The 57,671-nt window shown below is 64.9% G+C and carries 47 protein-coding genes and 1 pseudogene (2 of these 48 cut by a window edge); 20 read left to right on the forward strand and 28 right to left on the reverse strand.

What is annotated here, in order from left to right; all coding sequences use genetic code 11:
* The 3 genes from argC to CVM73_RS24110 form a co-directional block, all read right to left on the reverse strand.
* Positions 1-474 carry the 5' end (the start) of an N-acetyl-gamma-glutamyl-phosphate reductase gene (gene argC / locus CVM73_RS24100; RefSeq protein ID WP_100234343.1) on the reverse strand. Its footprint begins 513 nt before the window's first position, so 474 of the gene's 987 nt are visible here — the first part of the coding sequence; its start codon is at positions 472-474; the stop codon falls past the left edge of the window.
* The gene (locus CVM73_RS24105; protein ID WP_100234344.1) at positions 471-1,136 is read right to left on the reverse strand and encodes an FMN-binding negative transcriptional regulator; all 666 of its coding nucleotides are present in this window, start codon (positions 1,134-1,136) and stop codon (positions 471-473) included. The genes argC and CVM73_RS24105 overlap by 4 nt, the downstream gene beginning before the upstream one ends.
* A 227-nt stretch (positions 1,137-1,363) precedes the next feature.
* The gene (locus tag CVM73_RS24110) at positions 1,364-1,894 is read right to left on the reverse strand and encodes a DedA family protein (RefSeq protein WP_100234345.1); all 531 of its coding nucleotides are present in this window, start codon (positions 1,892-1,894) and stop codon (positions 1,364-1,366) included.
* Between the two features lie 274 nt (positions 1,895-2,168).
* On the opposite strand from CVM73_RS24110, the gene parE reads away from it, so the two are divergent.
* The 4 genes from parE to CVM73_RS24130 all read left to right on the forward strand — a co-directional run bounded on the left by parE (position 2,169) and on the right by CVM73_RS24130 (position 6,671).
* Positions 2,169-4,211: a DNA topoisomerase IV subunit B gene (gene parE, locus CVM73_RS24115; RefSeq protein WP_100234346.1), complete on the forward strand. Its 2,043-nt coding sequence runs from the start codon at positions 2,169-2,171 to the stop codon at positions 4,209-4,211.
* Positions 4,212-4,608: 397 nt separating this feature from the next.
* Positions 4,609-5,391 carry an outer membrane protein gene (locus tag CVM73_RS24120; protein WP_167407022.1) on the forward strand — a complete coding sequence of 261 codons (783 nt, stop codon included), beginning with the start codon at positions 4,609-4,611 and terminating at the stop codon, positions 5,389-5,391.
* A 302-nt stretch (positions 5,392-5,693) separates the two neighbouring features.
* A complete protein-coding gene (locus CVM73_RS24125; RefSeq protein WP_025036050.1) occupies positions 5,694-5,879 on the forward strand; it encodes a hypothetical protein in 186 nt (61 codons plus the stop codon).
* A gap of 21 nt (positions 5,880-5,900) precedes the next feature.
* The gene (locus CVM73_RS24130) at positions 5,901-6,671 is read left to right on the forward strand and encodes an SDR family NAD(P)-dependent oxidoreductase (protein WP_100234348.1); all 771 of its coding nucleotides are present in this window, start codon (positions 5,901-5,903) and stop codon (positions 6,669-6,671) included.
* 115 nt (positions 6,672-6,786) lie between these two features.
* On the opposite strand, the gene CVM73_RS24135 is transcribed toward CVM73_RS24130, so the two are convergent.
* The 5 genes from CVM73_RS24135 to CVM73_RS24155 all read right to left on the reverse strand — a co-directional run bounded on the left by CVM73_RS24135 (position 6,787) and on the right by CVM73_RS24155 (position 11,694).
* A complete protein-coding gene (locus tag CVM73_RS24135; RefSeq protein WP_100234349.1) occupies positions 6,787-7,551 on the reverse strand; it encodes an outer membrane protein in 765 nt (254 codons plus the stop codon).
* Between the two features lie 179 nt (positions 7,552-7,730).
* Entirely contained in the window at positions 7,731-8,978 is a 1,248-nt protein-coding gene (locus CVM73_RS24140; RefSeq protein WP_208639238.1) for an FAD-dependent oxidoreductase, read from the reverse strand.
* A gap of 149 nt (positions 8,979-9,127) precedes the next feature.
* Positions 9,128-9,550, reverse strand: coding sequence for a hypothetical protein (locus tag CVM73_RS39795; protein ID WP_158237604.1), 423 nt, complete (start codon positions 9,548-9,550; stop codon positions 9,128-9,130).
* Between the two features lie 203 nt (positions 9,551-9,753).
* Positions 9,754-10,026: a hypothetical protein gene (locus tag CVM73_RS24150; protein WP_146006654.1), complete on the reverse strand. Its 273-nt coding sequence runs from the start codon at positions 10,024-10,026 to the stop codon at positions 9,754-9,756.
* A gap of 156 nt (positions 10,027-10,182) precedes the next feature.
* Entirely contained in the window at positions 10,183-11,694 is a 1,512-nt protein-coding gene (locus tag CVM73_RS24155; protein ID WP_100234351.1) for a caspase family protein, read from the reverse strand.
* A gap of 197 nt (positions 11,695-11,891) precedes the next feature.
* Between CVM73_RS24155 and CVM73_RS24160 the strand changes: the two genes are divergently transcribed.
* The 4 genes from CVM73_RS24160 to fabA all read left to right on the forward strand — a co-directional run bounded on the left by CVM73_RS24160 (position 11,892) and on the right by fabA (position 16,493).
* Positions 11,892-12,869, forward strand: a complete 978-nt coding sequence (locus CVM73_RS24160) for a helix-turn-helix domain-containing protein (RefSeq protein WP_100234352.1) — start codon at positions 11,892-11,894, stop codon at positions 12,867-12,869.
* A gap of 298 nt (positions 12,870-13,167) precedes the next feature.
* Positions 13,168-14,634 carry a DEAD/DEAH box helicase gene (locus CVM73_RS24165; protein WP_100234353.1) on the forward strand — a complete coding sequence of 489 codons (1,467 nt, stop codon included), beginning with the start codon at positions 13,168-13,170 and terminating at the stop codon, positions 14,632-14,634.
* Positions 14,635-14,801: 167 nt separating this feature from the next.
* Entirely contained in the window at positions 14,802-15,869 is a 1,068-nt protein-coding gene (locus tag CVM73_RS24170) for a GGDEF domain-containing protein (RefSeq protein ID WP_100234354.1), read from the forward strand.
* Between the two features lie 93 nt (positions 15,870-15,962).
* Positions 15,963-16,493, forward strand: a complete 531-nt coding sequence (gene fabA, locus CVM73_RS24175; RefSeq protein WP_100234394.1) for a bifunctional 3-hydroxydecanoyl-ACP dehydratase/trans-2-decenoyl-ACP isomerase — start codon at positions 15,963-15,965, stop codon at positions 16,491-16,493.
* Positions 16,494-16,584: 91 nt separating this feature from the next.
* Here fabA and CVM73_RS24180 read toward each other — a convergent pair whose 3' ends face one another.
* The 8 genes from CVM73_RS24180 to CVM73_RS24215 all read right to left on the reverse strand — a co-directional run bounded on the left by CVM73_RS24180 (position 16,585) and on the right by CVM73_RS24215 (position 24,125).
* The gene (locus CVM73_RS24180; RefSeq protein WP_100234355.1) at positions 16,585-16,995 is read right to left on the reverse strand and encodes a TfoX/Sxy family protein; all 411 of its coding nucleotides are present in this window, start codon (positions 16,993-16,995) and stop codon (positions 16,585-16,587) included.
* A gap of 188 nt (positions 16,996-17,183) precedes the next feature.
* On the reverse strand, positions 17,184-17,585 hold the full coding sequence (locus CVM73_RS24185) for a HesB/IscA family protein (RefSeq protein WP_027572271.1): 402 nt from the start codon (positions 17,583-17,585) through the stop codon (positions 17,184-17,186).
* Between the two features lie 49 nt (positions 17,586-17,634).
* Positions 17,635-18,006: an SUF system Fe-S cluster assembly protein gene (locus CVM73_RS24190; RefSeq protein WP_028177247.1), complete on the reverse strand. Its 372-nt coding sequence runs from the start codon at positions 18,004-18,006 to the stop codon at positions 17,635-17,637.
* Positions 18,003-19,250 carry a cysteine desulfurase gene (locus tag CVM73_RS24195; RefSeq protein WP_100234356.1) on the reverse strand — a complete coding sequence of 416 codons (1,248 nt, stop codon included), beginning with the start codon at positions 19,248-19,250 and terminating at the stop codon, positions 18,003-18,005. Before CVM73_RS24195 ends, CVM73_RS24190 begins: the two co-directional genes overlap by 4 nt.
* Entirely contained in the window at positions 19,247-20,551 is a 1,305-nt protein-coding gene (sufD, locus tag CVM73_RS24200) for a Fe-S cluster assembly protein SufD (RefSeq protein WP_100234357.1), read from the reverse strand. Before sufD ends, CVM73_RS24195 begins: the two co-directional genes overlap by 4 nt.
* 11 nt (positions 20,552-20,562) lie before the next feature.
* Positions 20,563-21,315, reverse strand: a complete 753-nt coding sequence (gene sufC / locus CVM73_RS24205; RefSeq protein ID WP_100234358.1) for a Fe-S cluster assembly ATPase SufC — start codon at positions 21,313-21,315, stop codon at positions 20,563-20,565.
* A 60-nt stretch (positions 21,316-21,375) separates the two neighbouring features.
* Positions 21,376-22,872 carry a Fe-S cluster assembly protein SufB gene (gene sufB / locus CVM73_RS24210; RefSeq protein WP_100234359.1) on the reverse strand — a complete coding sequence of 499 codons (1,497 nt, stop codon included), beginning with the start codon at positions 22,870-22,872 and terminating at the stop codon, positions 21,376-21,378.
* Positions 22,873-22,985: 113 nt separating this feature from the next.
* Positions 22,986-24,125, reverse strand: a complete 1,140-nt coding sequence (locus CVM73_RS24215; RefSeq protein ID WP_100234360.1) for a cysteine desulfurase family protein — start codon at positions 24,123-24,125, stop codon at positions 22,986-22,988.
* Positions 24,126-24,459: 334 nt separating this feature from the next.
* On the opposite strand from CVM73_RS24215, the gene CVM73_RS24220 reads away from it, so the two are divergent.
* Entirely contained in the window at positions 24,460-25,107 is a 648-nt protein-coding gene (locus tag CVM73_RS24220) for an alpha/beta hydrolase (protein ID WP_025036034.1), read from the forward strand.
* Between the two features lie 60 nt (positions 25,108-25,167).
* Here CVM73_RS24220 and CVM73_RS24225 read toward each other — a convergent pair whose 3' ends face one another.
* The 3 genes from CVM73_RS24225 to CVM73_RS24235 all read right to left on the reverse strand — a co-directional run bounded on the left by CVM73_RS24225 (position 25,168) and on the right by CVM73_RS24235 (position 27,381).
* The gene (locus tag CVM73_RS24225; protein ID WP_100234395.1) at positions 25,168-25,491 is read right to left on the reverse strand and encodes a DMT family transporter; all 324 of its coding nucleotides are present in this window, start codon (positions 25,489-25,491) and stop codon (positions 25,168-25,170) included.
* Between the two features lie 10 nt (positions 25,492-25,501).
* Positions 25,502-26,179: a glutathione S-transferase family protein gene (locus tag CVM73_RS24230; RefSeq protein WP_100234361.1), complete on the reverse strand. Its 678-nt coding sequence runs from the start codon at positions 26,177-26,179 to the stop codon at positions 25,502-25,504.
* Positions 26,180-26,277: 98 nt separating this feature from the next.
* Entirely contained in the window at positions 26,278-27,381 is a 1,104-nt protein-coding gene (locus CVM73_RS24235) for an anhydro-N-acetylmuramic acid kinase (protein WP_100234362.1), read from the reverse strand.
* A 165-nt stretch (positions 27,382-27,546) separates the two neighbouring features.
* Here CVM73_RS24235 and tyrS point away from each other — a divergent pair, with 165 nt between their 5' ends.
* The 4 genes from tyrS (at position 27,547) to CVM73_RS24255 (ending at position 32,854) form a co-directional block, all read left to right on the forward strand.
* Complete coding sequence (tyrS, locus tag CVM73_RS24240) at positions 27,547-28,800, forward strand: tyrosine--tRNA ligase (RefSeq protein ID WP_100234363.1); 1,254 nt, start codon at positions 27,547-27,549, stop codon at positions 28,798-28,800.
* Positions 28,801-28,856: 56 nt separating this feature from the next.
* Positions 28,857-30,140 (forward strand): MFS transporter, encoded by a 1,284-nt coding sequence (locus CVM73_RS24245; protein ID WP_100234364.1) that lies wholly within the window; start codon positions 28,857-28,859, stop codon positions 30,138-30,140.
* 218 nt (positions 30,141-30,358) lie between these two features.
* Positions 30,359-30,796, forward strand: coding sequence for a DoxX family protein (locus tag CVM73_RS24250; RefSeq protein WP_100234365.1), 438 nt, complete (start codon positions 30,359-30,361; stop codon positions 30,794-30,796).
* A gap of 363 nt (positions 30,797-31,159) precedes the next feature.
* Positions 31,160-32,854, forward strand: coding sequence for a methyl-accepting chemotaxis protein (locus CVM73_RS24255; RefSeq protein WP_100234366.1), 1,695 nt, complete (start codon positions 31,160-31,162; stop codon positions 32,852-32,854).
* A 100-nt stretch (positions 32,855-32,954) separates the two neighbouring features.
* Here CVM73_RS24255 and CVM73_RS24260 read toward each other — a convergent pair whose 3' ends face one another.
* Positions 32,955-36,761, reverse strand: coding sequence for a DUF3971 domain-containing protein (locus CVM73_RS24260; protein WP_167407023.1), 3,807 nt, complete (start codon positions 36,759-36,761; stop codon positions 32,955-32,957).
* A gap of 195 nt (positions 36,762-36,956) precedes the next feature.
* On the opposite strand from CVM73_RS24260, the gene CVM73_RS24265 reads away from it, so the two are divergent.
* Both CVM73_RS24265 and CVM73_RS24270 read left to right on the forward strand, forming a co-directional pair.
* On the forward strand, positions 36,957-37,646 hold the full coding sequence (locus tag CVM73_RS24265) for a peroxiredoxin (RefSeq protein ID WP_100234368.1): 690 nt from the start codon (positions 36,957-36,959) through the stop codon (positions 37,644-37,646).
* Positions 37,647-37,757: 111 nt separating this feature from the next.
* Positions 37,758-39,113: a M23 family metallopeptidase gene (locus tag CVM73_RS24270; protein WP_208639239.1), complete on the forward strand. Its 1,356-nt coding sequence runs from the start codon at positions 37,758-37,760 to the stop codon at positions 39,111-39,113.
* Here CVM73_RS24270 and CVM73_RS24275 read toward each other — a convergent pair.
* The 5 genes and pseudogenes from CVM73_RS24275 to CVM73_RS24295 form a co-directional block, all read right to left on the reverse strand.
* Positions 39,100-40,083 carry a DMT family transporter gene (locus tag CVM73_RS24275; protein WP_100234370.1) on the reverse strand — a complete coding sequence of 328 codons (984 nt, stop codon included), beginning with the start codon at positions 40,081-40,083 and terminating at the stop codon, positions 39,100-39,102. The genes CVM73_RS24270 and CVM73_RS24275 overlap by 14 nt on opposite strands.
* A 135-nt stretch (positions 40,084-40,218) precedes the next feature.
* Positions 40,219-41,118, reverse strand: a pseudogene (locus CVM73_RS24280) (NAD(P)-dependent oxidoreductase); the annotation flags it as partial.
* A protein-coding gene (gene prfB / locus CVM73_RS24285; protein WP_100234372.1) for a peptide chain release factor 2 occupies positions 41,103-42,234 on the reverse strand; the annotation gives its coding sequence in 2 pieces (ribosomal slippage) (positions 41,103-42,164 and positions 42,166-42,234; 1,131 coding nt in all). The gene prfB and the pseudogene CVM73_RS24280, both read right to left, overlap by 16 nt.
* Before the next feature lie 109 nt (positions 42,235-42,343).
* Positions 42,344-44,854 carry a penicillin-binding protein 1A gene (locus tag CVM73_RS24290; protein ID WP_100234373.1) on the reverse strand — a complete coding sequence of 837 codons (2,511 nt, stop codon included), beginning with the start codon at positions 44,852-44,854 and terminating at the stop codon, positions 42,344-42,346.
* A 230-nt stretch (positions 44,855-45,084) separates the two neighbouring features.
* On the reverse strand, positions 45,085-46,380 hold the full coding sequence (locus CVM73_RS24295) for an N-acetylmuramoyl-L-alanine amidase (protein WP_100234374.1): 1,296 nt from the start codon (positions 46,378-46,380) through the stop codon (positions 45,085-45,087).
* Between the two features lie 705 nt (positions 46,381-47,085).
* Here CVM73_RS24295 and CVM73_RS24300 point away from each other — a divergent pair.
* Both CVM73_RS24300 and CVM73_RS24305 read left to right on the forward strand, forming a co-directional pair.
* Positions 47,086-50,178 carry an Rne/Rng family ribonuclease gene (locus tag CVM73_RS24300; RefSeq protein ID WP_100234375.1) on the forward strand — a complete coding sequence of 1,031 codons (3,093 nt, stop codon included), beginning with the start codon at positions 47,086-47,088 and terminating at the stop codon, positions 50,176-50,178.
* Between the two features lie 65 nt (positions 50,179-50,243).
* A complete protein-coding gene (locus tag CVM73_RS24305) occupies positions 50,244-51,476 on the forward strand; it encodes an NAD(P)/FAD-dependent oxidoreductase (protein WP_100234376.1) in 1,233 nt (410 codons plus the stop codon).
* A gap of 86 nt (positions 51,477-51,562) precedes the next feature.
* On the opposite strand, the gene CVM73_RS24310 is transcribed toward CVM73_RS24305, so the two are convergent.
* The 3 genes from CVM73_RS24310 to CVM73_RS24320 all read right to left on the reverse strand — a co-directional run bounded on the left by CVM73_RS24310 (position 51,563) and on the right by CVM73_RS24320 (position 54,817).
* Positions 51,563-52,897: a dicarboxylate/amino acid:cation symporter gene (locus CVM73_RS24310; protein WP_100234377.1), complete on the reverse strand. Its 1,335-nt coding sequence runs from the start codon at positions 52,895-52,897 to the stop codon at positions 51,563-51,565.
* Positions 52,898-52,981: 84 nt separating this feature from the next.
* Positions 52,982-53,539, reverse strand: a complete 558-nt coding sequence (locus CVM73_RS24315; protein WP_100234378.1) for a biotin transporter BioY — start codon at positions 53,537-53,539, stop codon at positions 52,982-52,984.
* Positions 53,540-53,629: 90 nt separating this feature from the next.
* Positions 53,630-54,817: a pyridoxal phosphate-dependent aminotransferase gene (locus tag CVM73_RS24320; RefSeq protein ID WP_100234379.1), complete on the reverse strand. Its 1,188-nt coding sequence runs from the start codon at positions 54,815-54,817 to the stop codon at positions 53,630-53,632.
* A 189-nt stretch (positions 54,818-55,006) separates the two neighbouring features.
* Between CVM73_RS24320 and CVM73_RS24325 the strand changes: the two genes are divergently transcribed.
* The 3 genes from CVM73_RS24325 to CVM73_RS24335 all read left to right on the forward strand — a co-directional run.
* Positions 55,007-56,407 (forward strand): M48 family metalloprotease, encoded by a 1,401-nt coding sequence (locus CVM73_RS24325; protein WP_100234380.1) that lies wholly within the window; start codon positions 55,007-55,009, stop codon positions 56,405-56,407.
* 201 nt (positions 56,408-56,608) lie between these two features.
* Positions 56,609-57,376 carry a DsbA family protein gene (locus CVM73_RS24330; RefSeq protein ID WP_100234381.1) on the forward strand — a complete coding sequence of 256 codons (768 nt, stop codon included), beginning with the start codon at positions 56,609-56,611 and terminating at the stop codon, positions 57,374-57,376.
* Positions 57,377-57,592: 216 nt separating this feature from the next.
* Positions 57,593-57,671, forward strand: the beginning of a protein-coding gene (locus tag CVM73_RS24335; protein WP_100234382.1) for a DUF1236 domain-containing protein. It continues 704 nt past the right edge of the window; the window shows 79 of its 783 coding nt (coding positions 1-79); the start codon lies at positions 57,593-57,595; its stop codon lies beyond the right edge, outside the window.

Here is a 57,671-nt window from a genome sequence, read left to right on the forward strand (position 1 = left end):
GGGATAGTCAGGCGGCAACAGACCGGCATCGACGATCGGCCGCAGCAGCGCGATCGCGCCGGTCGGATAGCAGCCGGGATTGGAGACCTTTTTCGCGGCCTTGATCTTGCCGGCCTGGTCGGGCGTCAGCTCGGGAAAGCCGTAGGCCCAGTCCGGCGCAACCCGGTAGGCGGTCGAGGCGTCCAGCACTTTCGGCGCTTGAGCCCCCATGCTGTCGACAAGAGCGACCGTTTCCTTGGCGGCATCGTCCGGCAGGCAGAGGATGACGAGATCCACCTCCTCCATCAGCGCCTTCTTTGCCGCGGGATCCTTGCGCTTGTCGTCGGCAATGGTCTTCACCGCGACGTCGCCCTGGAGCTTCAGCCGCTCATTGATGCCGAGCCCGGTGGTGCCGGAGCCGCCATCGACGAAGACGGTGGCGGGCTTCTTGGCCGCGCCGGTGGTCGGGGTTTTCGTCGTCTCAGCGAGGCTCATGGCGCGGTCCTTTCGAGCTTGTTCGTATCGTTTGCAAAGAGTTGCGGCCGGGTCTGCCGCATCAGTTGGGAAATCTGCTTCGCGTCGGCATCGCCGTCGCTCAGCGCGTTGGCGATCGCTGCGAAATCGGCGTCGGATTTGTGCTGGTTCAGCTTGAAGCTGCCTTCGACCTCCTCAACCGTCATGACCAGCCCCACGATCGCCTTCTTCATCGTCTCGAGCCGGCCCGCCGTCATCTTGCCCGAGGTCCAGGGTTTTTTCGGCAATAGCCTGCTCTCGAACTTGTCGCTGAGCGTGTCGACCTGCACCGAGAGCTCCTCGTCCGACAATGGCCGTACCGGCCCGCTCAGATGCACCGACTGGTAGAGCCAGGTCGGCACCTGGTCCGGCGAGACGTACCAGTCCGGCGATACATAGGCATCGGGGCCGTTGACCGCGAGCAGCCAGGACGCATCGCCGCCCGCAAGCTTTAGCAGCGGATTGTGACGGGCGACATGAAAGGCGGCCTGCGGCGTGCCGTCCGCCGCATAGGTCAAATAGAACGGCAATGGCGAAGCAATGGGCTTTTGGCCGTCAAAGGCGCACATGGTCCCGAAGCCGCGCTGTTCGGCGAATTTCAGGCTCGCGGCGCGGTCCTGCTTGAAAAAGGGTGGCGTGTACATCGTGGTCTCCTGCTGGGCCTCCTTGTGGGAGCCGCCGGATCAGATCGCGCTGACAGGAGAGAAGATGCCGCGGATCGGGTCCAGCGGCAAAGACGATGATCTCAAACGCGATCGACCGCCCAAACCGCTAAAATGCGGCGGCGGCGACGGGCGAACAGAATGGTCGCGGCGTTGATCATGGCGCGCGGCTATAAGGCCAGATCCGGTTCCCGTCAAGGTGACCGGACTCAGATCAACCGCCAGATCCATTCCATGATCTTCGCGAGCACGTCGCCGAACAGCAGGAGCACGGCCGACCAGATCAGGGCCGAGACGAAATTGGCGGCCTGGAAGCTCCAGTAGGGCATCTCAAAGATGCCGGCCGCGAGCGGCACGGAGGCGCGCAAGGGGCCGAAGAAGCGGCCGATGAAGATGCTGGGTATGCCCCAGCTGCGCACGAAGGCCTCGCCCCTGGGCAGCAGCTCCGGATAGCGCGAGAGCGGCCACATCTGGGCAACGTGTTCCTTGTAGCGATAACCGAACCAGTAGGAGACCCAGTCGCCCAGCGCCGCGCCGAGGCCGCCGGCGATCCAGACCGGAACGAAGCTAATGCCGCTCACGCCAATCAGCGCGCCAATGGCCACCAGCGCGCCCCAGGCCGGGATCAAGAGCGAGATGAACGCAAGCGACTCCCCGAACGCGAGCAGGAACACGATTGGCGCCGCCCAAGCCTGGTGAACGCGCACGAAATCAGCCAGGGCGTGCGCAAATTGCTCCATCCAAAATAGCCTTCTCGCCCCGTCTCAAGGTGCTGCTCGATGAAAAGGACTGGTAAGCCAAGGACTTGTGTGACATCAAGTCACAAAACCCGACATGGCTAAGGTCGGGACGTCAAATTGGCGGGAACTAACGGGCCTGCGGCGTAAAATCGCCGGGATTGGCTCCCAACCCACATCGCCCGGCCCGCCCTAAGGTAACCTTTCCAAGTCAGAAGTGGCATAGTCGGCCTAACCGATTCGCCGCTTCCGCGGCCCTCAAAACGCATCAAGATATATGTCCAAGCAGTTGAAACCCAAAGCGAAAGACGACTTTTTCGGCGGCGACGAGCCGAAGCCCCGCGCCGCCAAGGCGGCGCCGCGCGGAAGCGGCGGGGAAGCCGATTACACGGCGGCCGACATCGAGGTGCTCGAAGGCCTGGAACCGGTGCGGCGCCGGCCGGGCATGTATATCGGCGGCACCGACGAGAAGGCGCTGCATCACCTGTTCGCCGAAGTCATCGACAACTCGATGGACGAGGCGCTGGCCGGACACGCGACCTTCATCGAGGTGGACCTCAGCGCGGATGGGTTCCTGACGGTGACCGACAACGGTCGCGGCATCCCGATCGATCCGCACCCGAAATTCCCGAAGAAGTCGGCGCTGGAAGTCATCATGTGCACGCTCCATTCGGGCGGCAAGTTCGACAGCAAGGTCTACGAGACCTCGGGCGGCCTGCACGGCGTCGGCATCTCCGTGGTGAACGCCCTCTCCTCGCGTCTCGAGGTCGAGGTCGCGCGCAGCCAGAAGCTGTACCGCATGACGTTCGAGCGCGGTCACCCGAAGGGCAAGCTCGAGGACCTCGGCAAGGTCAACAACCGCCGCGGCACGCGCGTGCGCTTCAAGCCCGACACCGACATCTTCGGGGCCAAGGCCGCGTTCAAGCCGCAGCGCCTGTTCAAGATGACGCGCTCGAAAGCGTATCTGTTCGGCGGCGTCGAGATCCGCTGGAACTGCGCGCCCGAGCTGCTCAAGGGCATCGAGGACGTGCCCTCCGAGGCGACGTTCCACTTCCCCGGCGGCCTCAAGGACTATCTCGCCGCCGCAATCCATGCCGACACGCTGGTGCATCCGGACATCTTTTCCGGCAAGTCGGGGCGCAACGGCGCGCATGGCGCCTGCGAATGGGCGGTGGCCTGGACCGCGGATGCCGACGGCTTCCTCTCCTCCTACACCAACACGGTGCCGACGCCCGATGGCGGCACGCACGAATCCGGCCTGCGCAGCGCGCTGTTGCGCGGCCTGAAGGATCACGCCGAGCGCGTCGGCCAGGGCAAGCGCGCGGCCTCCGTCACCTCGGAAGACGTGATGGTGGGCGCCGCCGTGATGCTGTCGGTGTTCGTGCGCGAGCCGGAATTCCAGGGCCAGACCAAGGATCGCCTCGCCACCGCCGAAGCGCAGCGCATCGTCGAGCAGGCGATGAAGGATCCGTTCGACCATTGGCTGTCGGGCAATCCGAACATGGCCAACCGGCTGCTCGACTTCGTCATCGACCGCGCCGAGGAGCGGCTGCGGCGGCGGCAGGAAAAAGAGACCGCGCGGAAAACCGCCGGCAAGAAGCTACGCCTGCCCGGCAAGCTCGCCGACTGCACCGACGCCGGCACCGAAGGATCCGAGCTGTTCATCGTCGAGGGTGACTCGGCAGGCGGCAGCGCCAAGCAGGCGCGCGACCGCAAGACGCAAGCGGTGCTGCCGTTGCGCGGCAAGATCCTCAACGTCGCCTCAGCCGGCAAGGACAAGCTGACGGCGAACGCGCAGCTCTCCGACCTCGTGCAGGCGATCGGCTGCGGGCAGCTCTTGCAGTATCGCGAAGAGGATCTGCGCTATCAGCGCATCATCATCATGACCGACGCCGACGTCGACGGCGCCCACATTGCGTCGCTGCTGATCACCTTCTTCTACCGGCAGATGCGGCAGTTGATCGACGAGGGCCATCTCTTCCTCGCCGTGCCGCCGCTCTACAAGCTGACGCACGGCTCGAAGTCGGTCTACGCCCGCGACGACGCGCACAAGGACGCGCTGCTCAAAAGCGAGTTCAACGCCAATGCCAAGGTCGAGGTGAACCGCTTCAAAGGCCTCGGCGAGATGATGCCGGCGCAGCTCAAGGAAACCACCATGGATCCGCGCAAGCGGACGCTGCTCAAGGTGGTCCTGCTGCCCGACGACCGCGACACCACGGCGGATTCGGTGGAGCGTCTGATGGGCACCAAGGCCGAAGCGCGCTTCGCCTTCATCTCGGACAAGGCCGAGTTTGCCAGCGAGGAGCTGCTGGACGTCTGAGGCCGCAACCAGGCCAATCGCGAGACAGCCCCGGCCTAAGGCCGGGGCTGTCTCGTTTGAGGGGACGCGCGCATCTTCCCGCAATCGCCGCTTGGCGACTCGGCCATCGACTCACAGGCGCCAAGCCCGAGGCAGGATTGCCTCCATTTCGGACAAAGCCGAATTTGCTAACGAGTCGTTACCCGAAATTAAAACTCCGAAATTCTCTTAACTAATTGAAATATATGGATTATTTTCGATCACCGCGACCGCCCCGCAAATACCCCCGCACCGGCGTTTTCCGGCGACTGTGCCTGCCCGGCAACAGCATTTCGGCGAGAACCGTCTATAGTTCGGGCATCAGATGACACGGACTTCAGTGCGCTCGCGCCTACAGACCAAGGTTGGGGATTTTAACATGAAGAAGATTTTGCTCGCTCTGACCGCGGTCGCGGCGATGACCGGTTCGGCCTCGGCAGCCGACCTCGCGGCTCGCCCCTATGTGAAGGCTCCGGTGGCGGCGCCCGTTGCCAACTGGACCGGCTTCTACGTCTTCGGCGGCGGCGGCGGCGGCCTCTCGAATGCTGACCAGAGCGTTGTCGACACCCTCAGCGGCACCCCACTGACCATCACCCAGCGCCAGGGCGGCTCGGGCTGGTTTGGCACGGTCGGCGCCGGTTACGACTGGCAGTTCAGCGGCACCTGGGTCGCCGGTGTGTTCGCCGACGGTCAGTTCGGCAGCATCCGCGCCACCATCCAGGATCCGACCCTCGGCATCACCGGCAACCAGAAGCTGGAAACATCCTGGGCCGCGGGCGTGCGCCTCGGCTGGCTGGTTGCTCCGAACGTTCTCTCCTACGTCAACGGCGGTTACTCCGGCGCTCACTTCGGCCAGACCAACTTCACGACGCTGGGCGGCACTCCCGTGGGCGCCCATCTCAGCAGCTACGATCGGCATGGCTGGTTCGTGGGTGGCGGCGTCGAGAACAGCCTGAACATCTTCGGCATCACGTCGCCCGGCTGGTTCATGAAGACCGAGTATCGTTCGGCCTTCTACAATGCCAAGACTCAGGACGAACTGCTCGACGGCAGCAACCTTCCGGTCGGCAACAGCATCCGCGCCAACAGCTGGAACCAGACGATCTCGACCTCGCTGGTCTACCGCTTCAACTGGACCGGTCCGGTCGTCGCGAAGTACTGATCTGAACGCAAGTTCAAACGTCAAAGCCCCGGCATCGCCGGGGCTTTTTCGCTTTGAGGGTGGGCGCTCACGCTGACCGCCAATGACTTGCACGCGTCGGTGAGTACTCGCCGAAGCACCGCTCATCGCCGCAGCCGCGAGTTGCTTTTTCCCGCACACGCTCCCTCCCCGCCGGCAGCGTGCACCAGTGCCGCCATTGTATCCGAAGCGAAGCTACGGTTACTGTGCGCCCCAAGCTTTCGTGGCCGCAGCAATCGTTCATGCCGCGAGTCGCGACAGAAGCGGACCGATGGGAGGGATGCATGCGCAGATTTCTGCTTGTGGCAGGCCTGTTTGCGACTGCCCTTGGGCTGCTCTGGATCGGACAGGGCACCGGCACCGTGCCGTGGCCGCGATCGAGCTTCATGGTCAACCAGCTGCAATGGGCCGGCTATGGCGCAGCCATGGCCGGCTTCGGGCTGGTGCTGATCTGGCAGAGCAACCAATAGAAGAAACCAGGGAATACAAGCATGACATCCAGTCGGTTCGATCTCCGCGGCAAGGTCGCCATCGTCACGGGAGGCAATGGCGGCATCGGGCTCGGCATGGCGCGCGGCCTTGCCGATGCCGGCGCAGACATCGCCGTGGTCGGACGCAACGAGACCAAATCCGCCGCCGCCGTGGCTGACCTCAGGCCGCGCGGGGTGAAGGCGATTGCTGTCACCACCGACGTAACCGACAAGTCGGCAGTCGCCGCCATGATCGACCGCGTCGTCAAGGAGCTCGGCCGCATCGACATTCTCATCAACAATGCCGGCATGAGCATCCGCAAGCCGCCGCACGAGCTCGAGCTCGACGAGTGGAACAAGGTGATCGACACCAACCTCACCAGCGCCTTCGTGTGCTCGAAGCTGGCCTATCCGGCGCTGAAGTCATCCGGCAACGGCAAGGTGATCAATATCGGCTCGATGATGTCGATCTTCGGCGCGAGCTTCGCGACCGCCTATGCGGCGAGCAAGGGCGGCATCGTGCAGTACACCCGCGCCTGCGCCAATGCCTGGGCGCCCGACAACATCCAGGTCAACGCCATCCTGCCGGGCTGGATCGACACCGATCTCACCCGCGGCGCGCGGCAGCAGGTGTCGGGATTGCACGAGCGGGTGCTGGCGCGCACCCCTGCGGGGCGTTGGGGTGACATCGATGACTTTGCCGGCATCGCCGTGTTCCTGGCATCGCCCGCGTCGAACTTCGTCACGGGCACCGCGATTCCCGTCGATGGCGGATTCTCGGTGATGGCCTGAGGCCGGGAGTTGCCCCGCAAATCCAGCGATGCCAAAAAAGAAGCCCCGGACCAAGCCGGGGCTTTTGAATTTGGCAGTGCTTTTTTTGATCGTTGGTCGCGTTGCGTCGACGTGCTCAGTAACGGGCGATGGTCGGGGCGTCGAACTTGTAGCTCGCGCGCACCACAGCCCACTGGATGTCGCGCGGCTTGGCGTCGAAGGTGTAGTTGGTCGTGGTGCCGCCGAGCTGATAGGTCTGGCTGCCGAAGGCCGCATAGTTGTACTCGAGGCCGACGATCCAGTTGCGGGTGACGCCGTATTCCCAGCCGGCGCCGACGGTCCAGCCGTTGGCCCAGTGGGTCTGTTCGCCCGAGCCCGACACACCGACGGTGTCGCTGACCGAGAGGCGGTTGTTCACGCCGGCATAACCGCCCTTGATGTAGAAGAGATTGTTCTGCACGGCGAAGCCGGCGCGGCCGACGACCGTTGCCAGAACGTTGGCACGCCAAGAGAACACGTCGTCACCGGCGCCAAACACGGTGTTGACGACCGTGCCCTTGTTATCAAGGCCGGAGATCGTGCCTTCCACGCCGAACACGTAATTGTTGGCCTGCCAGTTGTAGCCGATCTGCGCGCCGCCCATGACGCCCGAATTGCGCTGACGGAAACCTTCTCCCGGAGAGAGATCGCCGAAGCCGCCGCTGTTGCCGTTGTTGATGAACTGCTCGTTGGTCCATGCGCCGCCGATGTGGCCGCCGACATAGAAGCCGGTCCAGTTGAACAGCGGCTCGACATAGGCAGGTGCCTTCGTGTAGCGCGCACCGAGATCGGCGGCGGAAGCAGCGCCGGTCGAGACCAGAGCCGTCGTGCAGGCGAAGGCGGCAATCAATTTATTACGCATGGCATACCCCGTGTCCTTTGATGGGCACACGGTCACAGACGGCTCTTACTAAAATTGAAATCAACACGGTTAACGTGGCGGTTGGGCACGCACTGCGCCGTGAATCCGTTGGCGCTGTTGCCGGCGCGCAACGCATCGCGCGCGATTTCACGCGGCGTTATCCCTACCGAAGTCCTACGCTACGATCCCGGTGCGGCCCGCGAATGCACGTGCTCGGGCCGCACGCCGAGCGCAATCAGGCGCGCCGGAATGCCCTGCAGCCACGGCAGCGCGGTGATGAGACGCACGATCAGCGGCACCTTCAGCGGTCGATCGCCCGACTGCAAGGCGCCGCTGATGATGTTGTTCTGCACGACCACCTGCATGCGTTGCGTCATCTTCACCGGAAACTCGCGCCGACGCCTGATGGCATCGAGCTCATCTTCGGACGGGCAGCCAGCTTGCAGCTTATCCGCCAGCAGATTGGCGGTCGCGACCGCATCCTGCACGGCGAGATTGACACCGACGCCGCCGACCGGCGACATCGCATGCGCGGCGTCGCCGATGCACAGCAGGCCCGGCTGCGTCCAGCGCGTCAGGCGGTTGATCGCGACGGTGAGCAGCTTGATATCGTCGAAGCTCTTCACATCAGTGATGCCGGATCGAAGGATCGGCGCCATGCGCACGACGTCGTCGAGCAGCGCCGATAGTCCCCTCGCCTTCACCGCCTCGTGCTGTCCCTTGGCGATGACATAGGCGCATTGCCAATAATCGCCACGGTCGAAGGTGATCATCATCTTGCCGGGCTCGACCCGCGCGAACACGCTCTCGGTCTCGTCCGCCTTGCGGCCGGCGCGGAACCAGAGCACGTCCATCGGCGCGCCGATCTCCTCGACGGCAAGGCCGGCGCGCTCGCGCACCGTCGAATGGCGGCCGTCGCAGGCAATGGTGAGATCAGCCTCGATGTCGATGAAGCCGTCAGGCGTCTTCGCCCGCACGCCGGCGACCGTCTCGCCGCGGCGGATCAGATCCACCGCCTCCGTGCTCATCATCACCTCGAGCTGGGCAAAGCGCCGGCCGGCCTCACGCAGGAAATTCAGGAAATCCCATTGCGGCATGAAGGCGATGAAGGGGTATTTCGTATGGAGCCGGCTGAGATCGGCAATGCGCACCGGCGTGCCGCCGAACAGGCCGTCCATCTTCTGCAAGCGCTGATGCGGCAGCTTCAGGAAGCCGGCGATCAGGCCGAGCTCGTCCATCACCTGAAGCGTCGAGGGATGCACGGTATCGCCGCGGAAGTCGCGGAAGAAATCCGCGTGCTTCTCCAGCACCACGACATCGATGCCGGCCCGTCCCAGGAGATAGCCGAGCATCATGCCCGCCGGGCCGCCGCCGACGACGCAGCAGCGGACTTTCATGATCCGGCTCGGTTGTTGGTCGGAGGTCATTGCCGCCGCGATCCGCGCTGTGAGTATCGATCAAGCTATGCCGGACGATACTAGCGCGATTCAGGCCGAAGGCAGTCTCAATTTGCAGCCAAGAGCGCGCCCGCCAAAAAGGCCCGCAGAACGCGGGCCCTGCCTGAAGCGGGACCAGACTATTTCTGGTCCTCATTGCTGGTCCCGGTACCGGGGCTGCCGATCGGCAACCCGTTGGGTGCGTGACCGACGCCCATGTTGCGCTCGGCTTGCGCTGCTGCCGGCGTCTTGGCGTTCGCGGTCGGGGCCTGCACGTTCGGATTGGTTTGGCCAATATTGGTGTTGACGTTGGCGCCCGTGGTGGCGCCATGCGTCCCCATCCCCGAGGGAGCCGACGGCCCGGAGTTGGCGCTGCTGGATGACGTGCCCATTCCGGCACCCGATGAGGCCGCAGATCCGGCGCTGGCGCCGCCGGTACCCGTACCTGCCGCGGCCCCTGCGCCTGCTCCACCGCCGGCACCAGCTCCACCACCAGCTTGAGCAAAGGCGGCCGTCGAAAGCGCAACGCACGCAGCAGTCACGAGCATGGATTTACGGATCATGGAGCGTCTCCCTGGTTTGGCAGACAATCCCGTAAACTGAGGAGTTGTTCCGTCTCCGGCGAATAGAGATCTGGTCTCCGCAACGCTTCGCTCAAAGATCGATCCGGCGCCTCTCGCTAGGCGCGCATCGCACGCCGTCTCAATGAATCCTCCCGGTGCCTGCTCTCAGTCGACTGAGAGCAGGCAATGACCCGCCTTGCAGCTCAGGCGGCTTTTTCCTTGAGCTCGAAATCCATCGTCCATGTCGAGTTGCCGGCCTGTTTTCGGAATATCCAGATTGTGAGGGTAGAGCCAGGCGGAATCACGATACTGTCGCCCTCATGCATCGTGAACTGCCGAATGTTGCTCTCGGTCGCCCAGATTGAATGAGAGTAGACGTCCTTGTCGCTGGTCTTGGCGCAGCTCAGAACCCCGCCGTTCATGACGGCCCGGGTGATGGTTTGACTAACGGACGAGTCCATGTGGATGGAAGTCATATTGGCATTCTCCAAAAGCATGAATGAAACGCCAGATGCTCCCTCAGGTTGTTGTAGCGTGTCAATAAGCCAAATTCTCGGGACCTCACCGGACGCTGCGGTCGATCTCTCAACAAGGCAGCATTCCTGCTGGTCGTGTCCCGATGACGGACCACATCAATTATTGCTGCGGTTCGCGCTGCGAAAGCTCTTGATCTCCGAGACGCTGCCGTCGCGATAGGTCAGCTCCACCGAGACGGACTGCGTGCTCGGTGCGAGCTTCATGTAGAGCGGCATGCCGGCGGTGATCGCGCTGGGGTCGCGCATGTCGCAAGGCGGCATCTTCAGCACCTGGTTGGGCACGGCCGTGTCGATGCCGATCCGCACCTCGCGGATGGCGCAGCGGTAGGATACGAGGTGCGTGTAGTAGACCAATAGGCCGTTGAACTCGCGGAACGACAGCCAGCTCGTCGACGTCATGTCGAGGATCTTGCGCTGGTCGCGGATCAGCGCGGCCTCGGGATCGAACCTGATCGGGAACGGTCCCTGCATCTCGCCGGACTGATCGACATAGCGGACCTCGATGGTGCCGGCCTGCGCATCCGGCGGCAGCTCGATCGACGGGTTCGGCATCCGCTTGCGGGTGCGCGGATCGAGCGTGTCGATGAAGCCGGTTTCTCGGAAATCACCCTTGCCGGCCATGCGCCAGGAAATGCCGAGCGTCGGGTCGGCGAAGGAGAACGTAACGCTCCAGCCGCCATTGTGCCGCGAGAAGCTCGCGATCGGGGCGTTGATCGTCTCCTCCTTCGGCATCTGTGGCACCGACACCGGCGGCAGCGCCGCAAGCTTCTGCGGCGGCTCGGCCGGCCGCGCGGCGGCATCCTTCGTCATGCCGCTGAGGAAGACGTCGTCGACCATCTGGTCGAAATAAACCGGCACCTGCCTGTGCTTGACGGTGTCGGCCATCTCGCTGACCAGACGGCGGGTGCGCTGCGCCACCTGCACGAGGTTCTCGCCGGGCTGCAGCAGCTCCTTGGCGAAAGTGCGCGTGAACACCGAATTGGGATTGGTGTCGTCGTTGGACAGACGATCGAGCGCGGTCTGGCGAGGTCCTGCCGAGAACACCGAGAACACGCCTTCGGGCAGTTGCGTCATCGGGGCGAGCCCGCCACCGCCGGCGACCGCGCGGGTCCCCTTGCGCTCGAACGGGTTGTTGCGGCAGGCGTCGAACACCAGGATCGAGGTGCGCGCCTTCTTGTTCTGCAGGCGCTCGACGATGCGGTCGGCCAGGATCGAGGCGTCGCGCACCAGCTCTTCCTGTCCTTCCGTTGCCGCCGGCACGTCGGTCGGCAGCAGATAGTTCTGGCCGGCGATCTCGAAGCCGTGGCCGGCGTAGAAGAAGAACGCGGTGTCGCCCGGCTCGATCGCCTTGTCGAACGCAAGCAGCGTCTCGGAGAATTGCTGCCGGTTCTGGTTCTCGGCGACCATCACCGAAAAGCCGAGCTGCTTCAGCGTGTCACCCATGGTGCGGGCGTCGTTGACCGCCTTGAGCAGCTTCGGCACGTTCCTGTAGTCATTGTTGCCGACGACGAGCGCAACGCGCTTTTCGGCGTAGGCGGGAGCTGCGAAGCCGCTCAGGCTCGCAGCGAGGCCAAGGGCCGCCAGAATTCCGAAAAGCCGACGCGTCATCGCGATATTTCCCGTTGCCGAACGGCGCCAGCCGCTTCCTTCGAACGGCAGTTCATTAGACCCCTGCCGCTGTGTGATAGTCGGCCGAGACGCAACGCCGGTTCAAGGACCTGGGCTCCGGTTCCATGATCTGGCTATGGCAGATTCCCGCGGAATCTGCTCTTTCTAGGGCAATTGCGCTGCAAGCGGGGGCTGCCGTGTATCGCTGGTGTACCGACGAGGTCGAGCCGAACGATCGCTTCGACTATTGGCGCGAGGTGCGTGCCAAGGGGTTGTTCGGCGTCACCGCCGAGCTCGAGCGCGAGCGGCGCGCGGACTTCTTCGGCGAATTCTCGCTGCGTCAGCTTGGCGGCGCCGGCCTCGTCGAGCTGAAGGCTTCGCCCTACGCGGTCGAGCGCAGCACGTCGGACATCGCCAACGCCCCGGGTGACGCGATCTGCGTCTACCAGCAGCTCGGCAGCGGCGGCTGGTTCGGCGGCATGCGCATAAGCGACTTTTCGATCGCGAGCGGCAGCTTCGCCACCAGCCATACCGACCTGCCCTACCGCACCGCGCCGCTGGGCGCCGGGGGCTTCCACCTGCGGATCCTGAAGATCCCGATGAGCAGCATCCCGGCGCAGGACAAGCGCATGCGCGAGCTGTCGCCCCGGACCTTCAACGATCCGGCCTTGGCGCCGCTGCTCGCTGCCTGCTTTGCTGATCTCGGCGAGGCCGCCGCGGATGATGCCGACGTCGATGCGGCCTCTGTGGCCCAGACCTCCTTGGTGCAAGCTTTGGCCCATCTGGCGCTGATCGAGCGCGGCATCGTGCGGCCCGGCAGCCGGCGCGGACAGGCCGCGCTGCGGACCGCCCGCCTCTCACAGGCCCGGCGCCTGATCGCACGCCACCTTCAGGACCCCAATCTCGCGCCTGCTACGGTGGCCGACCTGCTCGGCGTCTCCGTGCGTCACCTGCACATGCTGTTCGAGACGGCCGAGAAGAGCTTCTCGCAGACCGTGACGGACGAGCGCCTGAAACAGAGCCGCCGCCTGATGCGCGAGGCGCCGGAACGGCTGATCGCCGACATCGCGGCCGCCTGCGGCTTCGAGAGCCTGGCGACTTATTACCGGGTCTTCAACGCCGCCTATGGCATGGCTCCCGGCGACTTCCGGGCAAAGGCTTCGGAGGAGCATTAGCCGCCAACCGGACGGCTACGGCCGGAGCGCCGGAGGAGCGGAAAACTCAAGCCGCGCCCGTAATTTGAGCAAAAACCTCAGGTTTTTTAGGGCCTTCCCGCGCCCGCTCCATTGACTTTGGCCAATTCCCCCCTATGTTCCGGGGCGACGCGGCTCAGGTCGAAGAGCGATTCCTGGGCCTTGCGCTTTGTCCGCGTGAGTCAGCACCCCCAGCTTCCTTGAGAGCGCGCCGTTTCGGGGTAGAGCGCGACAGCCTTATTACCCTCGATTCCGAACGGCGGTTTCGACCAGAGGCTCAATGTCCTTTTCTCATCTCGGACTGTCCGAAAAAGTCCTCGCCGCAGTGGCGGCCACCGGTTACACCAACCCCACCCCCATTCAGGAACAAGCGATCCCCCACGTCCTCGCACGCAAGGACGTTCTCGGCATCGCCCAGACCGGCACCGGCAAGACCGCGGCCTTCGTGCTGCCGATGCTCACCATCCTCGAAAAGGGCAGAGCCCGGGCGCGCATGCCGCGCACGCTGATCCTCGAGCCGACCCGCGAGCTCGCGGCCCAGGTGAAGGAAAACTTCGACCGCTACGGCGCCGGCCAGAAGCTCAACGTCGCCCTCCTGATTGGCGGCGTCTCCTTCGGCGACCAGGATGCCAAGCTGATGCGCGGCGTCGACGTGCTGATCGCCACCCCCGGCCGCCTGCTCGACCATACCGAGCGCGGCGGCCTCCTGCTCACCGGCGTCGAGCTGCTCGTCATCGACGAAGCCGACCGCATGCTGGACATGGGCTTCATTCCCGACATCGAGCGCATCTGCAAGCTCGTCCCGTTCACGCGGCAGACCCTGTTCTTCACCGCGACCATGCCGCCGGAAATCCGGCGCATCACCGAAGCCTTCCTGCACAATCCGCAGAAGGTCGAGGTCTCCAGGCCCGCCACCACCGCCGTCACCGTCACGCAAGCCCAGGTGCCCGCCGGACGCGAGGCGCACGAGAAGCGCGAGCTGCTTCGCCGCCTGCTGCGCGAGGCCAAGGACCTCAAGAACGCGATCATCTTCTGCAATCGCAAGCGCGAGGTCGCGATCGTTCACAAATCGCTTCAGAAGCACGGCTTCAGCGTCGGCGCGCTGCATGGCGACATGGACCAGCCGGCCCGCATGGCCGCGCTCGACCAGTTCCGCAAGGGTGAGCTGCCGCTGCTCGTCGCCTCCGACGTCGCCGCCCGCGGCCTCGACATTCCCGAGGTCAGCCACGTCTTCAATTTCGACGTTCCCCATCACGCCGACGACTACGTCCACCGCATCGGCCGCACCGGCCGCGCCGGGCGAACCGGCACCGCGATCTCGATCGTGACACCACTCGACCAGAAGTCGATGGCGGCGATCGAAAAGCTGATCGGCCAGAGCATTCCGCGCGCCGAAGGCGATTACGATGTCCCGGCCGAGCCTTCCGATGCGGGCGAGCGTCCGCGCGAGCAGCGCGGTCGTGAACGTTCGCGCGGCGGACGCGGCAAGCCGCAGCGCAGCCGCGACCGTGAGCGCAGCCACGAGCCGCGCGAGGCAAAGCAGCCCGCCGAGGCCAGGCATCGGTCCGACGACAAGCGTCGTGCGGAGCCGCGGCACGATGCGCGCCAGCAAGCCAACACTCCGCATGTGCCCTCGATCGGCCGCCCCGAGCCGCGCCGCCAGCGCGAGATCGACACCGAGCCGGGCGATCACTCGCATCTGCCGGCGTTTCTGCTGCGGCCGGTTCGCTCCCCCGCGGGCGCCTGAAGCGCGACGCGCGCTCCAGGTTTCGGTTGAGCAAACCCGCCGCACAATTTTTTCGATGCATTCGTGAACGTATATTTACGGGGCGTTCACGATCGTCCGTTAGCCTACGAACATAATTTAAGCATTGCTGCGGTCGATGGCGCGCCGACCGCTGTGGGGTATGTTCCGTGATCAAAGTGCTCGACGAACACGAACGCACGATGGCGTTCGCCGAGGTGGCGCTCGGTCAGATCCGATCGCTTCGACAGACGGCAATTCCCCGCAACTACGAGATCTGGTACGTCTACGCCACCGGCTACAATGCGCCGCTCAACAAGATCATCAACGAGACGCTGGCGCGCAGCGGCAAGCTGACCGAAGCCGATCTCGAGCAGATCTACGAGACCTATCTCTCCCACATCAAGACCACCGACCGCATCGACAAGGTCGGCGCGCGCGTCATCGGTGAGATCGACGACGTGATGAAGGTCTTGGGCGAGGCGCTCGGCATGACCGGCGCCTACGATGCCAGCCTGTCGGGCGCGACCGAGAAGCTGTCGTCGGCAAAGAGCCGCGACCAGATCAAGGCTGTCGTCGAGGCGCTGCTGCGCTCGACCAGCGAGATGCGCGAGACCAACAAGGCGCTGGAAGACCGGCTGACGCTGTCGAAGAACGAGATCAGCAATCTCCAGCAGAGCCTGGAAGCGATCCGCGCCGAAAGCCTGACCGATCCGCTCACCGGCCTCGGCAACCGCAAATATTTCGACCGCATGATCGGCATGGCCGTGCAGACCGCGCTCGCCTCCGGCGAGCCGCTGTCGCTGCTGCTGTTCGACATCGATCACTTCAAGTCATTCAACGATTCCTACGGCCATCTCACCGGCGACCAGGTGCTGCGGCTCGTCGGGCTTTCGCTGAAGCAGACCATCAAAGGCCAGGACATCACCGCACGCTATGGCGGCGAGGAATTCGCGGTCGTGCTGCCCAACACCGCGCTGCGCCAGGCGCTCACGGTGGCCGATCACATCCGCCGCGCCGTGATGGCGAAGGAATTGAAGAAAAAATCGACCGGCGAGATCCTCGGCCGCGTCACCATCTCCGTCGGCGTCTCCATGCTCAAGGAGGGCGACGACACCGACGCGCTGATCGAGCGCGCGGATGCCTGCCTCTACGCCGCCAAGCGCAACGGCCGCAACCGCGTGATCTGCGAAGCCGATCCGGAATACGCGGTCGAGACGCACAGCCGGGTAGCGTGAGACGGCCGCCGCCGCGCTTGACATTCCAACTTGCCGACCGACATCTTCCTCGCCGCCGCGGCTCCTGACCGCGAGCATCGAGGACTTATCACCTTGCCCAATCCTCATGATTTCCATACGCCGCAGCCGTCCTACACCAGGGACGAGCTGCTGAGATCGAGCGAAGGCGGCTATTTCGGCCCGGGCAATGCGCAATTGCCGGCACCGCCGATGCTGATGATGGACCGCATCACGGAGATCAGCCTCGACGGCGGCGAGTTTGGCAAGGGCCATGTCGTCGGCGAACTCGACATTGTGCCAGGCCACTGGTTCTTCGATTGCCACTACCGCGGCGACGCGATGATGCCGGGAAGCCTCGGCCTCGATGCGATGTGGCAGATGATCGGCTACTGGCTCGGCTGGTCCGGCTCTCCAGGCAAGGGCCGCGCCATCGGCGTCGGCGAAGTGGAGTGCACGGGCACCATTACCCCCGAAACAAGACGCGTGCGCTACGAGGTCGCCATGCGCATGGTCCGCCGCGGCAAGCTGGTGCTCGGGATTGCCGACGGCCGCGTGCTCGCCGACGGCGCCTGCGTCTTCACAGCCAAGGACATGAGGGTCGGCCTGACCAAGGCCGTGGATTGATCCTCAGGCCCCGGGTGGGCAAAGGCGCGCAGCGCCGTGCCCACCATCTCTCCAACACCGATATCCTGAGTGGTGGGCACGCTCCGCTTTGCTACCGCACCGCCTTCTTGGCTGCTTTCTTGGCCGGACGCTTCTTGGCAGCGTGCTTCTTCGGCGCGGCCTTCTTCGCTTTCGGCCGCTTCTTCACCTTGGCGCGCTGCGCCGCGGCGAGTGCCGCCCTCGCCCATTGGGCAAGCTCTGCGGAATCATCGAACAGGCGCGCGGGCAGCTCCCAGTAGGAGTTGACCACCACGGTCTTGGCGCGGGTCGCGTACTGGAACGGCTTGGAGCCTTCGGCCTCGAAGTCCGGGATGGTCGTCTCGTCGGCGCGGAAGAACAGGCCGGCACGGAGCGACAGCGCGAAATTGACGCCGTCGGCGGAGATGCCGTAGCCGGAGAACATCTTGCGGATGGTGACCGGGCCGAAATCGGCGAACAGGTCGATCAGGAATTCGCGGTCCATGCGCACGCTCTCTCGTGCCCCGGACGCAGCGCAGCGTCCCCGGCGATGCCAAGCATCGTCCGGTGCGGTGCGCTACAGAGCCGGGGCCAACCCATCTTGCACCGATTGTAGCGTGGGTCCCGGCTCGGCGCAGCAGCGCAAATGCGCTGCAGCGCGTCCGGGACACGAGAGCGGTGCTTGGAGAGATACTACCCGTCGATCTTGGCCGGCCGCAGCTCGACCGATTCGCCGCAGCCGCAGGCGGAGACCTGGTTGGGATTGTTGAAGACGAACTGGGCCTGCATCTTGTCGGCCTTGTAGTCCATCTCGGTGCCGAGCAGGAACAGCACGGCCTTGGGATCGACCAGGATCTTGACGCCCTTGTCCTCGACGACCTCGTCGGTCGGGCGGATCTCGTGGGCATATTCGACCGTGTAGGACTGGCCGGCGCAGCCGCCGTTCTTCACCCCGACGCGCAGGCCCACGATCTCCGAATCTGCACGCTGGGTCAGCTCGGTGATGCGCTTGGCAGCAGCGTCCGTCAGCCGCATCACCTGCGGGCGCGGCCGCCGCGGCTTCGGAGTGGAGGATGCTGGTGTCGCCTGGGTCATGTTATTTATGTGGTCCGTTGCGGAGCGAATTCAATGCGGGCTGAGACCGTCACCACATGTTGAGCACGAGGCGCGCCTCGTCGCTCATGCGTTCCGGCGACCACGGTGGTTCCCAGACCACCTTGACGTCGACCACGCCGACGCCGGGGACGCTGGCGACCGCGTTTTCGACCATGGTCGGCAGCTCGCCGGCGGCCGGGCAGTTCGGCGTCGTCAGCGTCATCAGCACGTCGACCGAACGATCGTCCTTGATCTCGACCTTGTAGATCAGGCCGAGCTCGTAGATGTCGGCGGGGATCTCCGGGTCGAACACGGTCTTGAGCCCGGCGATGATCTCGGTGGTCAGCCGCTCGGTCTCCTCCGGCGGCAGCGCCGAATGAGTCTCCATCGGATTGGCTTTGATTTCGGCCGTGTCACTCATGCGAACAAATCCCGCGCCTTCAGCAGCGCCTGTGCCAGATGATCGACTTCTTCCCGCGTATTATACATGCCGAACGAGGCCCGGCAGGTGGCCGTGACGTTGAACCGCTCTAAAAGCGGCATCACGCAATGCGTGCCGGCGCGCACCGCGATGCCCTGGCGGTCGATCACGGTGGCGACGTCATGGGCGTGGGCGCCCTTGAGCTCGAAGGAGATCACCGGGCCCTTGCCCCGGGCCGTGCCGATCAGCCGCAGCGAGTTGATCTCGCGCAAGCGCTCCTGGGCATAGGTGGTGAGATCGTGCTCGTGCGCAGCGATGCGCTCCTTGCCGATCGAATTCACGTAGTCGATGGCGGCACCGAGGCCGATCGCTTCGACGATGGGCGGTGTGCCGGCCTCGAACTTGTGCGGCGGATCGCCATAGGTGACCCAGTCCTTCGCGACCTCGCGGATCATCTCGCCGCCGCCGTTGAAGGGCCGCATCGCGACAAGGTGCTCATGCTTGGCATAGAGCGCGCCGATGCCGGTCGGACCGTAAATCTTGTGGCCGGTGAACGCGTAGAAATCGCAGTCGAGATCCTGCACGTCGATGGGCAGATGCACCGCGCCCTGCGCACCGTCGACCAGCACCGGGATGCCGCGATCATGGGCCAGCCGCACCACCTCCTTGATCGGAACGAACGTCCCGAGCGCGTTCGACATCTGGGTGATGGCGACAAGCTTGGTCTTCGGCGTCAGCAGCTTCTCGAACTCGTCGATCAGGAAGTTGCCTTCGTCGTCGACCGGCGCCCATTTGATCACCGCGCCATGGCGTTCCCTGAGGAAATGCCATGGCACGATGTTGGAATGGTGCTCCATGATCGAGAGGACGATCTCGTCGCCCTGCTTGATGTTCGGCTCGCCCCAGGACGACGCCACCAGGTTGATCGCCTCGGTGACGTTGCGGGTGAAGATGATTTCCTCGGTCCGTCGGGCATTGACGAACTGCGCGACCTTTGCCCGCGCGCCCTCGTAGGCCTCCGTCGCCGCATTGGCGAGGTAATGCAGGCCGCGATGCACGTTGGCGTATTCGGACGTATAGGCCTGCGTCATGCGGTCGAGCACGGCGCTCGGCTTCTGCGCCGAGGCGGCGTTGTCGAGATAGACCAGCTTCTTGCCGTAGACCTGCATGGCGAGCGCCGGGAAATCCTGGCGCACGCGCGCGACGTCGTAGGCACCGTTCTTGACCGCCGGATGCGTGCTCATGACCGTCGCTCCAGCCAGCGCTCGGCGATGCCGATCACGTGCTCGCGCAAGTCGTCGTCGGCGATCTGCTCGATCGCCTCGCCGACGAAGGCCTGGATCAACAGCGCCTGGGCTTGCTTCTCCGGCAACCCGCGCGCTTTCAGATAGAACAGCAGGTTGTCGTCGAGCGCGCCGGCGGTGGCACCATGGCCACAGGAGACGTCGTCGGCAAAAATCTCGAGCTCGGGCTTGTTGTCGGCTTCCGCCTCGTCCGAGAGCAGCAGCGCGCGGGTCATCATCTTGCCGTCGGTCTTCTGCGCGTCGGGACGGACGATGATGCGGCCCTGGAACACCGAATGGCCGCGGTCGTCGATCACGGCGCGGAAGGTCTCGCGGCTCATGCAGTTCGGCACGGCATGGTCGACCAGCAGCGTCAAATCGCCATGCTCGGTCTTCTTCAACAGGTTCACCCCGTTGAGCGAGAGCTCGCTGCCCTCGCCTGTGAACGTAATGAAGCCCTGCAGGCGGCTGACGGCGCCACCGCTGGTCATGTTGAAGTAGTTGAGCTTTACGTTGGCGCCGACGGTGACGAACTGCGAGGTGATGTTCACCGCGTCAGGCGCATCGTCCATCAGGCGGATGTAAGCGACATCGGCGTCATCGCCGATCGAGAGGAGCACGGCGTCGCTGACCTGATAGGCGCCGGCGCCGGCAGCGACAAAGCTCTCGATGATGGTCGCGCGCGCGCCCTTCCCGATCCGCACCTGCGAACGGGTGAAGGCCGATGCGGAGGGCGCGGTCGCAACGTGAATGATCTGGACCGGTGCGGACGGCTGGGCACCATCGGAGATCGACAGCACGACGCCGTCGGTTGCCATCGCCGCGTTCAGCGAGATCACGGCATCGGTGGATGCGGTCGTCAGGAGATCGGCGCTCTTTTCCAGCACCTCGCGCAATGTCGTCACACTCACGCCAGAAGGGAGCGCCTTCGCATCGGACAGATCGGCTGCGAACACGCCGTCGACCAGCACCAGTTTGCAGGCACCTGCAAACGCGTGCGCCTTCACGGCCTCCATCGCACGCGACAGTGCGGCCGTATCGGGACTGCCCGCGAGCGGCAGCACCTCGCCGACCAGCGCGCGCAGATCGGTATATTTCCACTCTTCGATCCGGCGGTGCGGCAGGCCGAGACGCTCATAGGTGTCGAACGCCTGGCGGCGCACCGCTACGACTGCCGGTGAACCCGGCAGCCGGCCTTCGGCGCTGGCGAAGAGGTCGCTCACCGCGCGGCCGCTTCCGGTCTTTGCCACAGCAACGTTCATCCTGAAATCCTTTACGCCGCTTCCTCGAACTGGGCGTAGCCGGACTCCTCCAGCTCCAGCGCCAGTTGCTTGTCGCCGCTCTTCACGACGCGGCCACGCGACATCACGTGCACGAAGTCGGGTATGATGTAGTTCAGCAGACGCTGATAGTGGGTGATCACCACCATCGCGCGCTTTGGCGTGCGCAGCGCGTTGACGCCATCGGCGGCAATGCGCAGTGCGTCGATGTCGAGCCCCGAGTCCATCTCATCGAGGATGCACAGGGCAGGCTCGAACAGCGCCATCTGCAGCACCTCGTTGCGCTTCTTCTCGCCGCCGGAGAAGCCGACATTGACGCCGCGCTTGAGCATGTCCTGCGGGATGTTCAGCGACTTCGAGACCTCGCGGACCTTCTTCAGGAAGTCCGGGGTCGAATATTCGCTCTCGCCGCGGGCCTTGCGCTGCGCATTCAGCGCAGTGCGCAGGAAGGTCATGGTGGCAACGCCGGGGATCTCGACCGGATACTGGAACGCCAGGAATACGCCCTTGGCGGCGCGCTCCTCGGGGTCCATCTCCAGCAGGTCCTCGCCCTTGAACAGGATCTGACCGTCGGTGACCTCATAGCCGGGCTTGCCGGCGATGACGTGCGAGAGCGTCGACTTGCCGGAGCCGTTCGGCCCCATGATGGCGTGCACCTCGCCCTCGTTCACGGTCAGCGACAGCCCGTGGAGGATCTCACGCTCCTCGACACGAACCTTGAGGTCTTTCACTTCAAGCAAAGCCATCTTGGTACCCAGTCTATTCAATTGATGTTGGAGCGCCGAAGCGCACCGCGAGGGCCGGTGTTAACCGACCGACCCTTCAAGCGAGATCGAGATCAGCTTCTGCGCTTCCACCGCGAATTCCATCGGCAGCTGCTGCAGCACGTCCTTGACGAAGCCGTTGACGACGAGGCCGACGGCCTCTTCCTGGCTGAGCCCGCGCTGGATGCAGTAGAACAGCACGTCCTCGGAGATTTTTGAGGTCGTCGCCTCGTGCTCGAACGTCGCCGAGGAGTTCTTGGCCTCGATGTACGGCACGGTGTGCGCGCCACATTTGTCGCCGATCAGCAGCGAGTCGCAGGCGGTGAAGTTGCGCGCGCCAGTCGCCTTGCGGTGCGCGGTGACGAGGCCGCGATAGGTGTTCTGCGACTTGCCGGCGGCGATGCCCTTCGAGATGATGCGGCTCGACGTGTTCTTGCCGAGATGGATCATCTTGGTGCCCGAATCGACCTGCTGGAAGCCGTTCGAGATCGCGATCGAGTAGAATTCGCCGCGGGAGTTGTCGCCGCGCAGGATGCAGCTCGGATATTTCCAGGTGATCGCAGATCCGGTCTCGACCTGGGTCCAGGAAATCTTGGAGTGGGCGCCGCGGCAGTCACCACGCTTGGTGACGAAATTGTAGATGCCGCCCTTGCCTTCCGAATTGCCGGGATACCAGTTCTGCACCGTCGAATATTTGATCTCGGCGTCATCGAGCGCGACGAGCTCGACCACGGCGGCGTGCAGCTGGTTCTCGTCGCGCTGCGGCGCGGTGCAGCCTTCGAGATAGGAGACGTAGGAGCCCTTGTCGGCGATGATCAGCGTGCGCTCGAACTGGCCGGTGTTGCGCTCGTTGATGCGGAAATAGGTCGACAGCTCCATCGGGCAGCGCACGCCCGGCGGCACGTAGACGAACGAGCCGTCGGAGAACACCGCCGAGTTCAGCGTCGCGTAGAAATTGTCCGAGGTCGGAACCACCGAGCCGAGATATTTCTGCACGAGCTCAGGGTGCTCGCGGATCGCCTCGGAGATCGGCATGAAGATCACGCCGGCCTTCTTCAGCTCCGCCTTGAACGTGGTCGCCACCGAAACCGAATCGAACACCGCATCGACCGCGATCTTGCGGCGCGCCGGATCCTCTTCGCCCACCTTCGGCTCGATGCCTTCGAGCATGGCGACTTCCCGCAAGGGGATGCCGAGCTTCTCGTAGGTCTTCAGGATCTCCGGATCGATCTCGTCGAGCGAAGAGACCGCCTTCTTCGGCTTCGGCGCCGCGTAGTAATAAATGTCCTGGAAGTCGATCTTGGGATACTCGACGCGCGCCCAGGTCGGCTCGGTCATGGTCAGCCAGCGCCGATAGGCCTCCAGCCGCCACTGGAGCATCCAGGCGGGGTCATTCTTTTTCTGCGAGATGAACTTTACGATCTCTTCCGACAGCCCCTTGGGGGCCTTCTCGGAGTCGATCAGGGTCTCAAACCCATAACGATACTGGTCGACGTCGATGCGCTTCACGCGCTCGACCGTCTCTTGTACGGCTGGCATTCCATCCTCCGCTCGCGGTTTCAAGGACCGCGGTGGATCAAACTCGGACGAGTATTACGATATTTCTCCGAGGAAAGCACGGGCTTAGAACCGTTCAAGCCGTGTTTCGTCGCTTAGCCCTTAAGTAGGGTATTACCAAGCTTTCGCCAAGCCTCTAACGCCCTATTGATGTCCTCAGGTTTCGTGGACCAGCCCAGACTGAGACGCACCGCTCCCTGGGCCACCGCGGAATCACAGCCCATGGCAGAAAGCACGTGGGACGGCTGGACTTTGCCCGAAGAGCAGGCAGAGCCGGAGGAGACCGCGATGCCCTCCAGGTCGAATCCAATCACGGCAGTTTCGGCCTTCAGGCCTGGCGCGGTGAAAAGCACGGTATTTGGCAACCGCGCGACGTCCCCTGCAAAGATCGTCGCCCCGGCAATGCCGCGAAGACCATTTTCCAAACGATCTCTGAGGCTTGCCATTCGCTTCGCATCCTCCGGCAAAGCCTGAAGCGCGGCCTTCACCGCCGCGCCGAAGCCGGCGATCCCCGCAACGTTCTCGGTTCCTGCGCGACGGTTGAGCTCCTGCCCGCCGCCCCGCAGCGCCGGCTCCAGGCCGCCTATCCCTTCGGTCATCACCAATGCGCCGACCCCCTTGGGGCCGCCGATCTTGTGTGCAGAAAAGGTGGCAAGGTCGGCGCCTATCGAATTGATATCGAACGGGATTTTGCCCAGTGCCTGGATCGCATCGACGTGCAGGAGGCCGCCGGCCTCGTGGACCACGCTTGCGGCCTCAGTGATGGGCTGCAGCGCGCCCGTCTCGTTGTTGGCGGCCATGACCGAGACCAGGGCTGGCGGGCCGTCCTTGAGTTGCATCTTCAAATGATCGAGGTCGACCACGCCGGAGCTCGCGACCCGGATCAGGCCGATCTTGTCGGCCGGGAACCGGCCGCCAGCGAGCACCGAAGCGTGCTCGACCGCCGAGACCAGCAGCCGCTCGGCAGGACCGCCAGACGGCCCCCGCAAACCCGGCGAGAGCGCCAGCGCATTGGCCTCAGTTCCAGCGGAGGTGAAGACGACGTTGCGCGGCTGCGCACCGACCGCCGCCGCCAGCACGGTACGCGCCTCCTCGACCAGCCGTCGCGCCTCGCGTCCCTCGGCATGGACCGAGGACGGATTGCCGATCAGGTCATATGCAGCCAGGATCGCAGCCCGCGCTTCCGGGCGGAGCGGCGTGGTCGCGTTCCAATCGAGATAGACCCGGGTTCGCATTGAGTAGAATATTACCTCACATCACAGAGCACTTTCGCGCCGTCCCGAGATGGGCCGCGGCCACGCAATTGGCAACCCGATTCCGAATGAGCGGCCGTCGTGACGCGCTCATGACGCGCTAACGCCTTGAACCCGTTGGGTGATGTTCAAGATGCTTGCTTTTTGACCCTCAGCCTATGTTAGAACGCGCACCGTCACCGCGCGCTTTCAGCGCATCACCGCAAGGCGCGCCTTCTCACCCGTCATTCGCGCTTCCGTCGGCACCTGCCGATGAAGCCACAATCGGTTGATTGCCGAGATCGTCTCTCAAGGAAATCAATCAAGAGATTCACCGATGCCCGAAGTCATTTTCACCGGCCCAGCCGGCCGTCTCGAAGGCCGCTATCACCCGGCCAAGCAGAAGAACGCGCCGATCGCGATGATTCTGCATCCGCATCCGCAGTTCCACGGCACGATGAACCATCAGATCGTGTACCAGTGCTACTATGCCTTCGCGCATCGCGGCTTCTCGGTGCTGCGCTTCAATTTCCGCGGCGTCGGCCGCAGCCAGGGCTCGTTCGACCACGGCACCGGCGAATTGTCAGACGCGGCGGCCGCGCTCGACTGGGCGCAGACCATCAATCCCGAAGCGCGCGCCTGCTGGGTTGCCGGCTTCTCCTTCGGCGCCTGGATCGGCATGCAGCTTTTGATGCGCCGCCCCGAGGTCGAGGGCTTCATCTCGATCGCGCCGCCGGCCAACCTCTACGACTTCTCGTTCCTCGCGCCCTGCCCCTCGTCGGGCCTGATCGTGCATGGCGAGAAGGACGCGGTGGTGCCGCCGAAGGACGTCAACACCCTGGTCGAGAAGCTGAAGACGCAGAAGGGCATCGTGATCGACCAGCAGATCATCCCCGGCGCCAATCACTTCTTCGATTCCAAGCTCGAGCCGCTGATGGAGACCATCACGGCCTATCTCGACATGCGCCTCGCCAACGTCCGCTGAGCGTTATGTTTTGAGCATGATCTTATCGGAAAACCACTTCACACTTTTCCGGATCATGCTCTAAGCCAGCTTCAGCGCGACGATCCCCATCAAGACGAGCGCGATGCCCGCAAGCTTCATCGCGCTCAAGGTCTCGCCGAACAGCACGACGCCCATGGCGAAGGTGCCGGCCGCGCCGATGCCGGTCCACACCGAATAGGCAACGCCGACCTCGAGCACCTTCAAGGCGCGCCCGAGCAGGAAGACGAAGGCGGCGAGCAGCACGAGTGATGCGATGCTCCAGCCTGCACGCGTGTAGCCTTCCGCATATTTCATTGCGATCGCCCAGCCGACATCGAGCGCGCCTGCGATCACCAGCATCAGCCAGGCCAAGGATTGCGACATCGGCATATGCTCAGGCCGCCAGCTTGAGCAGATGCGCATCGTGGCGAACGAGGAAGGCGCGCAGCAATTGCGGATAGTCGGCGCCGACCGCGGTGCGCACGCTCGGACGTTTCGCAAGCTCGGCGCGCCAGGCGCGAACCTTCGGCACATCGTTGAAGATGCCGTGCTCGGTCAGCTCGTCGAACAGGTCGAAATAGCGGAAGATCGGCGCGAACACGGCGTCGACCAGGCTGAACGCATCGCCGGCGAAGAACGGGCCTGCGCCGAGCGCGGCTTCGACGCGCGCAAATTTCGCAACGAGCGCCTGGCGCTTGCTTTCGAACGTCGCCGGATCGGTCGTGGTCTCCAGTCCCCAGAGATCGCCGAGGATCGCCGAGCCGAACTCCATCCACGCGCGGTGCTCGGCACGCTTCAATGCATCCGCCGGATGCAGCTTGGCGCCGCCTTGCGTCTCCTCGATGTACTCGCAGATCACGTTGCTCTCGAACAGCGCGACCTCGCCCTTGTCCGTCGTCACCACCAGCACCGGCACCTTGCCGAGCGGCGAGAGCTTGAGAAACCAGTCCGGCTTGTTGGCGAGATCGATGTCGATCCGCTCGAACGGCACCCCCTTCTCCTTCAGCGCGATCACGGCACGCTGCACGTAGGGGCAAAGCTTGTGGCTGATCAGTTTCAGTGACGCGGTCATGGCGAGGAATTCCGACGGTTAGATGCAACTGCATTCAATATAAATGCACTTGCATTCACTCGTCAAGATAGATGCAACTGCATCAACAGCCTGTGACCTCACGGCCGCGCAATCACCCCGCCGGTCATCGGCATCGGCACGCCCGTGGTAGCCGGATAGGACAGCGGCAGGCCCTTCAGGCCGCGCGCGGCGAGGAAGCCGAAGGCCTGCGCCTCGATGGCGTCGGAAGCCCAGCCGAGCGTCTCGGCGGCCTCGACGGTGGCCGAGCCCACCCGCTCCCGCAGCATCCGCAGCATGGTGAGGTTGCGGGCGCCGCCACCGCAGACGATCCAACTGCGCGGCCGGCGCGGCAAGAGCGGAATGACGCGCGCGATCGCGGCGGCAGTGAAGGCGGTCAGCGTCGCCGCGCCGTCGGCCGGCGGCACGTCGCCGAGCTTCAGGGCGGCAAAATCGTTGCGGTCGAGCGATTTCGGCGGCGGGCTTGCGAAGAACGGCAAGTCCAGCGCCCGCGCGATCCAGGCCTCATCCACCTTGCCGAGCGCTGCGAATTTGCCTTCGGCATCGAACGCCTGATTCATGGCGCGGTACATGAAATCGTCCAGCAGCGCGTTGCCGGGGCCGGTGTCGCAGGCGATCAGCGTGTCGTTGCCGTCGATATAGGTGATGTTGGAGACGCCGCCGATATTGACCACGACGATCGGCCCCTCGCGCTGGAGCGAATGGGCCAGTGCCCGATGATAGACCGGCACGAACGGCGCGCCCTGCCCGCCGGCCTCGACGTCGGCGGCGCGGAAATCATGCATCACGGGGATATGGATCGCCCTGACCAGCGCCGGCGCGTCACCAATCTGCACCGTCAGCCGTTTTTCAGGCCGGTGCAGCACGGTCTGGCCGTGGAAGCCGACAATGTCGATGTCCTCCGCCCTCATCCGGTTCTGGGCGAGGAAGGCAGCGACCGCCTCGGCATGGGCCCGCGTCACCGCACGCTCGGCCTCGGCCAGAATGCCTGGGCGGGCGTCGCGTTGCTGCAGATGCACGGCCTCGCTCAGCGCCTGGCGCAGCAGATTGCGCTCGGCCGGGCTGTACGGCCGGTAACCGGACGGCCCGAATGCCTTCACCTGCTTTCCATCGGTTTCGATCAGCGCGACATCCACCCCGTCCAGCGAGGTGCCGCTCATCAAACCGAGTGCCGTCAACATCATGGATCAGCGTCCTCAAGAGACCCGGCCTGGCATGCCGATCTTGTGCCAGAGGGACACATCTTATAATGCCAACGCGCCAAGTGGCGGGCGGCCATCGGGTTCCCGCGGAAGACCCTTAAATTGCTCCCAAAACAGTAAACCAAGAATTGTCAGGCACGCCGACAGATGACTGCATTTAAATCGGATTTCCTCAATATCCTGCAGGAACGTGGATTCATCCACCAGTGCTCCGATTTCGAGGGGCTGGACGCGCTCGCCGCCAAGGGCGAAGCGACGACCTATGTCGGCTACGATTGCACCGCCCGTTCGCTGCACATCGGCAATTACCTGACCATGATGATGCTGCACTGGCTGCAGCAGTCCGGCAACAAGCCGATCACGCTGATGGGCGGCGGCACCACCATGGTGGGCGATCCCTCCGGCAAGGACGAGACGCGCGCGATGCGCACCATTGCCGAGATCGAGGCCAACAAGGAATCGATCCGCGGCGTGTTCGCAAAAGTGCTGCGCTATGGCGAGGGCAAGAGCGACGCCGTCATGCTCGACAATGCGGAATGGCTGACCAAGCTGAACTGGATCGAGATGCTGCGCGACGTCGGCCGGCACTTCTCGGTCAACCGCATGCTGACCATGGACTCCGTGCGCCTGCGTCTCGAGCGCGAGCAGGAGATGAGCTTCATCGAGTTCAACTACATGGTCTGCCAGGCCTACGACTTCGTCGAGCTCGCCAAGCGCACCGGCTGCCGCCTGCAGATGGGCGGCTCGGATCAGTGGGGCAACATCATCATGGGCGTCGATCTCGGCCGCCGCATGGGCACGCACCAGCTGTTCGCGCTGACGACGCCGCTGCTGACGACCGCCTCGGGCGCCAAGATGGGCAAGACCGCGCAAGGCGCGGTCTGGCTCAACGCCGACCAGTTCAGCCCGTACGATTTCTGGCAGTACTGGCGCAACACCGAGGACGCCGACGTCGGCAAATTCCTGAAACTGTTCACGACGCTGCCGATCGCCGAGATCAAGAAGCTCGAAGCGCTCGGCGGCTCGGAGATCAACGAGGCCAAGAAGGTGCTCGCGACCGAGGCAACCGCGCTGCTGCATGGCCGGGATGCGGCGAACGAAGCCGCGGAAACCGCGCGCCGCACCTTCGAGGAAGGTGCGCTCGCCGAAAGCCTGCCGACGGTGGAAATTCCGCGCGGCGAGCTCGACACCGGCCTCGGCGTGCTCAACGCGTTCGTCAAGGCAGGCTTGGTTGCCTCCAACGGCGAAGCGAGGCGCCAGATCAAAGGTGGCGGCCTGCGCGTCAACGACGCGCCCGTCACCGACGAGAAGATGGCCCTATCGGCGGGCAATCTGACGCCGGAAGGCGTGATCAAGCTGTCCTTCGGCAAGAAGAAGCACGTGCTCATCAAGCCTGCATAGGCGTATGAGCTTTTCACTGCTTGTCAGGGCGCACGGATGCGCGCTCCCTGACGGCAATGGACCAGAACACGCCCAAGGAAACGACAGCGGAAGCGAGCAAGGATACGCACCAGGTTGGCGTCGCGGCGACACCGCGAGGCGCCGTACGCCTCGCGCTCACCGTGCTCGCACTCTGCTTCACGCTGGCCGTGCTCGGCCGCGGGCTCGGCGACAGCTTTACGGTGTTCCTGAAGCCGATCTCGGAAAGCTTTGGCTGGGATCGCGCCCAGATCGTCTCGGTCTATTCGCTCACTTGGCTCGCGAGCGGCCTCACCGCCCCCTTCGTCGGACGCCTGTTCGATCATTCCGGACCGCGCATCGTCTATGCGCTCGGCCTGCTGCTGCTCGGCGCGGCCTTTCTGATCGCGGCGCACGCCCAGCATCTGTGGCAGTTCCAGCTCTCGATCGGCCTTTGCGTCGGCATCGGCATCGCCTTCATCGGCATCGTGCCGAACTCGATCCTGCTCGGCCGCTGGTTCGGGCCGCGCCTGCCGACCGCGATGTCGGTGGTGTATTCGGCGATGGGCGGCGGCGTGCTGGCACTGCTGCCGGCCTCGCAATTGCTGATCGACCATCTCGGCTGGCGTGATACCTACCAGCTGTTCGGCTTCGCTGCATTGGGCCTGCTGGTGCCGCTCCTGCTGCTTCCGTGGCGGCTGTTTGCCGCGGGCTCGCCGCATGTCGTGAAGAAGACCGATCCCGACTTCGTCGACAACGGCTGGACGCTCCTCGGCGCGATGCGCCACCACGCCTTCTGGGCGCTGTTCTCGACCTTCTTCTTCACCGCCGTCGGTATGTATGCGATCGCCGCCCAGATCGTGGCCTATCTGATCGATGCCGGCTTTCCGCCGCTTCAGGCCGCGACCGCCTGGGGCTTCTCCGGCGTTGTGCTCGTGTTCGGGATGTTAGGCGTCTCCGCGCTTGACGGGTTGATCGGACGCCGGCCGTCCGTGCTGCTGAGCTACGCGATCTCGATCCTCGGCATCGTCCTGCTCTGGTTGCTGCAGTATTCGCCGAACATCCTCCTGCTCACCGGCTTCGTCGTCTGCTTCGGCAGCATGATGGGCTCGCGCGGCCCGCTGATCAGTGCGACCGCGATGCGGATCTTCCAGGGCAAGCGCGTAGGCACCATTTACGGCACGATCTCGATCGGCAGTGGCCTCGGCTCGGCGTTTGGCTCCTGGAGCGGCGGCCTGATCCATGACGCGACGCACGGCTACAACGCGCTGCTCGCCTTCGCGCTTGCGAGCGTGGTGCTCGGGATGATCCCGTTCCTGATCGTGCCCGCTTTGCGCCGATAGGTCTCTCAGAGGTAACCTGAGCGCATTCGCGTCACCGGGGAACTACGGATGAAGACGGCATGAACGCGTGCAAAAAATGCTCGGCGCGCGAGGCTGAAAGCCGGCCCTGCGGTGTTTTGTGGACATGACGAAAATGTCAGCGCGGAATTGATCCGGGGTGTCTTGCGAGGCAGAACCGAATACGGTCCAAGTCGCAGCATTGGATGGAGGGCAAACCAATGAACTTTCCCTATCTCACTCGCTTTCAACCGGTTCTCCTGAGCCTGTTTCGCTTCATCACCGGCCTCTTGCTGTTCCAGTATGGCGTCGCCAAGCTGTTCAAGTTCCCGGTGCTCCCCTACTTCGCGAACATCCCGCCGCTGATCTACGCGGCCGGCACGCTCGAGCTCATACTTGGCGCGCTGCTGATGCTTGGCCTGTTCACCCGGCTCAGCGCTTTCATCCTCTCGGGTGAAATGGCCTTCGCCTATTTCATGGGCCACATGTTGAAGGGCGAAACCCCGGTGTTCCTGCCGCTGCTCAACGGCGGCACCGCCGCGATCCTGTTCTGCTTCGCCTGCCTTTATCTCTCGGCGGCCGGCGGCGGCTCGGTGAGCGTCGATGCCGCGATGGGCAAGGAGAGCGACGCGGGCGGCGGCGCCTATGCGCGGCGCTGACGCGCTTCGCCGGTTAACCTGAAAGTAACACGGCACCGGCGGATCTGCCGGTGCCGTGTCAGCGCGCCCCCAGCACGTTCCAGATGAGAACGAGGGCCGCCACGAGCAGCACGGACATGATGATGCGGTGAACGAATCGGTTCATTAGCGCTCCTGCCAGGCTGGCTGACCACCAAAGCGAAAGATCAATCCTCTCCGGCTTCCGCACTGGCCTGCACCGACGTCTGTCGGTTTGGTTGCAAGCTTGCGCATAAGGCTGCAGCGCGGCTTTCGCGCGGCGCGCTTCAGCGCCCCTATGTTCACGTTTGGTAAGAACTTCATGCTACCGATGCGAGCAATAACAACCATTCCGTAGGGGCTGTGATGAAACTGCTGAGCCATCTGAAGATCCGCACCAAGCTTGCTAGCATGGTCTGTCTCGCGGCTCTCACAGTCACGGCCATCATCGGTGTATCGGCCGTGCTCAGCAAGAGCCGCATGATGGAGGACCGCGTCCAGCAGATGCGGACCGCGGTGGAGCTCCTCTACAACTACGCCCAATCGCTTCAGGACGAAGTGACCGCCGGCAAGCTGACGCCGGCCGAGGCCAAGGCCCTGTTCAACCAGCGTGGCCGCCGCATGAGCTTCAATGGCGGCCAGGGTTATCCGGTCGTGTACAACGCAGACACGTCTCTCCTCGTTAACGGCGCCAATCAACAACTCGAGGGCAAGATCACCGGCGCCAAGGATTCCAACGGCGTCCTGATCGCCGACGCCATCATCAAGGCCGGCGGCGAGACCGCGCAGGGCGGCGTGGCCTCCTATCTCTATCCCCGTCCCGGTCAGACCGAGCCGGTCCGCAAGACCATGTACGCGCGTAAATTCGCACCCTGGAACGTGACCATCAGCTACGGCCTCTATGTCGACGACATCGACGCCGACGTGCGCGCGCTGACGCTGGAGCTTGGCGCGATCGGCATCGGCCTGATGCTGTTGATGGCGGCGCTGTCCTGGCTGATCGCCCGCGACGTGCTCAGTGCGCTCGATCGCCAGAAGACCCGCATGCAGGAGATTTCCGAAGGCGCCATCGACAAGCCGGTCGAGGAGACCGACCGCGGCGACGAGATCGGCCGCATGGCCGAGACCCTCGAAATCCTGCGCCAGACCGCGCTGACGGCCCGCAACCTGGAGGCCGAGCAGGTCGCCGCCAAGTCGCGCAGCGAGCAGGAGAAGCGCGAGGCCCTGATCGCGCTCGCCGACCGCTTCGATGCCTCCGTCGGCCAGCTCGTCGGCCTGATGGCCTCCGGCTCCGGCGAGCTCGAGACCACCGCCAAGTCGATGTCGTCCACCGCCGAGGGCACCAACCGCCGCGCCGCCGTGGTCGGCCCCGCCGCCACCGAAGCCAGCCAGCGCGTCCAGACCGTCGCCGCTGCCGCCGAGGAGCTCTCCTCCTCCATCACCGAGATCAGCCGCCAGGTCGCGCAGTCCGCCGAGGTCACGGGACGCGCGGTGGACAGCGCCCGCCGCACCGACACCATCGTGCGAGCGCTCTCGGATGGCGCCCAGCAGATCGAGCACGTCGCCGAGCTGATCTCCAGCATCGCGGCACAGACCAACCTGCTCGCCCTCAACGCCACCATCGAGGCCGCACGCGCCGGCGAAGCCGGCCGCGGCTTTGCCGTCGTCGCCTCCGAGGTGAAGTCGCTGGCGAGCCAGACCGCGGAAGCCACCCGCGAGATCGGCGACAAGATCGCCCAGATCCAGGGTGCGACCAAGGAGGCCGTCGATGCGATCGGTGGCATCACCGCCACCATCGAGGAGGTCAGCCGCATCGCCACCTCGATCGGCGCGGCCATCGAGGAGCAAGGCGCCGCCACTGCCGAGATCGCCCGCAGCGTCTCGCAAACGGCGGAGGCGACGAAGGAGGTCACCACCAATATCGGCGGCGTCTCGACCGCCGCGAACGAGACCGGCAACGCCGCCGGCATGGTGCTCGCAGCAGCCAGCAACCTCTCCAAGCAGGCCGAACAGCTCTCCGGCGAGGTCGGCACGTTCCTGAAGGGCGTGCGCGCGGCGTAGGCGGTTCGTTCACCTCTCCCGCTTGCAGGAGAGGGAGCAGCACCTCACTTCGTGGCTGCAATCGAATCTGATCGGCTACGAACTACAACGTGCTTCGAAGCTATCGCCGCGCGAGGCTGCAACCGCTCGACAGCTGGCGCGTCGATCCGGTCGAGCCGTCGTTCGACTGCGAGGGGAATTCATCGAACGGCGAGTTCTGCTTGCCGGTGTTGAATTCGAAGATCTTGCGGAACAGGCCCGGTGCCATCGCCGAGATCGGGTTGACGCGCATCACGGGCGCGGCCGGCGTGCCGACGACCTCGTAGGTCACGCCGATCAGCCCCTCATTGTTGCCGCCGCCGAGGAAGATGCCGAACAGCGGGATCTGGCCGAAGATGTTGTTCACGCCATACATCGGCACGAAGGTGCCGCTCATGCACACTTGGTTGCCGGGATAGTCGATCGAGCCCTCGATGGTGGCACCGATCATCGGCCCCTTGACCACGCCGTCGCGGATCGTGAGCGCGCCGTTCTGCCGGGTGAACTCGGCGCGCAGCGCGCTGAAGGAGACGCCGTTTCCGGTCCCGTTCGGCGCGCCGGCGGCCACGCGCTCCAGCTGTGCCTCACCCTTCACCGTGAAGTCGCGCACGTTGATGAGACCCTCGCGCGCCGTGTTCGGCTCGGAGGTCGGCGGCTCCATTGCCACCACCATCTGGCCGCCGACCGCCTTGGTGTAGGTGTCGGTGAAGCGCAGCAGCGCGCCGGCATCGTTGGTCTGGAGGTAGATCACCTCACGGTTGCCCTGCGCGCGGCCGCCGCGCAGATCGGCTGCCACCGGCGTGTCGCGGCCGATCTTGCCGCTGAGCGTGAAGGCCTTGATGGCCCCGTTGCGTTTCGACATCTTGGCATCGACGCTGCGCATGGCCTCGCCGTTGAAGCCGGCGACCGCACCGAGCTTCACGTCGATATCGAAATCGACGTTCTTCAGCTTGTTCTTGTCGTCCTTGGAATTGCCCGAGATCGCCGATTTCAGGAAACCGCGGCCGTCGAATACGTCGCCACGCATGGTGCCGCGTACCACTCCGTCCTGGCTACGGTCCACCTTCAACGACGCCTTGTCGCCGTCGGACGGCGCGTAGGTCGGGAAGTTCGCGTTCATGAGATCGCCGTTCGCGTCGACCTCGAGCGAGCCCTTGATCGAGGCGCCGCCGCCCTCGATGACGATGTCCTCGAAACGAGTCGATTGCGCCGTCGGAACGACCTTGAATGTGGCCTTGCCGGACTTGCCCGGCAGCTTGACCCACCCGGGAAGGATGTTGTCGAGCCTGACCGAGGTCAGGTCGGCCTCGACGCCGAGCTTCGTCGTCTGATCCGCGCCGCTCGCGATCTTGCCCGACAATTTGATCGGCAATGATCCGCTGACGGCGGGGCTGAGATCGAAGCCGAGACGTGCGCGGCTGGCATCGTCCAGCGTCGCCTGCAATCTGACATCCGCATCGCCCTCCGCCGGCTTGCGATAGTCGAGCGCGGCCGCCTGGCCGTTGATCTTGACGTCGCCCTTGACCTGATAGCCCTGATTGTTGGCGACGATCTTGAGGTTGTTGGCCTCCAGCTTCTGGTTCATCACCAGCTTGTCGGCGGCAAAGCCGTTGAGCTCGGCGGTGACGGCATAAGTGGTGTCAGCCTTGGTCAGCTCGCCCTTGACCGGCATGCCGAGCTGGATGTTCGCGGAGAACGTTCCCTTGCTGGTGTTGGGGTCGACGACTGTTGCCGACAGATCGCTCAGCCGGTCATTGGCGAGCATTTCGGCGGCTGCAGGCACCGGGCCCTCGACACGGAACCTGCTCCGCGATGGCGACGGCTTGGGCGCCATGTCGGGCACCTCGAACACGAAGTCGGAGATCGTGACCTTGCGGCCCGCGGGCGTATCCGCAACGCCCTGCCCGATGTTCACGGTCGCGGTACGCCCGGTCACGCGCGCCTTCAAATCGGCATCGCGCACCACCGGCATGCCATCCACGGGGCGGACCGCGACGCCGCTCGCTACGATGTTCACCGACAGGCCGTCGTCCGGAATGGGCGGGCCCTTGCGCGGCAGGTTCTTCGTCGGCGAGTTGACGCCGATCTCGATGCGCTGGAGCGTTCCGCGCTCGATCCGTTCAATCACCCATTCACGCAATTCGGGGACGATCAGCGTCGGCCACATCCGCTTCAAGGCGGAGGCCGACATCGGCGTTCCCGCAAAGCCGAGAGTCAGCCGCGGCTCGCCGGAATAGTCGATGGCACCGGTGCCGGCAACGCCGATCTCGCCGTTGGAGACATCGGCCTGTGTCAGCAAGATTCGCTTGTGGTCGGTGTCGAAGCGGAAGCCGATCGCAATGCGGTTGAAGACGAGCGGCGGCTCGTTGTCGATGCCGCCGAGCAGGATCGAACCGCCGCTGAAGCCGAGCTGCCAATCATTGGTGGTGCCGTTGGGCGGCTCCAGATGGCCCAGCAGCGTCAGGCGGTTCGCACCGGAGAGAATCTTGAACGGTGCGACCAGCACGCGCCGGTTGGCGTCCCACTCGACATTGATCTCGGCCGAGTCGATTGCCATGGGATAGTCGGGCGTGTCGGTGTCGATGATGTTGCCGGCGCCGACCGTGATCTTGCCGCGGAAGAAGGTCGGCACGCCGTCGCGGCCGAGCTCGCCCTTGAGCTCGCCCGTCAGCGGCAGGTCGGCGGTGTAGGTGAGGTCCTTCACCCGCAGCGCCAACAGGATGTTGGAGGTCGAGACTTTGTCGGCCTTGATGTCGACCGAGCGCACGCCGTTCTCGGCCGGGCCAATCGTGGCGCGCAGCATCCATGGGTGCGCGCCCTCCTCGCCGAGGCTGAGCGCGACGCCGCCGCGGCTCGGCCGGCGCAGGCTGAGCGTGATGTTCTCAAACGACCATTTGCTGCCGCGCTGCTGATCGTCGACGATCAGATTGCCGTTCTTCAGGCCGATCTCGTTGAGGTTCTGGCCGTCGAGGCCGGTCATGCTCAGACTGTCGAGCCAGTCGAGGCCCTGAAGGATGCCGCTCTGCGCGGTCGCCTGCGGTGCGGCCTGCGATACCTCCGGGCTCGCAGGCACGGTCGCGAATGGCGGCGGTGGGACACCGGTGCGCGGGAACGTCGGCGGCAGGCCCGCGTCCTTCTTGGACGCGACGCCGGTCGCCAGCGGCTTTGCGGTGTCGCCGGCGGACACGGTGACGGTGCCGTCAGGCGCAATTCGGATTGCGAGCTCGGCATCGACGAGATTGAGGCTCTCGGCACGCAGGTGCCCCATCAGGAGGGCCGCACCCGACAGCTTCACCTCGGCCTTCGGCGCGCTGGCGACGATGGCGTGATCGCGATCGCGAACGATGATGTCTCGGATGCGGACGGCGATGCGGACCCGCCCGGCGCGCTCGATCTGGGTGCCGCCGATCTCAACCGTGTTGCCGTGGCCGATATTGTCCTCGATCGCGGCGGCCAGCCATGGCGTTGCGATGTCCAGATTGATCGGACCGGCGCCGAGCCGCCACCACAGCGCACCGAAACAGCCGACGAAAATGACGAGCAGGGTACCGACGACCACGGCCATGCGCTTCAGCCAGCGACCGCCCCCCACCCGGCGGCGCAACGCGCCGAATCCGTCACCGAAGCGATGGAAGCCCGAACCGGAACGCGCCAGCAACCGGCGTGCGCGATAGCCCGCCGCCGCTTCCTGATCCGGATCCCAGTCGGCGTCGTCCCATTCCTGCGGCTCATATTGGCCGCCGCGCCGATCGAAATCCCGGTTGTAGTCCTGGGGCGACGTATTCCTTGCCATTGCCTCTCGATACAGGCGCCCGTCATAGGATTGAGCGCCGCCGGGACCGCAGCCGTTCGCGGGAGGTGAAGCTCCCTGCGCCGGCACTGCCGCCATACCTCGAATATTCCTGCTGTTCGTCATTTCGCCCCGGGAGCGCGTTCAACGAGCAGTGGGGTGGTGCGTGGAATTCCTTGTAACCATACTCCGGCGTCGTCAGACTTGCCCAGCCGAGGGCGCGATTCCGGCACGCCGGACGAGAGCTGCAATACCGCTTCGGTTGACCCGCCGAAAGCGTCGAAAGGAAGGCGTATGTCCAAGAAATCCCGAAAGAAATCGTCCAAAACGTCCTCCGGCAGCCCGACCGCCAAAACGAAGACCGCAAAAACGCGGGCATCGACTCAAGCAAGGTCCGCGAAAACACAGCGGACACCGGCAAGCAAATCAACCGGGACCATAGCAAAAGCAGGATCACATAAGGCCGCATCGAAACAGTTAAAGTCATCCAAATCGGCCTCCCCGCCCGCTGCGGCGAAGCCCGGCTTGGCCGAGGGCCAAAAGGCTCCCGCTTTCCGCCTGCCTCGCGACGGCGGCGACGTGGTCACATTGGCGGACTATGCCGGCCGAAAGCTCGTCCTGTTCTTCTACCCCCGGGCCGACACGCCCGGCTGCACCAGGGAGGCGATCGACTTCACCCGCCTGGCCGACGCCTTTGCTGCCGCCGGCACTGCCGTGCTCGGCATCTCCGCCGATCCGTTAAAGGCCCAGGAGAAGTTTCGCGACAAGCACAAGCTCGGCGTTCCCCTCATCTCGGACGAGAGGCATGAGATGCTGGAAGCCTATGGCGCTTGGGGCCAAAAATCCATGTATGGCAAGAGCTTCCTGGGGATTCTTCGCACCACGATACTGGTCGGGGCCGACGGTAAGGTGGCCCGGGTCTGGCGCAATGTCCGGGTCGACGGCCATGCCGACGAGGTGCTGGAGGCGGCAAGAAGCCTTTAACCAGTCCGTTAAATTCGCGTGTTCCCGTTTCCGGAAAATTAACCATGACCAGCCCAGATTGCTGCGGCAATTAGGCCGCAAGGAACCCATCCGACCGGCGCGGGAGTGCCGATGTCGAAAAGTTCTGCCCAATACTCGCAGTACCCCCAGCATCATCCACACGACCACGGACGGGCCTTCCTGCGCCGTCCGGCCGCCGCGGCGACGGCAACCGCGCTTCCCCTGCCCGCCACCGACGACGCCTACACCATCGTCCATGCCGGCAAGCAGGTCCGCTTCGGACCCGTGGTGTTCTGGATCGTGGTCGGCACCGTGGTGCTGCTCGGTCTGTGGTCGGCAGCGACGGCCACCTATTTTGCGTTCCGTGATGACGTCCTGACCCGGCTGATCGCCCGCCAGGCCGAGATGCAATACGCTTATGAGGACCGCATCGCCGAGCTGCGCGCCAAGGTCGACCGCACCACCAGCCGGCAGTTGCTCGACCAGGAACAGTTCGACCAGAAGCTCGACCAGATCATGAAGCGCCAGACGGCGCTGGAGTCCCGGGCCACGGCGCTCGGGGCCATGCCCGACGTGACCGGCTCGATTCCCCGCGCCGCCCCGCAGCGCGGCGATTCGAGACAGACCACGCCAAAGCCGTCGCCGATCAGCGACACCGTCATCTTCGTGGCGCCGCCGGATCGCGAAGCGCGCCTCGAATCGCGCGCACCGACCGTCGCGGCGCCGCCGACCAGCCAATTCGCCAAGAACCAGGGCTTCGACAACGTCCTTGTCCGGCTCACGACTTCGCTTGATCAGGTCGAGCGGCGCCAGATGGCGACGCTCAACGCCGTCGAGGAAGGCATGGATTCACGCATGCGCCGGATGCGCGGCGTGGTCAGCGATCTCGGCTTGAACCTTGCTCATCTCGAAGCCGCCGTGCCGCGCACCGCGATGGGCGGACCGTTCGTACCCGTCAAATTGACGGCCAATGCCGGCCCGTTCGAGAAGCAGCTCTATCGCATCAACACCACGCGCGCCGAGATGGACCGTCTCAACCGCACGCTGGCGCTGGTGCCCTACCGCAAGCCCGTCATCGGCGAGGTCGAGTTCACCTCCGGCTTCGGCGTGCGTAGCGATCCTTTCCTCGGACGGCCGGCGATGCATACCGGGCTCGACTTTCGTGCCGCGAGCGGCGATCCCGTTCGCGTCACCGCCAACGGCAAGGTGGTCTCTGCCGGCTGGTCCGGCGGCTATGGCCGCATGGTCGAGGTCGACCATGGCAACGGGCTTTCGACCCGCTACGGCCATCTCTCCGAGATCAATGTCAGGGTCGGCGAGGTCGTGAAGATCGGCCAGGTCGTCGGGCTCGTCGGCTCGACCGGCCGTTCCACCGGTCCGCACTTGCACTATGAGACCCGCATTGAGGGCGAGGCGGTGGATCCGCAGAAGTTCTTGCGCGCCGGCGTGCGTCTCAGCGCGGGCTAGCCTCGCGCTTCTCACTTCCCAAGCGCAGGCCTTCCCGAGAGCCAGAGAAGCGACTGGCGGCCGGGAGCTTACGCAGCAAGCCGACTGCACGCCCGTCAATCACCAGCAGCGCGCTGCCGATGACGATTGCGCCCGCGATCTCGCGGCTGGAGATCGGCTCACCCAGCACCAGCCACCCCAGCAGGATGGCGGTGACGGGAATGAGCAGCGTCACCAGCATGACATTGCTCGCGCCCGAGCGCCGCACGATCTGAAAGAAGACGATGTAGGCCAGCGCGGTCGAGAGCGCGGCGAGGCCAAGCACGGCGAGCCAGGTCGTGAGGCGCGGTAGCGGTAGCTGCCATGGCTGCTCCACCACGCCGGCGACGGCCGCCATCATCACGGTGGATGCCATCAGTTGAAACGTGGCTGTCCCGAGCGGCGCTGCGTCCTTCAGCAATCGCCGCGCCGCCAGCGCCGCAAAGCCATAGCTCAGTGCGCTGCCAAGGCAGAGCAGGATGCCGACCCCCTGCCCCGTCCTTGTCTCGAAGCCCCACCCGCGCAGAAGGATCACGCCCGCAAGGCCCAATGCCACCCCAGCCAGGCGGCGCACCTGCAAAGCCTCCTCGCCGGCTGCAACCATCACCACCACCGCGAACATTGGCGTGGTCGCGTTCAGGATCGACGCCAGCCCGCTCGGAATGAAGGTCTGGCCGATCACGATGAGCGAGAACGGGATGACGTTGTTGAGCAGCCCGATCACGACGAACGGCGTCCAGCCCGCCCGGCTCTTGGGAAGGCCGATCCCATGCATGTGGAGCAACGGCGCGAGAATGGCCGCGCCAAGCGCGACACGCAAAAACACCAGCGTCAGCGGCGGCAATTCCCGCAAGGCAGCGCCGTTGAAGAAGAACGAGCCGCCCCACAGCACCGAGAGCACCGCGAGCAGCGACCAGTCTCGCGCGTCGATCCGGTTGTCGTTCGGGGGCATGTGTCTCATCTCGGCGGCCGAGCCTGCCGCCTAGTACGGCGCGGCAGGCAGAGCCACCCGATTTCCGATGAAGTGTGGAATTTCCGTGTGCGGAAGAGCTAGGCCGAACGTGGCCGCCCCATGTGGATGTACCGGCTAGGACGGCTTCTTCGGCCGCGACACCAGCTCGATCATCTTGCCTTCATCGTCGTCCGGCATCGCGGCTTTCGCCTGCGCGTAGGCCTCGACGGCAGCACGTGCGACCAGCGGCTTGCCGGCCAGGAGGCTCTCGGCGAGCTTCACGGCGTAGGCGGCATCCTTGTGCCGGAGCGCTGCCGTGAAGGTCGCGCCGGAAAAATCGCGGGCAACCATGCGCTTCGAATGCCGCTGCACCTGCGGGCTTGCGGCCACGCCCGCCTGGATCGAGTCCAGCACGAGGTTCATGTCGAGCCCGGCCTGCTCGGCGATGGCGAGACCCTCGGCAAGGCCGGCGATCTGGATCGCACCCATTAGATTATTGATGAGCTTGTAGACAGTGCCGGAGCCGACCGCGCCGAAATGACGGATGGTCGAGCCGATCGGTTCGAGATAGGGCCGTGCGCGCTCGAGATCGGCGCTATCTGCGCCGACCAGCAGCGTCAGTTTCCCGGCCGCGGCCGCGTCCGGCAATCCCGTCACGGGGCAATCGATGTAGATCAGCCCGCGCGCGTTCAGCTCGCGGCCCATCTCGCGGGCGTGGTCATAGGAGACGGTGGAGCATTCGATAGCGATGGTGCCGGCCTTCGCCGTCTTGGCGGCGCCCTTCGGCCCGAGCCAGACCGCGCGCGAGGCCTCATCGTCGGCCACCATGGTCACCACCGCATCGGCATCGATCGCGGCATCCTCGGGCGAGGTCGCCCAATGCGCGCTGCGCGCGATCAGGTCTTCCGCCTTGGCCTTGCTGCGATTCCACAGCGTCACCGTGAAGCCGGCATCGAGATAGCGGCCGGCCATGCCATGGCCCATCCGTCCAAGCCCGATGAAGGCGACGCGGGGCATGGCTAGTCCACGTCCTCGACATCGCCGGCGGTGGTGCCGAAGGCGCGCTGCGCCAGCGTCGCGGCCATGAACTCGTCGAGATCGCCGCCAAGCACGCCCGAGGTGTCGGAGGTCTGCACGCCCGTGCGCAGATCCTTCACCATCTGGTAGGGCTGCAGCACGTAGGAGCGGATCTGGTGCCCCCAGCCGATATCGGTCTTGGCGGCCTGGTCGGCGGCGGCCTTCTCCTCACGCTTCTTCAGCTCGATCTCGTAAAGCCGCGCGCGCAGCATGTCCCAGGCCTGCGCCCGGTTCTTGTGCTGGGAGCGGCCGGCCTGGCAGACCACGGCGACGCCGGTCGGAATGTGTGTGAGGCGCACCGCGGATTCGGTCTTGTTGACGTGCTGGCCGCCGGCGCCGCCCGAGCGCATGGTGTCGGTGCGGACGTCGGATTCCTTGATGTCGATCTTGATGCTGTCGTCAATGACGGGGAACACCTGCACGCTCGAGAACGAGGTATGCCGCCGCGCGTTGGAATCGAACGGCGAGATGCGCACGAGGCGATGCACGCCCGCTTCCGTCTTCAGCCAGCCATAGGCGTTGTGCCCGGAAACCTGGATCGTCGCCGACTTGATGCCGGCCTCTTCGCCCTCGGACTCTTCGAGGTATTCGACCTTGAAGCCGTGGGTTTCGGCCCAGCGCGTGTACATGCGCAAGAGCATCTGCGCCCAGTCCTGGCTCTCGGTGCCGCCGGCGCCGGCATGGACTTCGAGATAGGAATCGAAGCGGTCGGCCTCGCCCGACAGCAGCGCCTCGAGCTCGCGCCGCGCGACTTCCTTCTTGAGGTTCTTCAGCGCAGCTTCGGCTTCGGCAACGACGCCGTCATCGCCCTCGGCCTCGCCGAGCTCGATCATGCCGATATCGTCTTCGAGCTCCTGCTCGACCTTGCCGATGCCCGAGAGCGAATCCTCAAGCGAGGTGCGCTCCTGCATCAGCTTCTGGGCTTTCTGGGGATCGTTCCAGAGATTGGGATCTTCTGCGAGCTTGTTCAGCTCAGCGAGGCGCGCCGTCGATTTCTCGACGTCAAAGATGCCTCCTCAGCAGCCCGACTGACTGCTTGATCTCTTCTACCAACCGTTCGATTTCGGCGCGCATGTCGTTCTCTGGTGTCGCGGAATCCCGCGTGCAATTGAAGTGGGGATGTAGCGGCGGCGGCTGCAAAGCGCAACCGCTGACGCGAATAACGTCCCTATTGTTCTGAGCCTCAGTACAGCCCACCGGTGCCCGGCCGCATGAAGAAGCCGGAATCCGGCTGCTGCTGCTGCGAGGCCGGCATGCCGCCGCCGCGCCCGTCGGCGTCGGCAACGCCGATGACCGAGTAATTATCCGGCGGCGCCGTGCCCGGCTTGAAGGCCTCCAAAATGGTTCCGCCGGTCTCGCCGGGGCCGGCGCGCATGCCGGTCTTGGAGACGACGCGGACCAGCTTGATGCCGGCCGGGACCTTGAACGGAACGGCGGGCTTGTCAGCGAGCGCGAGCTTGAGGAAATCGCGCGCGATCGGAGCTGCCAGATGGCCGCCGGTCGCGGCGTTGCCCTTACCGAGCGCGCGCGGCTTGTCGTAGCCCATGTAGATGGCGACGGCGACGTCGGGCGAGAAGCCGACGAACCAGGCGTCCTTGGCCTCGTTGGTGGTGCCGGTCTTGCCGGCGATCGGCTTGCCGACCTCCTTGACCACGGTCGCGGTACCGGCCTGGACCACGCCTTCCATCAGCTCGGTGATCTGGTAGGCCGTCATGGAATCCAGCACCTGCTCGCGGCGGTCGATCAGCTGCGGCTCGGCCTGGTTCTTCCAGCCGCCGGGCGCATCGCAGCCGCGGCATTCGCGCTGGTCGTGCTTGAAGATGGTGTGGCCGTAGCGGTCCTGGATGCGGTCGATCAGCGTCGGCTTCACGCGGCGGCCGCCATTGGCGAGCATCGAGTAGGCCGTGACCATGCGCATCGCCGTGGTCTCACCGGCGCCGAGCGCGTAGGAGAGATAGTTCGGCAGCTCGTCATAGACGCCGAAGCGGCGGGCATATTCGCCGATCAGGGGCATGCCGATGTCCTGCGCGAGCCGCACAGTCACGGTGTTGAGCGACTGCCTCAACGCGTTGCGCAGTGTCACCGGTCCCTGGAATTTGCCCGAAGAGAAGTTTTCCGGCCGCCACACGCCGGCGCCCTGGCCCTGATCGATTTCGATGGGCGCGTCGAGCACGACGGTCGAGGGCGTATAGCCGTTGTCGAGCGCGGCCGAATAGACGATCGGCTTGAACGACGAACCCGGCTGCCGATAGGCCTGGGTGGCGCGGTTGAACTGGCTCTGGTCGAACGAGAAGCCGCCGACCATCGCGAGCACGCGCCCGGTCCAGGGATCCATCACCACCATGGCGCCGGAGACTTCCGGAATCTGGCGAAGCCGGTACTGGCCCTCGACGGGCTGGCCGTCCTTGTAGAGCGGATCGGCATAGATCACGTCGCCGGGCTGAAGCACCTGCGACACCGCCGTCGGCGTCTTGCCCTTCGTGCCGCCCTGCGCGGCCCGCGCCCAGCGCACGCCGTCGACCGTGACGATGCCGGTCTCGCGCTGCTTGCTGACGGCCCCGCCAAGCTCGCGGCTCGGCTGGAAGCCGATGCGCGCCGACTGATCGCTGGTCTCCAGCACGACCGCCATGCGCCACGGCGAGATGTCGGAGAGCGATTTGATCTCGGCGAGCTTCACGCCCCAATCGCCCGAAATATCGAGCTTGCTCATGGCGCCGCGATAACCCTGCTGCTCGTCATAGTTCACGAGGCCGGCGACCATGGCCTTGCGCGCCATGACCTGGATCTTCGGATCGAGCGTGGTGCGAACCGACAAGCCGCCCTCGTAGAGCTTCTTCTCGCCGTAGCGCTCGAAGATGTCGCGGCGGACTTCCTCGGCGAAATATTCGCCGGCGAAGGTGTGGGCGCCGTTGGAACGGCTGGTGACGGCCAGCGGCTCCTTGCGCGCCTTGTCGGCGTCGGCCTGCTTGATCCAGCCGTTCTCCAAGAGACGGTCGATCACGTAGTTGCGGCGCTCGATGGCGCGATCGCGGTTACGAACCGGATGCAACGTCGCCGGCATCTTCGGCAGCGCCGCCAGATAGGACGCTTCCGCCACCGTCAGCTCGTTCACCGACTTGTCGAAATAGACGAGCGAGGCGGCTGCAATACCGTAGGCACCGAGGCCGAGATAGATCTCGTTCAGGTACAGTTCGAGGATCTTGTCCTTCGAATAGGTCTTCTCGATCCGCATCGCCAGCAAGGCTTCCTTGATCTTGCGGGCGAAGGAGACCTCGTTGGTGAGCAGGAAGTTCTTGGCGACCTGCTGGGTGATCGTGGACGCACCCTGCGGACGACGGTTGGAGCCGTAGTTCTGCAGGTAAAGCAATCCGGCGCGCGCCATGCCGGTGTAGTCGATGCCGCCATGCTCGTAAAAGTTCTTGTCCTCAGCCGCGAGGAACGCGTTGATCACGAGCTTGGGCACCGCCTGGATCGGCAGATACAGCCGCCGCTCCTTGGCGTATTCGCCGAGCAGCGAACCGTCGACCGCGTGCACGCGGGTCATCACCGGCGGCTCGTAATCCTGAAGCTGGGAGTAATCCGGCAAGTCCTTGGAGAAATGCCAGATCAGGCCTGCCACGGCCCCGACACCGACAAGGAACAGCACTGTTCCCGCGGCGAACAGGAAGCCCATGAACCGCACCAGCAAGCGCATTATCTGTTTATCCGTTCAAACTCTGGATCAGCCCAGTATCAGCCCCTTGGCGCCCCAATCAGGCGCCAACCTCACGTCGCGAATTCACCGGCTTACGCAATCACATCAATGCCGGACCTAAGACGCTTGCCGAACAGGATTCTCGCCGATTCCGGAACCCTGTGCGGGGTTTTTATAAAGCGTCCGCTGTGGCCAAACTAGGGCCTTCGGGTCGGGAGGGACAAACCGTTTCAGTTCGAAGTCCCGGCTGTGGCCATCCGCTTGGTCAAAAATCCGTCGATCGCCTGCGCCATCGAGCCGACGGCCTTGGACCGCCACCCCTCGGAGATCAGGTGCTCGAGGTCGCCCTTGTTGGAGACATAGCCGATCTCGACCAGCACCGAGGGCACATCCGGCGCCTTCAGGACCCGGAAGCCGGCTGACTTCAGGGGATGCTTGTGCATCCGCACCGTCTGCTTCATTTCACCCATCAAGAGGCGGGCGAAACGGTTTGAAAACGTGCGGGTTTCCCGTTGCGTGAGGTCGATCAGGATGTCGGCGACGTCGGTCGGCTCCTCCGCGAGGTTGAAGCCGGCGATCGCATCGGCGCGGTTCTCCGCATCCGCCAGCCTCTGGGCCTCGGCGTCGGACGCCTTGTCGGAGAGCGTATAGATGGTCGCGCCTTGCGCATCGCCCTCGGCCCGCGGCAGCGCATCGGCATGAATCGAGACGAACAAAGCCGCCTTGAGATTGCGGGCGATTTTGGTCCGGTCATTGAGGGGAATGAAGGTGTCGTCGTCCCGCGTCATGACCACGCGGTATTTGCCGGCCTTCTCCAGCTTGTCGCGTAGCGCCAGACCAAAAGCCAGCACCAGGTTCTTCTCGCTCTCGCCGCCCGACTGCGTCCCGTTGTCGATGCCGCCATGGCCGGGATCGATCACGACCACCGGACGGCCGTCGGCCTTCTGCTGCGCGGCTTCCGGAGCCGCCGCGGCGGGAACCGTGGCAGGCGGCGACTCCGCGATCGCGGGTCGCAGCTGGGGTCGGTTTTCGGGGGCAAGCGATGACACGAAGGCGGTGCGATCGACCTCCTCCAGTTCAAGCACAAGCCGGGCCGGCTGGTCGTTGGCGGACTCGACCACGTAGGACTTGGCAATCTTCGCCGGTCCGGTCAGGTCGAACACGATTCGGGAGCCGCCCGGCATGACGAGCCCGTAGCGGAAGGCCTTGACCAGCCCCCGCCCCCCGCTCCCGGTACCGGCGGGCAGCTGAAAATTGACCTGCGGCACGTCCACCACCACGCGGTAGGGGTCGGCCAGCGTGACGGCGCGGAAGGTGACGGTCCGGTCGAGATCGAGGATGAAGCGGGTCTGCTTGCCATCGCCGGCCAGTCGGGCGGCCGAGGCGACTGGAAAACTCGCTGCCGCGACAGCGGGTTGCAGCTGGCTTTCCGCAGCAATGAGGCGCGAGGAATCAGCACACGGCAATGCCGCGATGCACAGCAACACGCCTCCCAGCAAAACCCGTCGATTTGTGCGGCTCGCCACCGATTTCGTGCCTCCGAGCAGCCCTCTTATCGCAATAGAACCACAGGGTTAATCGCTCCTTAATGACGGAAGTGCGAAACTCGCCGACTGTGACCGCCGTGCGACGCTCCCTTGCACGGATGGCTCATTCCTCGTATGTACGGAATGCTGACGGCCGATATTTCCGGTTGTGTCGCATTCAGCCTTCCGGTGCAGCGCCGGAGCTCCCAAGGTTTGGGAATTCCAGCGTTTTCCGCTTCCCTCTACGACCAGCGCGGTGCGCGGCAGCGAGGTGGAGCGGGTCAAGCCCCGGCGGCGGACGGTCTCGGGTTACCACTCATGTTTCCGGGACGGTTCTGACAGCGACGTAACCCATTACCCGGTCCCTTGATCCCAAGGGAGCGGTTCGTGATCCCCAAGGCGAGCGCGCTCGCGCCGTGCCTGGCCAGCAGCAACTGATTGAAGGGCGGCCCCGCCGCCCAATGCTTCATACGGGCCGACGCTTGATGCGCCAGACTGTGCCGACGAAATCTGAAGGACCATTCGCGACGCTGCGGAGTGACAATCCCGCGCGTCGCAATGGTCCTGAAGCTTCCGGTTCGGCAAGGCGCGAGAGGCGGCGTTTCGGCCTTCCCCTCACCCCCGAATCAGGTGGACCGTCGCGTCACCCGGCGGCGCGATACGCGCCCACGGTTTATCGCGCCCGCCGCCGCCAAGAGTTAAGACATGCCCAACAAGATGTTGATCGATGCCACCCACCCGGAAGAGACCCGGGTCGTCGTGGTCCGCGGCAATCGCGTCGAAGAGTTTGATTTCGAGACAGCGCAACGCAAGCAACTGCGCGGGAACATCTACCTCGCCAAGGTCACAAGGGTCGAACCCTCGCTCCAGGCCGCTTTCGTCGAATATGGCGGCAACCGCCACGGCTTTCTTGCCTTCAGCGAAATCCATCCCGACTATTACCAGATCCCGGTCGCCGATCGGCAGGCGCTGATCGAGGCCGAGGAGCAGGCCCATCGCGAGGCCGAGGAAGAGAGCGAGAATCGCTCGCACGGCCGCCGCCGTTCGCGCCACCGCAACGCCCGCCGCCGCGGTCATGGCGAACGCGTGCGCAGCGACATCGTCGAAGGCCTCGACGCCGGCGCCGATCCCGTCGCCCAGCCGATCGAGGGCGCGGCGCTGCCGGAGCATGCCGAGGGCGCCCTGCCCGAGGGCGAGCAGCTGCACGCCGACGCGGAGCATCACGGCGAGCACGAGGGCCACGATCACGATCATGGCGAACATGATCATGACGATCATCATCACGCCCATGACGATGATCGCCCTCACGATCTTGACGACCATGGTCATGCCGATGAGGCGCCCGCGCCCGTCGCCGCGGTTGGCGCCGAACCTGTCGTGGCGAGCGAGCCCGTTGCCGAGCCGCAGGAAGCTCAAACCGTCGAAGCTCAAACCGTCGAAGCTCACGCATTCGAGGCGCACGCCGAGGCTCTCGCCGAAGCCGTGACGGCGGCCGCGGAGCCGGCCGATGCCGTCTACGCCGCCGGCGAGAACGTCGAGGCACCGCATGCCGAGGGCGCCCAGGCGGGTGAAGAAGACGACGATGACGAGGACGGCGAGGACGCCGAAGAGGAAGTCGTTGAATCCGTCGGCGGCGACGACGTGCTGGAGGAAGTGCCGGAGCGCACCTTCCGCCCACGTCGCCAGTACAAGATCCAGGAAGTCATCAAGCGCCGCCAGGTGATGCTGGTGCAGGTTGTTAAGGAAGAGCGCGGCAACAAGGGCGCGGCGCTGACGACCTACCTCTCGCTCGCCGGCCGCTACGCCGTCCTGATGCCGAACACCGCGCGGGGCGGCGGCATCAGCCGCAAGATCACCAGTGCGCAGGACCGCTCCCGTTTGAAGGAAGTGGTGCAGGATCTCGACGTGCCCGAGGGCATGGGCATCATCCTGCGCACCGCCGGCGCCGCCCGCACCAAACCCGAGATCAAGCGCGACTTCGAATATTTGATCCGGATGTGGGAGACGGTGCGCGACCTGACGCTGAAGTCGCAGGCCCCGACCCTCGTCTATGAGGAAGGCTCGCTGATCAAGCGCTCGCTGCGCGACCTCTACAACAAGGAGATCGACGAGATCCAGGTGGCCGGTGAATCCGGCTACCGCGAAGCGCGCGACTTCATGAAGATGCTGATGCCCGCCAATGTCAGCGCGGTGAAGCAGTATCGCGACGGCCAGCCGCTGTTCTCGCGCATGGGCGTCGAGAGCCAGCTCGATGCGATGTTCTCGCCGACCGTGCAGCTGCGCTCCGGCGGCTACATCGTGATCAACCAGACCGAAGCGCTGGTTTCGATCGACGTCAACTCCGGGCGATCGACGCGCGAGCACCATATCGAGGACACCGCGCTCAAGACCAATCTGGAAGCGGCCGAAGAGGTCGCCCGCCAGCTCCGGCTGCGCGATCTTGCCGGCCTGATCGTCATCGACTTCATCGACATGGACGAGAAGCGCAACAACCGCGCGGTCGAGCGCAAGCTGTCCGATTGCCTCAGGCAGGATCGCGCGCGCATCCAGGTCGGCCGCATCTCGCATTTCGGCCTGCTCGAGATGTCGCGCCAGCGCATCCGCGCCAGCGTGCTGGAGTCTTCGACCGATCCGTGCCCGCATTGCGGCGGCACCGGCCACGTCCGCTCGGTCTCCTCGGTGGCGCTCCAGCTGCTGCGCGGCCTCGAAGAGATCCTGATGAAGGGCGCGACCCACAATCTCGTGGTCCGCACCCGCACCGACGTCGCGCTCTATGTGCTGAACCACAAGCGCGGCCATCTGCGCGACCTCGAGAACGGCTTCAAGGTCACGCTGTCGGTGATCGCCGATCCCAGTGTCAGCGGTCCGCAGGCTTATGTGATCGACCGCGGCGAGCAGGTGCATACGCTCGAAGCCGCCAAGGCGCTGCTCGCTGCGCAAGCCGCGGCAAGCCCGCCGCCACTGGCCGAGGAAGCCTACGACGACGAAGACGGCTTCGACCTGGAGACTGAATCCGAGATCGAACCCGACGAGACCGAAGGTCTTGCCGAAGAGCAGGCTGCCGGCGAGGCAGCCTCCGAGCAGGACGGCCAGCGCCGCAAGCGCCGTCGCCGTCGGCGTGGTCGCGGCGGCCCGCGCGAGGGTGAATTGCGCGAGGATACCGCCCCCACGCTGCCCGAAGCGGCCGTGGCGGCCGGTGAAGGTGAAGACGAGACCGAGTCCGAGCAGGACGGCGAGGAAGGCGAGGAACAAGCAGCCCGTGGCGAGCAGCAGGGCGGCGGCGAGCGCCGGCGCCGGCGGGGTCGCCGCGGCGGACGCCGCCGTCGCGGTGGCGGCGAGGAAGGTCTCGCCGGTTCCATCAACGACGAGCTCGGCGGCAATCCGCCGTCGGAATCTGCCGATGCGGTTGCCGATTTCGATGGCTTCGGCGGCGAGGCTGCGCCCTCGATCGCGCAGACAGAGCACCCCCCCGAGCCGCAAGTCGCGCAGCCCGAGCCGCGCGCCGACGTGCAGACCGAGGCGCCGGCCCAGCCGGAGCCGGCTCCTGTCACGACGACCCCGACGCCAGAAGAAGAGTCCGCCGGCGACAAGGCCGCGCGGCGCCGCTCCACCGTCCGGGAAAAGGTGAGCTTCCTGCTGAAGAGCCAGCCCGAGCCCGCAACGCCGGTGGCGCAGGCGACCGAACCGGTTGCTGCGCCCGCGCCGGCACCTGAGCCCGCGCCGGAGGCCGCAAGCGAGACCCCGGCCGCTCCGCGGCGTGCCGGCTGGTGGTCACGCCGTTTCGGCGGCGGCGAGTAGACGGAACAATGGAGTTGAAACCGCCCGGCCAAACCGGGCGGTTTTGATTTGGTGAGGCAGCTTCGATGCAAAGCGCGATCATTCTCGGCGGCGGCATGGTGGGCGTGGGTGCTGCGCTGCATCTGCAACAACGCGGCTGGTCGGTCACGCTGGTCGATCGCAGGGAGCCAGGCCGCGAGACCAGCTACGGCAATGCCGGGATGATCCAGGCGGAAGCGGTACGCCCCTATCCCATGCCGCGCGACCTCGCTTCGCTCGTGAAGATCGCGACCGGCCGTACCAACGACGTGCGCTACAGCCTCTCCTCCCTCCATCTGCACATCGAGCCCCTGCTCCGCTACTGGTGGCATTCGGCGCCGAAGCGGCATCGCGAGGCGATCGAGGCGTGGGCACGGCTGATCGCCTACGCAACGGGCGAGCACGACATCCTGATCCGCGAGGCACATGCCGACAATCTCATCCGCCGCGCCGGCTACCGCGCGTTATTTCGCGACCCAGCTTCATTGGATCTCTCGATCAAGGCTGCGGAGGAAGATCAGCGCGAATTCGGCGTGAACTTTCGCGTGCTGTCGGGCACTGAGCTAGCCAAGGCCGAGCCGATCCTGCGCGACGATCTCCCTGGAGCGATCCATTGGCTCGACACCTGGACCGTGTCCGATCCCGGCGCGCTGGTCACAGCCTATGCCGAGTTGTTCGAACGCCTCGGCGGCACGATCGTGCTCGGCGATGCCCAGAGCCTGCAACAGACCGCGACCGGCTGGTCGGTCGACACCGACAACGGGCGCCTCGATGCGCCCCACGCCGTCGTGACGCTCGGGCCGTGGTCGCCCGATCTGTTGTACAAGTTCGGCTATCGCATCCCGCTGGTGCGCAAGCGCGGCTATCACATGCATTACGGCGGCGGCGCTTCGCTCGACCTGCCGCTGGTCGACAAGGCCCGTGGCTATGCCATGGGCCCGATGGCCAAGGGAATCCGCATCACCACCGGCGCGGAATTGACTGGCGCGGACGCTCTCGCAACGCCGGTGCAGCTCGCCAGCGCCGAAGCCTCGGCACGCGAGCTGATCGACCTCGGCAAGCGGGTCGAGCCGGATCCGTGGTTCGGCACGAGGCCCTGCACGCCCGACATGCTCCCGGTGCTCGGCCGCGCCCCGCGCCACCCCGGCCTCTGGATGAATTTCGGCCACGGCCACCAGGGCTTCACGCTCGGGCCCGCGACCGGACGCCTGCTCGCGGAGATCATGAGCGGCGAAACGCCGGCGGTTGATCCCGCGCCGTATCGGCCCGAGCGGTTCTAGCCTCAAAGAAAAAGGGCTGATCGAGCGGCTCGACCAGCCCTATTGCTTCAAGGCCTGACAGCGCGGCTCGCGCTGTCAGATCCGGATCAGTCCGTGGTGATCGCGGTCTCCATGTCGGTCGGATCGATCTGCTTGGAGAGGTTGGCGTTGAGCTTGGTGCGGTCGAGCTCGCCTTCCCACCAGGCGACGATCACGCAGGCGACGCCGTTGCCGCACAGATTGGTCAGCGCGCGGCACTCGCTCATGAACTTGTCGATGCCGAGCACGATCGCCATGCCCGGCACGAGGCGCGGATCGACCACGGCGAGCGTTGCCGCCAGCGTGATGAAGCCGGCGCCGGTGATGCCGGAGGCGCCCTTCGAGGTCAGCATCGCCACGACCAGGATCGTGAGCTGCTGGCTGAAGGAGAGATCGTAGCCGAGCGCCTGCGCGATGAAGAGCGTCGCCAGCGTCATGTAGATGTTGGTGCCGTCGAGGTTGAACGAGTAACCCGTGGGCACGACGAGGCCGACCACCGACTTGGAGCAGCCGAGCCGCTCCAGCTTCTCCATCAGGGACGGCAGCGCGCTTTCCGACGACGAGGTGCCGAGCACGATCAGCAGCTCGTCCTTGATGTAGGCCAGGAACTTGAAGATCGAGAACCCCGCCACGCGCGCGATGATGCCGAGCACGACGAACACGAACAGCGCCGCGGTGACGTAGAACGTGGCGATCAGCCCGACCAGGTTGAGAATGGCGCCGGTGCCGAACTTGCCGATCGTATAAGCCATCGCGCCGAACGCACCGATCGGTGCCGCGCGCATCACGATGGAGATGACGCCGAACACGGCATGCGCGGCATCGTCGATGAAGCTGCGGATGGTGTGGCCGCGCTCGCCGAGGCTCATCAAAGCAAAGCCGAACAGCACCGCGAACAGCAGCACCTGCAGAATTTCGCCCTGCGCGAAGGCGCCGACCACCGTGTCCGGAATGATGTGCAGGACGAAGTCGACCGACTTCTGACCGGCGGCCTGTTTGGCGTAATTGGCAACGGCCGCCTCGCTGGCCGCGCCACTGCCGAAGCCTGCGCCAGGCTTCACGAGATTGCCGATGACGAGCCCGATCACCAGCGCGAAGGTCGAGACGACCTCGAAATAGACCAGCGCCTTGACGCCGATGCGTCCGACCTTCTTGGCGTCCTGGATATGAGCGATGCCCGAGACGACGGTGCAGAAGATGATCGGGGCGATCACCATCTTGATCAGCTTGATGAAGCCGTCGCCGAGCGCCTTGATCCATTCGTTGGTGGCAAGCGATGGCCACAGCCAGCCGACGATGGCACCGAGCACGATGGCAATCAGCACCTGGACGTAGAGGACCTTGTACCACGGCTTGGCGGCGGGCGGCGCGACCGGCGCCCCCGCTATCGTTGTCGTCGTCATCGTTTCACTCCCCCTCAAAACACTGGGCCAGCCAAGATCAACTTGGCCGGCCCTGTCAATTGGAACCGCGCGTGATGGCGCGCTTTACCCGCGACGCTCGACAATCCGGCGTGCCGCCGGCATCAGGGTCGCGCCGAGCGCATTCTTGACCAGTGAGGCCGCGATGAACGGAACGATGCCGACCTGCCAGGCCTTCGCGGCGCCGAGGCCAAGCCCGAACGCCAGCCAGCCGAACCCGGCTGCCAGAATGACGATGTGGCCAACAGCCATTGCCGCAAACAGCAGCACGACGCTGCGATCCCAGCCGCGCTCGGCGAGCCAGCCGGTGACGAACGCAGCTAGTACGAAACCGAACAGGTAGCCCGCGGTCGGGCCGACCAGCGGAGCAATCCCACCCACTGGGCCGGCGAACACCGGCAGCCCCATCGCGCCCTCGGCGAGATAGGCAATCATGGTTGCGCTGCCAAGGCGCCAACCATAGGCCGCGCCGATCATCAGCACCACCAGCGTCTGCAGCGTCATCGGCACATAGGGCAGCGGCAAGTTCACCTTGGCCGACAGCGCCATCAGCGCCGTGCCGAGCGCAATCAGCACGAAGCCGCGCAAGCTCCCGACGGCTTCGCCCGGCCGGGTCGGCCACATCAATGCGGCGAGAGAAGAATGTGGTGCAGTGGCGGACGGGACGGAACGGTCTGACAAGTTGAACTCCGGAAGGCTGTCGAAAACTGGCGGCTATTTAAGCCAGTGAGCGATCCGGTCAACTGCCTCCCGCATCTCATCGGGCGAGCGGGCATAGGAAAACCGTATGAATGAACGGCCATGGATGGGATCGAAATCGAGGCCCGGCGTCGCCGCAACATGCGCCTGCTCCAGCAACTGCTTGGCGAACTCGAAACTGTCGGAGGTAAAGTCCGAGACGTCGGCATAGAGATAAAATGCACCATCGGCCGGCAGAAACTTGGCGAGGCCAGCTTTCGGCAATCCCTCGATCAAGATGCGCCGGTTTTCCTGATAGCCGTGCTTGATCTCCTCCATCTCGGCCGCGCCGTCGAAGGCTGCCTCTGCCGCGATCTGCGACAGCGACGGCACCGAGATCGAGAGGTTCTGCTGCAGCCGCTCGATCGGCCGCACCAGGATCTCGGGCACCACCATCCAGCCGACGCGCCAGCCCGTCATGCAAAAATACTTCGAGAACGAGTTGATCACGAGTGCGTGCTCGGACAGCGCCGCCGCCGTCACGGCGGGAAACGCGTAATCGAGCCCGTGATAGATCTCGTCGGAGATGAAGCGGATGCCTGCGTCCTCCGCGGCCGCAATGAGGCCGGCGAGCGCTTCGCGGGACATCATCGTGCCCGTCGGATTGGCGGGGCTGCCGACCAGCACGCCCTTCAGCGGCGCCTTGCGATGGGCGGCGAGCAGCGCCTCGCCGGTGAGCGCGTGACGCGTGTCATTGGTGGTCTCGATCAGCACCGGCTCGCAGCCGAGCGCGGTGAGGACATGACGGTATGGTGGATAGCCCGGCACGGTGACGGCGACGCGATCGCCGGGCTCGAACATCGACAGGAAAGCCAAAATGAAGCCGCCGGAGGAGCCTGTGGTCACCACGATCCGCTCGGGGCTGACGTCACAGCCATAGGTGTCGCGATAATGGCGCGCGATGCGCGCGCGCAGACTGGGGATGCCGAGCGCGGAGGTATAATCGATCCTCCCGGCCTCGAGCGCGGCATGGGCGGCCGCGATCGCGGTCTTGGGCGCGCCGGCCGCGGGCTGGCCGACCTCCATGTGGATGACATGGCCACCGGCGGCCTCGATTCGGGCCGCCGCGGCCATGACGTCCATCACCATGAACGGGGGAACATCGCTGCGGCGGGAGGGCTCGAGCCACTGCCCCAACCGGTTCCTCAATGTCGCATCGTGCATCGATTTCTGCTATTCGCTGGCGGACCGATCCGTCCGGTCCTTAACAACGGCTTGCGCCCCAGACTGGCCGCATTGTACGGCTCATAAAGGGCACGGCTCACAAGGGCATATCGCGTATCCGGTCCGCCGCCAATCGCCAAAACCAATCACGAAACTGCTTGACCAAGACCGTTTGACCCAGACCGCTCGATGTTGCTCCAGATCGCATTGCGCCGGAAGGCCTCCGCCCTCACCGCCCTCGTCACGGCCACGGCGATCGCGCTGACGCCGTTCTCGGCCGCGCGGGCGCAGGCCAAGGGGCCGCCGGTCCTGCGCGACACCGAGACCGAGCAGCTGCTGCGCGAATACACGCGCCCGATCCTCCGCGTCGCGGGTCTGGAGAAGCAGAACATCCAGATGGTGATCATCAACGACGGTTCGTTCAACGCGTTCGTCGCGGACGGCCGCCGCATCTTCGTCAATTGGGGCGCGATCCTCCAGTCGGAAACGCCGAACCAGATCATCGGCGTGCTCGCGCACGAGACCGGGCATCTGGCGGGCGGCCATCTGTCCAAGCTGCGCGAGCAGCTCGCCACGGCCCAGACTCAGATGATCATCGCGATGCTGCTCGGCGCCGGCGCGATCGCAGCCGGCAGCACCCGCAGCTCGAGCGCCGGCAACAATGGGCTGGCCAATGCCGGCGCGGCCGCGATCGCCGCTCCGCAGGAGATGATCCGCCGTACGCTGTTGTCCTACCAGCGCCAGCAGGAGGAGAACGCCGACCGCGCCGGCGTGAAATTCCTGACTGCGACCCAGCAATCGCCGAAGGGCATGTACGAGACCTTCAAGCGCTTCACCAGCGAGAGCCTGTTCGCTTCGCGCGGCGCCGATCCCTATCTCCAGTCGCATCCGATGCCGGCCGAGCGCGTCGCCGCGCTCCAGGAATTCGCCGGCTCCAGCCCATATTGGAACAAGAAGGACGATCCTGCGCTTCAGCTCCGGCACGACATGGTCCGCGCCAAGATCTCCGCCTTCATGGAGCGGCCGGAGACGGTGTACCGGCGCTATCCCCAGACCAACGACAGCCTGCCGGCGCGCTATGCCCGCGCCATCAGCACCTATCTGCATGGCGATTTGCGCAGCGCGCTCTCCCAGATCGACGCGCTGATCCAGGTTCAGCCGAACAACCCGTACTTCCACGAGGTGCGCGGCCAGGCGCTCTTGGAAAGCGGCAAGCCGGCCGAAGCGATCGCTCCCCTGCGCAAGGCTGCCGCACTCTCGAACAACGCGCCCCTCATCGAGATGTTACTTGGGCAGGCTCTGGTTGGAACCGATAATAAAGCCTACACCGACGAAGCTGTTCGGATTCTCCGCGCTGCGGTGGCGCGAGAGCCCGAGGCGGCGCTCGGCTATACCCAGCTCGCGATGGCCTACGGCCGGAAGGGAGACTATGCCGAGGCAGATCTCGCCTCGGCCCAGGCCGCTTACTTGCGCGGCGACAACAAGACCGCCCGCGAGCTCGCTACGCGCGCGAAAACCCGTTTCGCCGTCGGCACGCCCGGATGGGTCAAGGCCGACGACATCGTGGCGGCGAAGCCGCCGCGCAACTAGAGCATGATCCGGAAAAGTGCGAAGCGGTTTTCCGAAAAGATCATGCTCAAACGAAGACCTCAAGTGCGATGAAGATTCAATCGAATCTCATCGCACTTTAGCGAAAAACTCGAACGACGCCCGATACCACGACGTCACGACACCGAGCTCAAGTCCACCGGGACGTTTCTCGAAACCTGCTTTGAATAAGAGGATTTGCCTATGCCTTCGCTGCGCCTGCTTGCTCCCGCATTGTTTGCGCTCGCCATGCTCGGCGTGGCCGTGCCCGCCTCGGCCGACGGTTTCTCCGATAGCCAGCGCACCGACATCGAGGCGATCATCAAGAACTATCTCGTCAGCCATCCCGAGGTGCTCGAGGAGGCCATGGCCGAGCTCAGCAAGCGCCAGGCCGCGGCCGAAACGCAGAAGCACGAAGCCAGCATCGCGCAGAATGCCGAGGCGATCTTCAACTCGCCGCGCCAGGTCGTGCTCGGCAACAAGGACGGCGATGTCACCTTCGTCGAGTTCTTCGACTACAATTGCGGCTACTGCAAACGCGCCATGGGCGACATGCTCGACCTCATGAAGAGCGATCCGAAGCTGAAGGTCGTGCTGAAGGAGTTTCCGGTGTTGAGCCAGGGTTCGGTCGAAGCGGCCCAGGTCGCGGTCGCCGTGCGCATGCAGGACCCCTCCGGCAAGAAATATCTCGACTTCCACCAGAGACTGCTCGGCGGCCGCGGCGCCGCCGACAAGGCGCGCGCGATTCAAGCGGCGAAGGAAGCCGGCCTCGACACCGCGAGAATCGAGAAGGACATCGCCAGCCCCGAAGTGCGCGCCACCATCGAGGAGAACTTCAAGCTTGCCGAAGCGATGGGCATGAACGGCACGCCGAGCTACGTGATCGGCAAGCAGATCGTGATCGGCGCCGTCGGCGTCGAAAGCCTCAGGGAAAAGATCGGCATTGCCCGCTGCGGCAAAGCGACCTGCTGAGCGACACGACATTGCGTTGAAAGAGGCCGGCTCTCAGCCGGCTTCTTTTTTTGCGCGGTTCGGCCCGTCGCAGTTTGTCGCGGTCCGGGCGGGACCGTTCATCCGGCGTTCAACAAACAAACTCGTCGGAACCTCCTGGAATTCGGAACGACGGCGCTCTCCTTTCGTTGTCGGCGCGGGCAATGACGCAAAGAAATCACGTGAGGAGAGGTTCAAATGACTAATCGCTTTTTGGTCTCGGTTGCAGCCTTGGCGCTGATCGCCGGCACTGGTTTCGCCAACGCGCAAGGAACCG

Source organism: Bradyrhizobium forestalis, assembly GCF_002795245.1.
GTDB lineage: Bacteria > Pseudomonadota > Alphaproteobacteria > Rhizobiales > Xanthobacteraceae > Bradyrhizobium > Bradyrhizobium forestalis.

Coding starts and splice junctions, on each gene's coding strand:
- CVM73_RS24105 (WP_100234344.1), bottom strand. CDS start 1,136: ATGTACACGCCACCCTTTTTCAAGCAGGACCGCGCCGCGAGCCTGAAA.
- CVM73_RS24110 (WP_100234345.1), bottom strand. CDS start 1,894: ATGGAGCAATTTGCGCACGCCCTGGCTGATTTCGTGCGCGTTCACCAG.
- parE (WP_100234346.1), top strand. CDS start 2,169: ATGTCCAAGCAGTTGAAACCCAAAGCGAAAGACGACTTTTTCGGCGGC.
- CVM73_RS24120 (WP_167407022.1), top strand. CDS start 4,609: ATGAAGAAGATTTTGCTCGCTCTGACCGCGGTCGCGGCGATGACCGGT.
- CVM73_RS24125 (WP_025036050.1), top strand. CDS start 5,694: ATGCGCAGATTTCTGCTTGTGGCAGGCCTGTTTGCGACTGCCCTTGGG.
- CVM73_RS24130 (WP_100234348.1), top strand. CDS start 5,901: ATGACATCCAGTCGGTTCGATCTCCGCGGCAAGGTCGCCATCGTCACG.
- CVM73_RS24135 (WP_100234349.1), bottom strand. CDS start 7,551: ATGCGTAATAAATTGATTGCCGCCTTCGCCTGCACGACGGCTCTGGTC.
- CVM73_RS24140 (WP_208639238.1), bottom strand. CDS start 8,978: ATGACCTCCGACCAACAACCGAGCCGGATCATGAAAGTCCGCTGCTGC.
- CVM73_RS39795 (WP_158237604.1), bottom strand. CDS start 9,550: ATGATCCGTAAATCCATGCTCGTGACTGCTGCGTGCGTTGCGCTTTCG.
- CVM73_RS24150 (WP_146006654.1), bottom strand. CDS start 10,026: ATGACTTCCATCCACATGGACTCGTCCGTTAGTCAAACCATCACCCGG.
- CVM73_RS24155 (WP_100234351.1), bottom strand. CDS start 11,694: ATGACGCGTCGGCTTTTCGGAATTCTGGCGGCCCTTGGCCTCGCTGCG.
- CVM73_RS24165 (WP_100234353.1), top strand. CDS start 13,168: ATGTCCTTTTCTCATCTCGGACTGTCCGAAAAAGTCCTCGCCGCAGTG.
- CVM73_RS24180 (WP_100234355.1), bottom strand. CDS start 16,995: ATGGACCGCGAATTCCTGATCGACCTGTTCGCCGATTTCGGCCCGGTC.
- CVM73_RS24185 (WP_027572271.1), bottom strand. CDS start 17,585: ATGACCCAGGCGACACCAGCATCCTCCACTCCGAAGCCGCGGCGGCCG.
- CVM73_RS24190 (WP_028177247.1), bottom strand. CDS start 18,006: ATGAGTGACACGGCCGAAATCAAAGCCAATCCGATGGAGACTCATTCG.
- CVM73_RS24195 (WP_100234356.1), bottom strand. CDS start 19,250: ATGAGCACGCATCCGGCGGTCAAGAACGGTGCCTACGACGTCGCGCGC.
- sufD (WP_100234357.1), bottom strand. CDS start 20,551: ATGAACGTTGCTGTGGCAAAGACCGGAAGCGGCCGCGCGGTGAGCGAC.
- sufC (WP_100234358.1), bottom strand. CDS start 21,315: ATGGCTTTGCTTGAAGTGAAAGACCTCAAGGTTCGTGTCGAGGAGCGT.
- sufB (WP_100234359.1), bottom strand. CDS start 22,872: ATGCCAGCCGTACAAGAGACGGTCGAGCGCGTGAAGCGCATCGACGTC.
- CVM73_RS24215 (WP_100234360.1), bottom strand. CDS start 24,125: ATGCGAACCCGGGTCTATCTCGATTGGAACGCGACCACGCCGCTCCGC.
- CVM73_RS24220 (WP_025036034.1), top strand. CDS start 24,460: ATGCCCGAAGTCATTTTCACCGGCCCAGCCGGCCGTCTCGAAGGCCGC.
- CVM73_RS24225 (WP_100234395.1), bottom strand. CDS start 25,491: ATGTCGCAATCCTTGGCCTGGCTGATGCTGGTGATCGCAGGCGCGCTC.
- CVM73_RS24230 (WP_100234361.1), bottom strand. CDS start 26,179: ATGACCGCGTCACTGAAACTGATCAGCCACAAGCTTTGCCCCTACGTG.
- CVM73_RS24235 (WP_100234362.1), bottom strand. CDS start 27,381: ATGATGTTGACGGCACTCGGTTTGATGAGCGGCACCTCGCTGGACGGG.
- tyrS (WP_100234363.1), top strand. CDS start 27,547: ATGACTGCATTTAAATCGGATTTCCTCAATATCCTGCAGGAACGTGGA.
- CVM73_RS24245 (WP_100234364.1), top strand. CDS start 28,857: ATGGACCAGAACACGCCCAAGGAAACGACAGCGGAAGCGAGCAAGGAT.
- CVM73_RS24250 (WP_100234365.1), top strand. CDS start 30,359: ATGAACTTTCCCTATCTCACTCGCTTTCAACCGGTTCTCCTGAGCCTG.
- CVM73_RS24255 (WP_100234366.1), top strand. CDS start 31,160: ATGAAACTGCTGAGCCATCTGAAGATCCGCACCAAGCTTGCTAGCATG.
- CVM73_RS24260 (WP_167407023.1), bottom strand. CDS start 36,761: ATGGCGGCAGTGCCGGCGCAGGGAGCTTCACCTCCCGCGAACGGCTGC.
- CVM73_RS24265 (WP_100234368.1), top strand. CDS start 36,957: ATGTCCAAGAAATCCCGAAAGAAATCGTCCAAAACGTCCTCCGGCAGC.
- CVM73_RS24270 (WP_208639239.1), top strand. CDS start 37,758: ATGTCGAAAAGTTCTGCCCAATACTCGCAGTACCCCCAGCATCATCCA.
- CVM73_RS24275 (WP_100234370.1), bottom strand. CDS start 40,083: ATGCCCCCGAACGACAACCGGATCGACGCGCGAGACTGGTCGCTGCTC.
- CVM73_RS24290 (WP_100234373.1), bottom strand. CDS start 44,854: ATGCGCTTGCTGGTGCGGTTCATGGGCTTCCTGTTCGCCGCGGGAACA.
- CVM73_RS24300 (WP_100234375.1), top strand. CDS start 47,086: ATGCCCAACAAGATGTTGATCGATGCCACCCACCCGGAAGAGACCCGG.
- CVM73_RS24305 (WP_100234376.1), top strand. CDS start 50,244: ATGCAAAGCGCGATCATTCTCGGCGGCGGCATGGTGGGCGTGGGTGCT.
- CVM73_RS24310 (WP_100234377.1), bottom strand. CDS start 52,897: ATGACGACGACAACGATAGCGGGGGCGCCGGTCGCGCCGCCCGCCGCC.
- CVM73_RS24315 (WP_100234378.1), bottom strand. CDS start 53,539: ATGTGGCCGACCCGGCCGGGCGAAGCCGTCGGGAGCTTGCGCGGCTTC.
- CVM73_RS24320 (WP_100234379.1), bottom strand. CDS start 54,817: ATGCACGATGCGACATTGAGGAACCGGTTGGGGCAGTGGCTCGAGCCC.
- CVM73_RS24325 (WP_100234380.1), top strand. CDS start 55,007: ATGTTGCTCCAGATCGCATTGCGCCGGAAGGCCTCCGCCCTCACCGCC.
- CVM73_RS24330 (WP_100234381.1), top strand. CDS start 56,609: ATGCCTTCGCTGCGCCTGCTTGCTCCCGCATTGTTTGCGCTCGCCATG.